This window comes from Mucilaginibacter aquatilis (assembly GCF_009755275.1).
Taxonomy (GTDB): Bacteria; Bacteroidota; Bacteroidia; order Sphingobacteriales; family Sphingobacteriaceae; genus Mucilaginibacter; species Mucilaginibacter aquatilis.
Genome location: NZ_WQLA01000001.1, coordinates 865,072 through 922,742 on the forward strand (window position 1 = coordinate 865,072; position 57,671 = coordinate 922,742).

Below are 57,671 nucleotides of genomic sequence, written 5' to 3' on the forward strand. Positions count from 1 at the left end.
GTTGCCACACTTTTTACCAACGCCAGGCCGAAAAGGGTAAAACGACTTATACTGGCAGGTGCATTATTTTCTCAACAAGAGATGTATGATCATATACTAAAAAGCACTTCTCAAACTGCTATAGCGAAAGAGGATTCTGCCATGTTGAAGCAGATATCTTATATCAAAACTCTCAATCATAATAGTGCAGAGTTTCGTAAAAAGTGTTACGAGATTGCATCAGCATACGGCTATTTCCGTATGCCTTATTCCACACCACAATCAATACAATTAGAAGCTGACTATAAAAACAGTGAATTCGGCCGCGCTAACATTCGTAATGATCAAGCTCCGCTACTTTTCTACAAAAACGAGAAGCAGGTAAATATTGATACCAAGCAGATCCTTAGAAACATAAAAACTAAAGGGGTGAAACTATTTGGAATCTATGGTAAGCAGGATAGGATATTTTCTAATAAGCAACTCCAAGACATACAAAACATCATTGGTCTTAAATACTTTGACACAATTGATAACTGTTCACATTATCCTTTCGTAGATCAGCAAAAAATTTTTGTTGACGATGTTGTAAAGTTTATGAAGCTTTAACCTTAAACTTCAATTACACAAATAAAAAGCTTGTAAAGTCTCCTACCCTATTTTACAACGAAAAACTTAAACCTATAACTACCACATGAAAGACATCACTTATCGTAAAATATCACTGGCTTTAATTGCCGTTATATCGCTTGCCTTAAACGTACGAGCTCAAACTACTATTGACACTACAAAACTTAGGCAGCATCCGCGGTTGCTAATGCTTAAAAAGGATGAGGCACAGATTAAGGCGCTGTTAAAGCAAGATACGCTTTGGCTTAACGTACACAAAAGTATTATTACCGAATGCGAAGACATGCTTACAGCTAAAGTACAGGAACGCATTGTTACCGGAAGAAGGCTACTAAGCGTATCTCGTGAAGCCCTGCGCAGAATATTCTTTTTATCATACGCGTGGCGCATTACCAATGAAGATAAATATTTGAAGCGTGCTGAAGAAGAAATGCTGGCTGTAAGTAGTTTTACAGATTGGAACCCGAGTCATTTTTTAGATGTGGCTGAAATGAGCCTGGCAGTTGCCATTGGTTACGATTGGTTGTACAACGGCCTGTCACCAAAATCACGAACCATAATTAGCGAAGCCATTATAACAAAAGGGCTCGAACCCTCACTTAACAGCAAGTATAACAGCTGGTTGCAGGCAACTAACAACTGGAACCAGGTTTGTAACACCGGTTTAAGCTACGGCGCTATCGCTATCTATGAGCGTAATTCATCGTTGGCAGAAAACATATTAAACCGAGCTATTACCACTATACAGAAGCCAATGAAAGAGTATGCTCCTGACGGTGGCTATAAAGAAGGCTACAGTTATTGGGGCTATGGCACATCATTCAATGTGTTTTTTATAAGCGCAATGGAAAAGCTTTTTGGTACCGACTTTGGTTTGAAAAGCCAACCCGGCTTTATGAATACCGGTACTTTTTATGAGTTTCTTACAGGTCCATCAGGTATACCATTTAACTACTCAGATGCGGGTGGAATTGAGGGCTTGCAACCGGCTATGTTTTGGTTTGCCAATCAGCTTAATGATCCATCCCTTCTGTTTGTTGAAAAAACCTACCTGCAAACAAAAAAGTTTAACGCAAAAAGTAATCGCATTTTGCCTGCTGCTATTATTTGGGCAGGCACAATAAACATAAGCGCTGCAAAGCCGCCTGTAAACAAAATGTGGCAAGGCAAAGGTGCAAACCAGGTTGCCATTATGCGTACTGACTGGCGCCGGCAAAAGGGCATCTTTGTGGGCTTTAAAGGTGGCAGTCCGTCAGAAAGCCACGGACATATGGATGTTGGCTCCTTTGTGGCCGATTTTGAGGGCAACCGCTGGTCTGCTGATTTGGGCATGGAGCAGTACAATTCACTTGAATCGGCTGGGTTAAGCATATGGGAGATGGGGCAAAACTCGCAACGCTGGGATGTATTCCGATATGCAAACTTTTCACACAGTACCCTTACAGTAAATGGTCACAAGCAAGATGTTAAGGGTGAGGCAAAAATTACCAAGTCTTCTGACAAGCCAAAGTTTATGTATGCAGTAATGGATATTACACCGGCCTATAAAGAGGATTTACAAAAGGCGGAGCGTGGCGTTGCCATTGTTAATAATGAGTATATGCTTATTAGTGATGAAGTTGAAACCGGCAGCAAAGAATGCGTAATAAGATGGGCAATGCTTACTCCGGCAGGTGTGGCATCTATTAAAGATAATGAACTTATCCTGAAGCAAAACGGCAAGCAAATGCACCTCAGGGTTGAAGGCATTGAGGGTGTAAAACTTCAATCATGGAGTACGGCACCTCCTCATAGCTATGATGCCGCCAACCCGGGTACCGTGCTGGTAGGTTTTGAAACCAAAGTTAAGGCTAACAGCAAAAAGGCATTTAACGTTTACTTGATTCCGGCTGGTATCAAAATTTCTAAAACCACGCCAGCATTACTTAGTAAGTGGTAACGGTAAAGAAAAAGGCAAGCATTACAACATATTAGCTGTAAAACAAAAGAAGCACCGCTGCAATGCAACGGTGCTTCTTTTGTTATTATTTTTAATTTATTACTCGGCTTTAACTTTTTCAGCTTTGGTCAAAATTTCACCAAGCTTAGCATCCAGTGCATCGCCACGTAAGTTTTTAGCTATTACTTTACCGTTTGGATCTAACAAAAAGTTTTGTGGTATGGCTCGTACACCCCAGGCCTTGGCAACCTCATTATCCCAAAACTTCAAATCAGATACATGGGTCCAGGTTAACCCGTCTTTTTTAATGGCGGCTAACCATTTATCCTTTGCATCCGGACGATCTAATGAAACGCCTAATACAGTAAAGTTACGATCTTTATATTTGTTAAACGTACGTACTACGTTAGGATTTTCCTGGCGGCAAGGACCACACCATGATGCCCATAAATCAACAAGCACATATTTTCCGCGGAACGATGATAGCTTAACCATAGCACCAGTGGTATCGGCCATGGCAAATTCAGGAGCCACAGCACCAATTGCTACAACCTTCATTTTAGCTAACTGATCGCCCAGCTTCTTACCGCTTTCACTGTCTTTAACCGATGGTGCAAGAGCAGCATATAAAGGAGCAATTTCAGCATAGTCCATTCCGTAAGCCATATTACCAATTAAGTTCAAACTAATTAATGACTTAGGATATTGCTTTACAAACTTTCTGCTAATTATGTCAGACTGTTCGTCGGCCTTTTTCTCCATCGCCTCCATCTCCTTTTTAAACTCAGGTTTTTGTCTGTCGGCAGCAGGAGTTGCTTTAGCCTTTGCATTCATTTCGGCATATAAAGCAGTTACAGGCTTATTCATTACCTTGTATGCTTCATTTTCGGCATTGGTTGGTGTACCGGTAACGGTTGCCGTACCCAATGAATCGGCCGCGTTGGTGATGTTAATTACGCCGCTTTCAAAATAAATTTGCTGGTAATCGCGCACCTTGTTCATGCCATCGCCCTTTTTGCTCAATAACACATAGCCCTGGCTCGGAGCAGCAACAGTTCCTTTAAACTCAAACTCGCCGTTTTTAACCATTGCCGAGTCAACTACAAGTTTTCCGTCTTTACGGTATTGAACGTAAGCTTTCGCAGGAGCATCAACTTTACCAATTTTACCTTTCACCGTAAAGGCACCGGTTTGTGCCATAGTTGCCACCGGAAGTGCGGCAAGGGCAGTTAATAGTATTTTTTTCATGGGGGTAATATTTCGTAGTTCGAATAAGGATTTAGTTAATTACAAATCTAAACTTCTCAGGTTCAAATACAAGCAATTAACAATATTTATCACATGTTTAGCTATCACGTAGAACTTGTGTATTACTCCTGAAAGCATCTTAATCCTGACACAAATTAGTTTTAATTAGCAACTCATTAGCCTTTAAGCACAAAAAATCTTAAATTGCCAGCCTTACTTTTTTAATCATCAGGCCATGACTACAGAAACGCTTGACATCAAGATAACGAAAAATACCCAATCGCGCCTGGCTCAAACAGATTTTAGCCAGCTGACCTTTGGCCACACTTTTACCGACCACATGCTGGTGGCTGACTATGCCGACGGTGAATGGAAGAATTTTGAAATTTTACCTTACGGTCCTATTGCGTTAAGCCCGGCTATTTCATCATTGCACTACGGTCAGGCATTTTTTGAAGGATTGAAAGCATACCGCCATGCCGATGGCAACGTATCAGTATTTCGCCCTGACAAGAATGCTGCACGTTTCAATAAATCGGCCGAGCGTTTGTGCGCACCTGAGTTACCGGTTGATATGTTTATTCAAAGCATTGCTGCACTGGTTGACGTAGAGCGCGACTGGGTGCCGGCAGCCGATGGATATTCATTATACATTCGTCCGTTTATGTTTGCCACCGACCCTTACTTAGGTGTGGTGCCATCAAACACTTATAAATTTATCGTACTAACCTGCCCGGTTGGCCCTTACTTTACCAAGCCTTTACGCGTAAAGTTTGAAACCAAGTACACCCGCGCTGCCGAAGGTGGCTTTGGATTTGCCAAAGCTGCAGGAAACTATGCAGGCTCAATGCTGCCCAGCCGTAAAGCAGTTGAGGAAGGTTTTGACCAGATGATTTGGACCGACTCGAAAGAACACCAGTATGCTGAAGAGCTTGGCGCTGCAAACGTTATGTTTTTGATTGATGGCAAATTAGTAACCCCATCAACCCGTGATACCATTTTAGATGGTGTAACCCGCGATACGGTTATTGCTTTAGCTAAAGACTGGGGCATTACCGTAGAGGAGCGCCGTGTGCCAATTACCGAAATTGTTGAAGCCGCACGCAGCGGTAAACTTACCGATGCATTTGGAGCAGGTACTGCTGCTACTATTGCCCCTATTGGTGCAATTAACTATGAGGGTGAAGAATTAACGCTGAGCGATCCGGCAAGCCGTGAGTTTTCAAATAGATTACTGAATTCGTTAAATGATATACGTTACGGACGTGCGGCTGATACGCATAGCTGGAACTATATGATATAATCCACATCTGCAGAACAGGATTTACAAAGCGCATCTTTCAAAAAAAGATGCGCTTTGTTTTTGTGTTCTATTTGTTCGCAACTATGGCTTTAAAATTGAGGTTTACGATTTAAAACGTAAATGTTACATTCATTTTATGGCTCTTATTTTATATTTAACTTCTTGATTTATAAACCAATAAAAACTTGTCAAGATTTTATACTAAAATGAGAACATCGTATAAGTTTGCAGTAGCAGGGTTGTTTGCACTTGCATTTTCATCAAACACACAACGCGTAAATGCGCAGGAGCAAGGACAAATTCCACCACATCCTCCCCGCTTACCCGAAACCGCTATTCCGGCTTTTCCCGGCGCATGGGGTGGCGGCATGTTTACCACCGGCGGGCGTGGTGGTAAAGTTATAGCTGTAACTAATTTGAATGATAGTGGCGCCGGCAGTCTACGCGCTGCTTTAGCAGCCGAAGGTCCACGCATTATAGTCTTTCGTGTGGCAGGTACTATCAAAATAGATAAAGACCTTGATATTAATAGCCCCGATATTACCATAGCAGGCCAATCGGCCCCGGGAGATGGTATTTGCATAGCGGGCACATTAAATATTAATACCTACAATGTAATCATACGTCACCTTCGCGTTCGTCGTGGTGTGCCGGTTGGCGGTCAGGGCGACGATAATATTGGCGGTATCCCTTATCATCATATCATTATTGATCATTGCTCAACCAGCTGGGGCATGGATGAAAACATATCACTTTACAGGCACATGAGGCCTTCATTTGACGGCAAAACTCAAATTAAAGACCCGGCCGAAAACATTACCATTCAATGGACAATTTCCAGTGAGGCGTTAGATGCTAAAGGGCATGCATTTGGCGGCACCTGGGGTGGCAATCCATCAACGTTTCACCACAACCTGCTGGCAAGTAATACAGCGCGTAACCCATCAATAGGCATGTCGGGTGCATTTGATCTTCGCAATAATGTTATTTTTAACTGGCGTCATCGTTCAATTGATGGCGGCGACGAAACTTCGTTAATCAACATCATAAATAATTATTTTAAACCAGGGCCCGCAACTAATGATGATATGCGCGGTGTATTTGCCCGTATTGAACAAAGAAGCCAATATTCCCCGGGAAGTGCGTGGGCGGAGGGCGGCTGGTTCCCTAAAGCCCCGGTTAGGCCGGGCAAATGGTATGTTGCCGGCAACGTTATGGATGGCAATAAAGAGGCTACCAACAACAACTGGGAAGGCATGCGTGCCAAGGGAGCTAACCAAAACGAAGACGATATAAAGAAACTGGCGCGCGTAAATACACCGTTTGAAGGATGGCCGGTTGCTCCGCATCAAACTGCCGAAGCAGCGTTTGAAACTGTTTTGGCTAAAGCTGGCGCAACGCTTCCCAAACGTGATGCAGTTGATAAACGCGTTACCGAAATGGTACGTACCGGTAAAACCACCACTAAAACAGGTATAATTAAAGACATTGCCGAAGTTGGCGGGTACCCTGTACTAAGCTTTAAACCATCACAGGTACTTAAAGATACAGACGGAGACGGTATGCCAGATGATTGGGAAGTAAAAAATGGCCTGAACCCTAAAGATGCAAAAGACGGAGCTTTAGACAGTGACGGTGATGGTTACACTAATGTTGAGGAATTCTTGAACGGCACAAATCCTAAAGAGAAAATCAACTATCGTAACCTGGCAAACAATGTTGATGTTATCAGTTAACAATTGACGTATAAATAGAAAAAGGCTTTACTATTTGTAAAGCCTTTTTTTATTTAATCTTCTTTCTCGTCTTTAAGCGGCACTACCAATACCGGTACATCAGCATTGCGTACAACATCCTCGGCCACACTACCCATAAACAAACGGTCAAACCCGCTACGGTGATGTGTTCCGAGTATAATCATGCCGGCGTTAAACTGCGCCGCACAACTAATAATGGCATCTGCTGCCGCACCATGATCTGTGTATTGAGTAACCTCTATACCTTCACCATATTTTTGTGTAATGCGATTAAGTAAACTATCGGCCGATTGGTTTTGAGCCGATACCATATCTAGGGCCGTAACATCGGCGGTACCTTCAAACGGCAAACCAAACGTAGTATCAGTCATGGGTGATACCGGGGCAATAACCGGTTCAATTATATTTACAATAGCCACCGCCGCGCCAAGTTTACGCGCAAGTCCAAATCCGTAAGCTGCTGCATGATCAGAGTATTTACTTTCGTCTACCCCAATCAAAATCCTGTTAATTTCCATATATAAAGGCTTAATGGTTTACTTATATAAACAGGCAAAACACGATATGTTTTTGAGATGAAAGTAAAGAATACAGAATAAAAAGTATAGACAGCCGCTTTTTACCTGTAAGGTCCCACTTTTGATTACGGGCTCTGACTCTTAATTCTCTTAATAAAGTAACCTAAACTTAATGGTATGTTCAATATTTTTAAGCTCGCTTAATACTTGCTCGTCGTAACCTGCATCAACATCCGTAATTACGTAGCCAATCTTTGAATTGGTTACCAAAAACTCACCCGCAATGTTAATATTGTGGCGAGCAAATACCTCGTTAATCTTGGCAAGTATACCCGGCACGTTTTTATGAATGTGTATTAACCTGTGTGCGTTATTTATACGCGGCGGCTGCAAATCAGGAAAATTACAGCTGGTGTGGGTTTTACCCTCGTTCATAAAAGCAATCACACGCTTTGGTAAAAAGTCGGCATTGCGGGGGTTATGCTTGGGGTCGTCAAATATAATGATACCGTTTTCGCAGGCAGCATCTATAACCTTGCGGTTATTTACCTTTCCAAAGCAGCCAATCACTTTTAACCTGCCTGCATTTTGCAGTTGCTCGGGCGTAGGTTGGTGTGCTTCGTCGCAAAACAAAATACCGGCCTCCTGCAAATACTCTGCTTTAATTTCATCATGATGACGGATGTTGTATCCTTCTTTACGCATCTGCAATAGCGCTTCATCTTCTACATTGCCCACAACCAAACATTTTATACGGTTTTTGGGATATGATATAGCGCGTGGCAGCCGGTTTATGTACAAAAACTCATCAAGGCTTGGCGTAACGTGATCTGCCTTCTCAACTACCGATTTACGCTCGATATTTTCAGTGAAGGCAAAAAACTTTTTGATAAGGCCCGATTCCTTTAACTGAAAATCGGAGTAACCATCACCTATGCCAAAAATGTCGCCCTGCAAGTTTAATTCCTTCAACAGTTTAACCTTACCACCTTCTTGTGAAAGCGGATTCTGGCGGTCATAACCTATGATGTTGCCTTCGGAATCAAATTCAAAATCGTTGGCGTAAATATTTTCTTTTTTAATGTGATACTCACTTACAACAGGCGTAATAAACTCTTTAAAGCCACCCGATACAATTAATACTTCTTCCTGGTGATTTTTAAAGAAAACGTTATTGCGTGAAAACGATGGCGATACCTTTTTACGGAGATGTTTAACAAGTAAATCGAGGTGGCTGCGGTTTGCCTTAAGCAATTTGATACGCCCCTCTAAACTATCGGCAAATGAAAGCTTACCTTCCATTGCTAAGTTCGTAAGATCTTCAATTTGTTGGTAAACTTCCTCGCGGCCCGGATGGTCTTTAAGGCTTATGCGTGCTAACTCGTCGAGCGCTTCAACTTGCGTAAAAGTGCTATCAAAATCAATTATATAATACTGGCCCATGGTTGCGGGCAAATATAGTTTTTTTGTTGATTGATTGATTACGGTGTTTGCTCGATAAGTAATTGAAACTATTGCTTCAATGCCTCACAAATTTCCCTGATGCTTTGCGCTATTGGCTTAAACTCAACATCAATTACCTTTTTGAGTTTACTATTATCATAGTTTTGTTCAACAGACGCAGCCTGGGCGGCAATCTTATCAAATGATGGATCTTTTCCTGTTAAGGTAGCAATAACGGCAGCTCCACGCCAGGCCAGTTCCAGCATCCAGGGTTTTGCTTCGGTAGTTGGTGGCTTAACACCAAAGCAACGGGCTGCTGTTTCAAACAAGTCTTTGTACTTCCAGTTTTCGGCGTTAATAATGAAACGCTCGGCGGTAACATCACTATTCATTAAAGCAATGGCACATTTGGCTACATCATCAACATCAACCAAACCGCAGCTGCCACTACTGTAGTATTTCATACCAGCACGTACCGTTTCAAATATTTTACCGCTCCCGGTAGTGCCCGCAGCGGCGCCTATGATAACTGATGGGTTGATAACAACCGCATCCAAACCTTCGGCAATACCGCGCCAAACCTCCATTTCGCTTTCCAGCTTTGATATGGCATAAACGTTGTTAACCGGCGTTTCTTCAATGTGATTTTTTTCGGTGGTGAGCAAACCTGGTTTAGCTGCACCTACAGCAGCTATTGAGCTAACATGCAAAAGGCGGGCATTGTGCTCAAGGCATAGGTTTACAATGTTGGCCGTACCGGTAACATTGGTATAAATCATAGGCTCCTTATCAGCCTGTTTGATTGACACCCAGGCAGCGCAATGGTAAACGTTGGTTATGCCTTCAAATGCATCGGCTAATATTGGTTCTTCCAACAGGTCGGCATCGTGCCACTCAATGAGCGCGGCATAGGGTTTAAGTACATCCGGAATAACCGATGAACTGCGTTTTACGCAACGTACCCGCACATTTTGGCGTACCAATTGTGCTGTTAGCACTGAGCCTAAAAAACCTGTTGCGCCGGTAACCAGAATCATTTACGAAAGGGTTGTTTCTAATAAAAACAGCGCAATTTAATTTAAAAAATGGATATTTGGGCTTTAGTACGCACAGGATATGTCATTAGCTGATTTCTTTTCGCCAGTTGATTTAGATAAAATAAAACCAGCTCAGGGCTACCGCGCCGGTCAGTTGGGAAGTAAAATTGAAACTTACTCCGAATACTTTCCCGACCTTGAAGAAAAACCCCACCTTGTAATTTTTGGCGTGCAGGAAGATCGTAATGCCATTAATAATACAGGCTGTGCCTTAGGTCCTGATTATGTTCGCGAAAAACTTTATACGCTTTACGAAGGCGAGTACAACTCAAAAATATACGACCTTGGTAATATAAAGCAAGGTGCAAGTATTAATGATACCTACTTTGCCGTAAAAACCATTGTTGCCGAATTAGTGAAACAGGATATTATGGCGGTAATTTTAGGTGGAGGTCAGGATTTGACCTATGCCCAGTACCTAGCCTACGAGGAGATGGAGCAAAAGGTAGATTTGGTGGTATTAGACTCGCACTTTGATTTGGACGAACAGGCCGACATGGAAAACGAAGATGCAACCACATCTCAGTCATACCTTAATAAAATATTCCTGCATCAGCCTAATTACTTATTTAACTATAGCAACCTGGGCCACCAAACTTATTTTGTAAGCCCCGAGAGTTTGCGCGTAATGGACAATTTATTCTTCGACGTACACCGCCTGGGTGAACTGATGGGCAATATCAACGTTACCGAACCTGTTATTCGTAATGCCAATATGATTAGCTTTGACATGGGTGCCATACGTTCATCAGACGCAGCTGCCAATGCCAACGCCACGCCAAACGGCTTTTATGGCGAAGAAGCCTGCCAGATGTGCCGCTACGCCGGCTTTAATGATAAGCTTAGCTCTATAGGTTTTTATGAGTTTAACCCGGCTTATGATAATAACGGGCAAACGGCTTTGCTTTTAGCTGAAATGGTTTGGTATTTTATTGATGGTTTTTACAACCGTAAAAAAGATTTCCCTTTGCAGCCCAAATCGCAATACCTGGTTTATAAAACCACGTTGAAGCATGACGAGCACGAAATAGTATTTGTTAAAAGCAAGAAAACAGACCGCTGGTGGATGCAGGTACCATACCCTACAGGTGGATCATTAAATGAACGGTACCACCTGGTGCCTTGCCGTTACGAAGATTATACAACAGCAATTACCGGCGAAATGCCCGATTTATGGTGGAGAACATATCAAAAACTGGCGTAACGTCCCTTATAAGCAATAAATGGCGTTGTTGTACCAAATACGCTTTTTTAACGTTAAATAATCTGTTTTAATAACAGCCCAATGCTCAAAAAAATATTAGTATATATAAGCTTACTGCTTCCGGCTTTTGCTATAGCTCAAACCGGCGAAACCTTTATTGTAAACGGCAAGCTAACCACCGTTAAACAGCCTTACCGTGTTTATTTACTCTATCAGCAAGGCCAGGGAAAACAACTTGACTCCACTACCCTTGTTGACGGAGCCTTTCAGTTTACCGGCAAGGTTGCCAACCCTGTTAGTGCAATGCTGATAGTTGATCATCGTGGGGTAGGTTTTGCAGGCATATCAAAAACTGATGATGTGCTAAACTTATACTTGGAAAAAGGGAATATTTATCTTGCCGCTACCGATTCGGTATCAAAAGGTAAAATAACCGGTTCTGAAATTAATAAGGATAACGAGGAGCTTAACACTACCCTGGCACCCCTGTATGCCCGTGCCGAAAAAATTTATCAGGAAGTGCAGGCAGCTACGCCTCAACAACACCAAAGCAATGTGTATCAAAATACCATGCAGGATAAGTTTAAGGCCATACAAGTTGAGCGTGAAAAGTATTTAAAAGACTTTATTCTTGCTCACCCCTACAGCTACCTGAGCCTTATGGCCGTAAGTTCAATGGGTGGCCCCTCGGCGGATGTAAATGTAATTGAGCCTTTATACAACAGCTTATCACAAAAGCTTAAAGAAACGCCACAGGGACAGCAGCTTAAAGCTTCGTTTGCAGCGTTAAAAGCTACCGCTATTGGTGCTATTGCACCCGATTTTACGCAAAATGATGAAAATGGCAAACCGGTTAGGCTATCTGATTTCCGCAAGCAGAACAAGTATGTTTTGCTTGACTTTTGGGCATCATGGTGTGGCCCGTGCCGCCAGGAAAACCCTAACGTAGTACGTGTTTATAACAAATTTAAAGACAAGAACTTCACTGTTCTCGGTGTATCATTGGATCGTCCGGACGGTAAAGCGGCTTGGTTAAAAGCCATTAAAGATGACGGCTTGAACTGGACACAGGTATCGGACCTTAAATTTTGGAACAACGAGGCGGCCGCACTTTACTTTGTGCAATCAATCCCTCAAAACTTTTTAATTAGCCCCGATGGCAAAATAGTAGCTAAAAATCTCCGAGGCGGCGATTTGGAAATGACATTACTTAAAGTGCTAAGCAGCGCCAAACAGCCCAAAGGAGAGTAAGAAGTTATTTTGATAAATTAAGCCGGGAAGCTATATTTGTTTTATACTTAAAGGTGATGGTGCTCACCTAATTGAACCGCCCTTAAAAGCTGATAGCGCCTGCCCAATAGATGGTAAAATTTATTGCATTGCAGGCTTATGTTTAAAAAATTCACCTCGGCACAGTACTCAGTTTTATATTATATTACCCGTTGGACGCTTATTATTGTGCCCGTTGCTTTTGCTATAGGCTGCATGGTAGCCTTATTTTTGTGGCTGCTAAACTGGAGCATTCATTACCGCTTTGCACATCCGTGGTTGCTTTACCTTTTACCGCTGGCAGGTGTGGGTATCCATTTTCTGTACAAGTTGTACGGGCAATCGGCCGAGCGGGGTAATAATTTAATTATTGATGAGATACATAAGCCGGGCGCAGGAGTGCCTAAGCGCATGGCTCCGCTTATTTTATTTACTACGGTTATAACGCATTTATTCGGTGGATCGGCAGGGCGCGAGGGAACTGCCGTACAAATAGGCGGCAGCATAGCCAAATGGATAAGCAGCCTGTTTAAACTTAATGAAGCCGACACACGTATTGTGCTTACTGCCGGTATAGCTGCCGGCTTTGGGGCCGTGTTTGGTACACCGCTGGCAGGTACAATTTTTGCCCTGGAAGTACTCACTATTGGCCGCATTAAGTATGATGCACTACTACCCTGTCTTATTGCCGGTTTTATTGGCGATGTCACCGTTTCAGCATGGGGTATTCATCATACGCTTTACCACATCACCTATGTATCAAAAGGCCAAGACATTTTTGGGCATCATTTAGGCATTAACCTTTTGTTGTTGCTTAAAACCGCTATTGCCTCAGCCATTTTTGGTTTGGCAGCTTTTGCATTTGCAAAAGCAGTACACGGTGTAAAAACATTGTCGTTGCGTTTAATTAAAATACAATGGTTTATACCTGTTTGCGGCGCATGCATCATTATTGCCTTAACATTTATTTTGGGCAAGCCCGATTACTTAAGCTTAGGAGTTGATGCGCAATACCCGGGTGCAGTAACTATTGTGTCGGCCTTTCAACAAGGTGGTGCCGACTTTTTGAGTTGGTTATGGAAACTTGTTTATACTGCTGTTACGCTTGGAACAGGTTTTAAAGGAGGTGAGGTTACGCCTTTATTTTACATAGGATCTACCCTGGGAAACACCTTGGCAGGGTTACTTAACGCTCCCGTAAGCCTATTTGCAGCGTTAGGCTTTATAGCCGTATTTGCCGGAGCTACCAACACACCGCTGGCCTGCACCATTATGGGAATTGAACTTTTTGGCAGCGAGCACGCATTACTATTTGCAGTAGCCTGTTTTACTGCTTACTACTTCAGTGGAGATACAGGAATTTACACTGCGCAGCGAACGGAAGGCAAGTGGCCCCGCCCCAACTATCGCCAGGAAGAGGGGCTCTAAGTCCTTGAAAATGCAGAATTATACCTTACCGTGGAAGATTTAGAAGGGGCTACTTTTTACAACTTCGGGCAGCAACTTAGCTACCCACTCGCTATACATTTTGCCCGACGGGTGCAAACCATCAGTGGCTACCAAAGCAGCATCTGTAGCAGCATTGCGCGAGCCAGGTGTAATATCCGTATAACTCACTCCAGCTTTCAGGGTTTCCTCCTTGTTTATGGCGTTATACTGGTCAATTTCGCGGGCAATTTGCGAGCGGTCTCGACCTTGAGCAAAAGGCGTTACTCCCCAATCAGGTATCGATACCACAAACACATGCCTTTTGTTGCCGCCTGCGTAAGCAAGTGCCGTATTAAGTAGCTGCACAAATTCAGTGCGATAGGTATCAATATTATAACCGCGATATTGATTGTTTACACCAATAAGCAAAGTAACTATATCGAACTTTTGGGTAAGTGAACGCTGCTTGATAGCGGCTATGAGTTCGTCAGTTGTCCACCCGGTTCGAGCTATAATAGTTGGAGCTGCTGTTTTGATTTGCTGCTTTGTTAAACCGGCTGCCAGCTGGTATGGGAACGATGCTTCGGCCGGTACAGCCTCGCCAATAGTATATGAATCGCCCAGAGCTAAATAACTTAATCCATCTTTGGGCAATGATAAACCTGCCCCAAGGTTAGCTTCTATCTCGTTCATGGCTTTGTTTGCACAGCCGGTTAAGGCTATCATCAGTAATATAATCAGGTTTATCTTTCTCATCCCATCATCTCCATACCAAACTGTACGGAAATATGGTGCTTAAGGATTTCTTTAACTTCATTCATATCCACTTTTCTACCCGACTCGTTTTCCATGGAGGCTACGGCTTTATCATCAATACCACAGGGTACAATATGGCCAAAATAGCTTAGGTTGGCATTAACATTAAGTGCCAGTCCATGCATGGTTACCCAGCGACTGCAACGCACGCCCATAGCGCAAATTTTGCGGGCACGCTGCTCATTATCCGGGTCGAGCCAAACGCCTGTATAGCCCGGGTAACGGCCGGCTGTAATGCCGTAATGTGCTAATGTTTGTATAACGGCCTCTTCCAGCGTACGCAGATAAAGGTGTATATCAGTAAAAAAGTTATCAAGGTCTAAAATTGGATATGCCACTAACTGACCCGGTCCGTGATAGGTGATATCGCCCCCACGGTTAATAGGATAGTAAACGGCGTCTTTCTCCTTTAGTCCGTCCTCATCAAGTAAAAGATGATCGGCTTTTCCGCTTTTACCCAGGGTATAAACATGCGGGTGCTCACAAAAAATAAGATAGTTAGGAGTTACTATCTCTTCTCCCTCCTTTTCAGTACCGGCCAATACCGCCTGTTGATGATTGCGTATACGGGTTTTAAGCTGCACGCTTTGGCTAAAAATACTTTCCTGTTTATCCCAGGCTTCTTTATAATCAATCAGTCCCCAGTCCTGGTATTCTACCTGCTTATTCTTCATGGCTCAAGCTTTTACGTAACCTATCATGTAATCTTCGTACTGCAGGTAATTAACTTTATAGTTAATATTAATATCTCCTTTGCTCAGGTTAGCATTAAGGCTTCCCTCAGGTGCAAAGGCAAATGGCTGTAACGCTATGTTATCTAAAAATGAAACCTCCTTTTGACCGTAACACTTATAAATAGCCTCTTTAGCGCACCAGCAAACATATAAATGATTGATTTTATGTTGCGCATCAATAACAGCCCGTTCGGCAGGCGTTAAAAACTTTGGTGCAATACGTTCAACCTTTTGTTTTACCTGCTCAATATCAATACCCACCGGGCGGCTTCGGCTTATCATAACCGCCGCGTAATCAAAAGAATGACTTAATGAAATATGGTAAGGCAAATTGACAAGGTATGGCTTACCATGTACATCAATTTTACAGTCTATATACTCATCAGTGTGCAGCATGGTTCGCAATAAAACGCGGGTGGCCAGCCAATGTAAATGGCGCTTACCATTAGCCAGTTGCTCTACAAAAGCCTTTTCTTCATCACTTAACTGCAACTGGTGGTACAGGGAATCTGCTTCCTCTTCAATGCGCCACAGCGCAAATTCGGTATCGGCGTCTACCTGTTTATTAAAAGCTATGGCCATTTGTTAAATTACAAAAACAGAGCGCAAAATTAGGTTAAATAATTTAATTTCGTCGGCGTAACCCGTCACCGCAAAATGATTTTATCAGACAAACGAATTTTAGAGGAAATTGAAAAAGGCACCATCATTATTGAGCCTTTTAAACGCGAGTGCCTGGGTACAAATTCATACGACGTACATTTAGGTAAATACCTGGCAACGTACCGCAACCGGGTGCTCGATGCTAAAGTTCATAATGAAATTGACGGGTTTGAAATACCTAAAGACGGATTTGTTTTGCAACCTGGCACCCTCTACCTGGGCGTTACTATAGAGTATACAGAAACTCATAGTCATGTTCCTTTTTTAGAAGGAAAATCGAGCACGGGCCGTTTAGGTATTGATATACATGCTACTGCCGGTAAAGGAGATGTAGGCTTTTGCAACACCTGGACGCTCGAAATTTCGGTAGCGCAACCCGTGCGCGTGTATACGGGCATGCCAATAGGCCAGCTTATTTACTTTGTTGTTGAAGGCGAAATTGAAACTAAGTACAACAGCAAAGGCAACGCTAAATACAATAATCCGTCAACCCGCCCGGTTGAAAGCATGATGTGGAAGAATAAATTTTAGAAAGCGTTAAACCTTTGTAGATATTATTGTCTAACAATTTATACTGTACTAAAACACCTGTTGCGGTTAGCTTAAACAGCTGCAGCTTACTCACCTTTCCCCTACCGCGAAACTAATTTGTAATACGTTAGGTTATTGCCTATATGTTAATGTTTTGCGTACATTTATTTCAATAAAAAACATCTGCCTTTTTATATGAACCTTAAAAAACCTGTCGCCGGCTTTCTGGTCATTCTGGTTACTTTGATAGCTACAGCCTTTGTAAAGCTTGACGACGACCCGATACAAAAAATTGCATCAGCCCTGGAAAAATGGAGTTCAGATGCACCTTTTGAAAAGGTGTATTTGCAGCTTGACAAGCCATATTACGGCGTTGGTGATAACATTTGGTTTAAAGCCTATGTAACCGTTGGCGGCAAACATCAGCTATCGGCATTAAGCGGTGCATTAAATGTTGAATTAATTGACGAGCGCGACTCGGTTAAACAATGGGTAAAGCTGCCGGTTACCAGCGGTGTTGCCTGGGGAGATTTTGCCTTAAGCGATACCCTGCAAGAAGGCAATTACCGTATACGTGCTTACACCAACTGGATGCGTAATGCGGGCGAAGAGTATTTCTTTCAAAAAAACATAGCCATTGGCAATGCAGCCACCAACACAGTATTTACACAGGCAAGTTATACCTATTCAAAGCTTAATAACGGTCAAAAGGTTGATGCTGTAATTAATTTCAGCAATTTGGATAAGGCGCCTTTTGCCGGCAATGAAGTCAATTATAATGTAAGGATAAATGACAAACAGATACTGAAGGGCAAAGGCACAACAGACACCAAAGGTAATCTGTCCATCAGCTTTATCAATGCAACATCCGCCCCGGTAACTTCGGGTAAAATCACTACTGATATTAAGGTTGCTGATAAGAAAACCGTTTCTAAAACAATAAATCTTACAACAACATCGGGGTTAGCCGATGTGCAGTTCTTTCCTGAGAGTGGCTACCTGGTAAACGGAATACGCTCAAGGGTAGCTTTTAAGGCGGTTGGCGCTAACGGCTTAGGTGTTGAAGTAAAAGGAAAGGTTATTGACAACACAAACAAGGAAGTTGCCGAAATTACCACTAAACACTTAGGCATGGGAAGCTTTGCCTTTACGCCTGAAAGTGGCAAAACCTATAAGGCCAGCCTTACTTATCCTGACGGTTCTCAAAACACGGTTAATCTTCCGGCAAGCCAGAATGATGGTTACGTAATGCTGGTGAACAATACTGATGCGCAAAACATCAGTATAAAAATAATTGGTAGTAGTAGTATGACCGGCAAAAGCACCTATGTGATAGGCCAGTCGGGCGGTGTAGTTTGCTATGCTGCAAAAAACACCAATGGCTCAATAAATTTTGGTGCCCAGGTTGCTAAAAATAAATTTCCGTCGGGTATTGCGCAGTTTACCCTGTTTGATGCAAGCGGGCAGCCAATTAATGAACGTATCGTTTTTATTCAGCACCAAACTGATATTTTGAAAGTCGGCGTGTCGGCGAATAAAACAGCGTTTGCCCCACGTGAAAAAGTAAAAATCAACATTGCTGCCAAAACTAATGATGACAAACCTGCTTTAGGGGCATTTTCGGCAGCGGTTATTGATGAATCGAAAGTACCTGTGAAAGATGCAGACGAATCGGGCATACTGTCTCAAATTCTTTTAACGTCAGATTTAAAAGGGTATATAGAGCAGCCTAACTACTATTTTACTGATGTAAACGCAACCACTGCAGCAGACCTTGACATATTGATGCTTACGCAAGGTTACCGCAGGTTTGAGTGGAAAGCTTTGTTGGCCGGGCAGTTTCCAACAATTAAATATCAGCCCGAAAAAACCTTGCAAATAGCGGGAAGCATCAAAACATCAGGCGGCAAACCAGTGCCTAACGGTAAAATCACACTATTTACCACCGCCGGTGGCACCTTCATTATTGATACTGTTGCTGATGCTCAAGGCCGTTTTGCCTTCAAAAATATGGTGTTTAAAGACAGTATAAAGTTTGTACTGCAGGCACGCACGGCAAAAGGCGGAAAAAATGTTGACATAGTGCTCGATAAAATGCCGCTACCTACAACTGTAAAAAACAAATCAATGCCTGACGTACAGGTTAACAGTTCGGCTGCGTTGCTTACTTATCTTAAAAACAGCAAAGCTCAATATGATGAGGAGGCCAAATATGGCATAGGTAACCACACCATTATGCTTAAAGAGGTCACCGTAACCGAAAAGAAGAAAAACCCGGCCCTGGCAAATTCGGCAAACTTAAACGGTGCCGGTAACGCCGACCAGGTAATAACAAGCGATGTGTTGGATAAATTAGGCTGCGTTACCATTGACCAATGTTTACAGGGACGCCTGCTTGGTGTAATATTCAGGGGTGGCATACCCTATTCAACGCGCAGCCAAAATCAGCCTATGCAACTTATTGTCGACGGTATTTATGTGGAAAGTGACTTCCTTTCAACCATACCGCCTATGAATGTGGCCAGCGTTGAAGTACTGCGCACAATTGGTAACACTGCAATATATGGTGGTCGTGGAAGTGGTGGTGTATTAATTATAAACACTAAAAGAGGTGGTGAATATAATTATGATGCCTCGCAAATTTACTCGCCGGGTATTATGACTTATACCCCAAAAGGATTTTATACTGCAAGGCAGTTTTACGCCCCTAAGTATGACGACCCAAAAACTAATACCGCAATTGCCGACTTACGGACTACCATACACTGGGAATCAAGCCTGATAACCAGTAAAGATGGCAATGCATCATTTGAGTATTTCAATGCCGGTAGCAAGGGCACTTACCGTGTAGTTGTTGAAGGTATAAATGATGATGGTTACTTGGGCCGTACAGTGTTCCGTTATAAGGTTGAATAACTGTTAATTATGCTGCAACGGCAGGCTGTCGGTAACCGCAGCCTGCTTTATGTATTCAAACAGTTCATAATCGGTTAACTTTTTAAGATTAGTGTATGAAGGCCTGTGCCTGATCATGAAGGTGCGCAACTGTACGCTATCAATCTTAACCAATCTTAATATGTTACGGCGGTTAAACCTACTATCAACGTAATTATCAAGCTCATCACGCTCTAATATTGCTCGCAGCTTTTTCCGTTGTTTGTTCTTTTTTGATAATGATGCATATAATATATCAAAGTTGATTGATGTAAGACTGAAAGCGTCAATCACCTTGGGCTTGGTAAACACAAAATCTTTGGCAAACTCCTTTCGCATGGCCAACGAATCTTCTTTTGCCGTTTTGTTTTTAACTATAACTGCTTTAAGCAATCTTCCTTTGGGAGGCAACAATATAACATCGTTTGCCTTTAATTTCAAAACAGGTATTTGCACTTCCTTGTAAGCGCTGTAGGTAAATATCAGCGTATCATGTTGTATTGTTTTACTTAGCACTAATTCAAAATGGCCCTTGGCATCTGTTACCAAAATACCTTTTTGCTTTTTTAAACTATATGATGTATAGGGCAAAGGCTCTTTGGTAACACTATCAACAACGGTACATTTTAAGCTTAAACTTTGTGCATTTACTTTTTGCACAACCGTTGACGAAAGTAAAACCAATAGGGTAACACTCAATTTTAGAGTAATTATACAGCTGTTTTTCACATTACGATTTTATGCATAATAAGCCATACTAAAAGTTAAAATGTGTTAAACCACCGTGTTAGGAATGCAACTAAAAAAGCATTGAAAAAGCTTTTCTTTAATTAATTTAACGTTTATAGTATCTTTGCTGTAATATGCCAACCGAAGTACAGGAAGAAACGCTGACGCTTGAAGAGATACTGGCGAGCCTTAAAGAAATGCATCGCCTTATTTTATGGAACGATGATGTGAACACTTTTGATCATGTGATTTACTGCATGATGAAATACCTGGACTACTCGGAGTCGCAATCTGAAAAAATTGCCTGGAAGGTACACAACGAGGGCAAATGTGCCGTATTAGAAGGCTCTTTCACCGAAATGGAAGTTTACCGCAAAATTTTGCAGCAAGAAGGGTTAACTGTTTCGGTTGACTAACTTCAGAACCGGAACTATAGGATTTTTCAGGATCTACAGAATTTAGTGTAAGCGAAAATATATTCTCTCCCTAACACTCAGGCAAACTTATTGGTATATTGATGGCAAGCCCGCCATCAGACGTTTCCTTATACTTTGAATTCATATCCAAGGCTGTTTGCCACATGGTTTTAACTACGGCATCCAGGCTCACCTTAGCATTGTCAGGGTTGGTTTGCAGGGCCAGCTGCGATGCAGTTATGGCTTTTATAGCGCCCATGGTATTGCGCTCAATGCAAGGAACCTGTACAAGTCCGCCTATTGGGTCACAAGTGAGGCCAAGGTGGTGCTCCATAGCAATTTCTGCAGCCATAAGCACTTGCCGTTGCGAGCCGCCCAGGCACTCAGTTAAAGCAGCTGCAGCCATAGCTGATGATACACCGATTTCGGCCTGGCAACCACCCATAGCTGCCGATATGGTTGCTCCCTTCTTAAATATACTGCCAACTTCAGAAGCTGTTAGTATGAATTGCAATATACGGTCATCACTATAACCATCGCAAAATGCTATAAAGTACATTAGTACTGCGGGTATAACGCCGGCAGCGCCGTTAGTTGGTGCAGTAACTACACGTCCAAAGGATGCATTTTCTTCATTTACAGACAGGGCAAAACAGCTCACCCAATCTAAAATATTTTGAAAACCATTGCCCGTAGCACGAACAGCATCCACCCATTCATTAAAGTTATGGTAGCTCCTGTCGCCGGTAAGTCTGCGGTTAAGCCCTGCAGCCCTGCGCGCCACATTTAATCCACCCGGAAGATAACCAGTAGTATGGCAACCGCGGTAAACACACTCGCGTATTACCCTGAATATTTGCATCACCCCTTCACGGGTTTTACTCTCGGTACGCCAAGCCAGTTCGTTCTCCATTACCACTTCCGAGATTTTTAAACCTGTTTTGCGGCACCAGTGAAGCAAGTCATTAGCCGTATCTATAGGGAATGGTAAGTCAACCTCAGTACTGCAATTGCTTTCTGCACCTTCCTTTACAACAAACCCGCCACCAATAGAATAGTAAGTTTCTGTAATTGCTTTTCCTGAACTTAAAAAAGCCTGAAAAGTAACTGCATTTGGATGATAAGGTAAGCTTTGCGTGTATAAAAAAAGCAAGTCGTCGTCACTATCAAAACTAACCGTATGCATGCCACCTACATTAAGCTGGTGGGTTGTATGAATATCTTCAATGGTAGCATCTAAGCGGTCAACAGCAAAAGTAACCGGGTCATGTCCGCTAAGCCCTAGCAAAATTGCAATATCGGTACCATGCCCTTTACCTGTTTTAGCTAAAGAGCCGTAGAGTAAAATTTTAATTTGCACTACATCAACCAGAGCATTTTGACCGTTTAATATTTGAACAAACTGCTGCGCAGCACGCCAAGGCCCTAATGTGTGTGAGCTTGAAGGACCTATGCCTATTTTAAAAATATCAAATACCGAAATTTGCTCTCTTTGCATACTAATACAAATTTACGAATAGCACATGGTGTTTAACCAAAAGCCACCAAATAATTAAATAAGAATGTTTAAGCGAAACGGCAGAGCTTGAATTTACGTAGCGTTTATAACTTATCAGGTTCCGGGCAATTTAACGCCGGCACTTTTCAAGCCGTCCATAATTCGTTTGGTAAGCCCCATTTGTGCGCTGGTATATTCTGACGCCTGTACCCACACCCTAGAGGTATACTTAACGCCATCAAACTCAATTTGCCAAACACTTGCTAGTGGAGCCGGCTCGCTCAAAATTCCGGGAGTTTGTGCAATCGCCTGCTTAATAATGTTAACCACTAAGTCATGATCGGCAACAAAGCCCAGCTTAAAGTCAACATCTAAACGCCGCTTACCTTCGCGCGATACATTGGTAATAACTTCATTAAACAGCTTGCCGTTTGGAATAATAACTGTTTTGTTATCAAACGTAAGTACAACGGTATAGAAAACCTGTATGGAAGTAACCTTGCCATTTTGTCCCTGCGCTATTATATTATCACCTATATCAAAAGGCTTAAGCAACAATATCATAACCCCGCCTGCAAAGTTTTGTAAAGTGCCTGATAAAGCTAAACCTGCTGCAACAGTAGCCGCACTTAAAATGGCCGTAAATATGGTGAGCTCGAGCCCCATAATTTCCATAACCACTACAACAAGCACCATATGCAGGCCTGTAATAGTTAAACTCAGAAAAAATGGTTGTAAGGAAGAGTGGATTTGCTTACTTGCCATCCGGCGGGTCATCCATTTACGGAGCTGTCGGATTAGCCATAAGCCAATGAAGAAAAGTATTATTCCTATAACTACTTTTGGGCCGCTCTTGATAACCCAATGATAGGCGTTATTATATAAATCGCTGATGGAGGGAACTACTTCTGTTTGAGCAATTAGCAGGGTATACATTTAACTGATTAAATAATCAGCAATGTTACACTTACGACATCAAACTCACAAATAATTCAGGACCTTTAACCATCACCCACTCAAAAATCCTCGCTCGTAAAACTCTCTTATTTAAGGTCATCTGTTTCATATTAACCGCAACTTGCAAATGATGTGCCTGCAAACAAGCGTTTGTATTATTTCATACAAAATTAATATGGCTAAGTATAAATGGTGTCATTAGTTAATCATTTGATTAACAGAACAACGTAAAATCGAGGATTCTGCATGTTAGGACTGGCTTTAAAGCCAGAAACCCTGTCTGAAATTTCAGACAGGGTTTCTAAGATATGTATTATACAGTACGTTATGATATTACATCATACCGCCCATACCACCCATTGGAGGGGCACCTGCACCAGCAGGAGCATCTTCAGGATCATCAGCTAACACACACTCGGTGGTTAACAACATTGATGAAATTGAAGCAGCATTTTCTAAAGCCACGCGTGATACTTTAGTAGGGTCAATTACACCTGCACCAATTAAGTTTTCGTAACGGTCGGCACGTGCATTGTAACCAAAGTCGGCAGTACCTTCTTTAACTTTTTGCACTACAATTGAGCCTTCGATACCAGCGTTTTCGCAAATTTGACGTAAAGGCTCTTCAATAGCACGTTTTACAATCTGAATACCGGTTTTCTCGTCTTCGTTTTCACCTTGCAAATCACCTAATGATGCAACTGCACGAATGAAAGCTACACCACCACCAGCTACGATGCCTTCTTCAACGGCAGCGCGGGTTGCGTGTAAAGCATCATCAACACGGTCTTTTTTCTCTTTCATTTCAACCTCGGTAGCTGCACCAACATATAATACAGCAACACCACCTGATAACTTAGCTAAACGCTCTTGCAATTTTTCTTTATCGTAATCAGATGTAGTGGTTTCAATTTGAGCTTTGATTTGGTTAACGCGGGCTTTGATGCCTTCTGCATCGCCAAAACCATTAATGATGGTAGTATTGTCTTTATCAATAACTACTTTTTCAGCAGTACCTAAGTAGGTTAAATCAGCATTCTCTAATTTGTAACCACGCTCTTCAGAAATTACAGTACCACCGGTTAAGATAGCAATGTCTTCTAACATAGCTTTACGACGATCACCAAAGCCAGGAGCTTTAACAGCAGCAACTTTCAGTGAACCACGGATTTTGTTAACTACCAATGTAGCTAAAGCTTCACCGTCTAAGTCTTCTGAAATAATAACCAATGGTTTACCGGTTTGTACTTGTTTTTCTAATACCGGTAACAATTCTTTCATCGAAGAGATCTTCTTGTCGTAGATCAGGATGTAAGGATTGTCTAACTCCGCTTCCATTTTATCAGCATTGGTTACAAAGTATGGAGAAAGGTAACCACGGTCAAACTGCATACCTTCTACAGTTTTCACTTCAGTTTCAGTACCTTTTGCTTCTTCAACGGTAATAACACCGTCTTTACCTACTTTACCCATTGCATCAGCAATCAGGGTACCAATAACCTCATCGTTGTTAGCCGAAATGGTAGCAACTTGTTTAATTTTATTATTGTCCTCACCTACTGCTTGTGATTGTACCTTAAGGTTAGCCACAACAGCAGCAACAGCTTTGTCAATACCACGTTTCAAATCCATTGGGTTTGCACCGGCAGCAACGTTTTTAATACCAGCAGTAACAATAGCCTGAGCTAAAACGGTTGCAGTAGTAGTACCGTCACCTGCAATATCAGCAGTTTTAGAGGCTACTTCTTTAACCATTTGAGCACCCATGTTTTCTAGGGCATCTTTTAATTCAATTTCTTTAGCTACAGTAACACCGTCTTTAGTGATAGCTGGTGAGCCAAATTTTTTATCGATAATAACGTTACGGCCTTTAGGACCTAAAGTAACTTTAACTGCGTTAGCTAAAATATCCACACCGCGTTTTAGTGCGTCGCGTGCTTCAACGTTGTATTTAACTTGTTTTGCCATTTCTTTTAAATGAATAATTTTTTGAATGTGTGAATTAGTAATACCGAAATGAAATCCGGATTTACTCCTTCACCTTTATCTGTAATTTATCAATCCTTGCTTATAGTATACCGTAGATATCTGATTCGCGCATCATCAGGTACTCTTTACCGTCGATGGTGATTTCAGTACCACCATATTTGCTGTATAAAACTTTATCACCTACTTTAACAGTCATAGGCTCATCTTTTTTACCGTCACCTACAGCCACTACGGTACCTTGTTGAGGTTTTTCTTTTGCAGTGTCAGGAATGAAGATACCAGACGCAGTCTTTTCTTCGGCTGGAGCAGCTTCTACTACTACTCTGTCGCCAATAGGTTTAATGTTTAATGACATATGAAACTTTAATTTATATGGTTTAAATGTTTGCTTGCTTTTTATCATTTACTATGCCAATACCTTGCTGGCAGAAAATTGCTGTTTTATTGGCAGAAAATTTAACCACCTACCACCTGCAGCTTTATATCCTTTGCAGTTACGTGCAAATGACAAATGTCAGGTTGGCAGATAGGCCCAAAACTAAAAAAGCCCCGGGTAATGCGGGGCTTTTAAATATTATATTAATGTTACTTATTTCTTTGCAGCTGTATCAGTAGGTTTGGCCGGCACGCTAAGCGGAGATGTACTGCTTACCGGGGCACTTGGCTTAGAAGCTTTTTGAATCTGCTCCTGGTATTCAGATGAACCTGCGCCAGTTCCGCTTTTGATAGCTACGTTGATAGCTAATGATAATACCATTAAAGTGATAGCTAAAATCCAGGTTCCCTTTTCAAGGATATCACCTGTTTTTTGCACACCCAATAATTGCGATGAGCTTGAAAAGTTTGATGACAAACCGCCGCCTTTAGGATTTTGCACCAACACAATAACGCCTAATAAAATGCAAACCAGGATGGCAACGATGATTAATACTAAGTACATTTTGTATGTTAATTAATTTTCTTTTCTAAAATTTCAATTTGGCTTGCAAAGTAACGTCTTTTTTCCGGATTTTTCAACATTAAAATTTTATAAGCCGCTATTGCTTTGGAATATAACATCTGATCGGCGTAAATGCGTGCCAGGGTTTCAGTTATTAACTCTTCCTGGTCTTCGGCACTTTGGCGTGCTTTGTTCTCATTATCGAGTTTATCACTGCTTGGTGGCTTAATCTGCGGATCTTCCTGTATAAACCTGTCTACCAGTTCCTCTTCCTTTTTTCTCGTGTCAAGCACCTCATGCGGCACGCTTTCTACCGGTATGGGTAAAGGCGGCTGCCTATCGGTAAGGTGAGAAGAAGGCGCTGCAAAAGGCTGGTATATGCCGCTGTGCTTATTGCGGGTTTTATCTAACCACCACATAAAGCTGTAAGGCATTTTATCATCGTGATAACGGGTAACCTTTTTTTCCTCTGTAACCGGCGGCACATCGGCCTGATGCACAGGTGCAGGTTCTTGCGGAGATACGTCATCGGGTTGCACTGCAGCAGGGCTTTGTTCATCACGCTCAACAAAGGCCCTGTCAAATACAAAGTAGTCGGTAGTTGCTATATTTTCAATAATAAGCTTTTGCGTTTCAGGCAAAGGCCCATGCGTAACAGCAGAATCAGTAACCTCTTCTGCTACCGTAACCTTTAAATCAGCAGCTTCCTCGATGGGCTCTGATATAGGATGTACTGGCTCTTCATATGCTTCGTAAACTTCCTCAGCATTAATTTTAACTTCCTCAACCGTCACTTTAACTGCAGGTATTACCTGCGGTGTTTCAACTGCGGGATTCAAGACAGTATTGCCTGCTTGTTCAACTACCTCGCTTGGCTGAGCTTGCTCTTTAACCTTACGGGTTTTATAAATAATTTGCGATGGAGATACAGTTGCAAGCAGTTGCGGCTGTTGAACAATTTTTTGAAGTATGCTGCTGTTACTGAAACGTGCTGCCGCCGCGTTAAGATGCTGGGCTGAGCCAGACCGCGCCTGAATGGCATACAGTGCACCGCATTGCGGAAAGCTGTACAGCAGCGTTTGTAAATTGCTTATATGCTCTTCACTTAAAGTTACAGGGCTCGAAAGTACCTGTTTCAAAAGCTGGTTTGGATGAGTGGTATCGTGTTGCACGTGGCTTAAACTACTAAATTGATTACCAGTTTGCAAAAGCTTTGTTGAAAATATCTTCTGTAAGCTGCTGATTAATTATTGGTATTAAACGTTGTTCGTTGGAATTAATATCCCCGGTAAAGTCGGTATAACGAGAAAATGTTTGTTCAAAGTCGGGCGATTTTTTTTTATCCTTAAAGTTAACGTACTTGACGCTTACGGTAATGGTTAAACGTGTTGCCGTAGCTATAGGCGCTTGATTTCCGTTTGTAGCCTGTATTGATACCGGAGCATAATTAAACCCTGTAATGGTTCCTTCCAAAGTTGCATCTGCTTCACCCCGCACAATGCTTAAACGGCTTTGCGAGCGTATACGATCTTTTAAAGCCTCGGTGAATAGTGTGCTTAGGTTATTTACAACAAGCGGTGCATTATTTTCAAAGAAAGCCACGTTTATGGTTTTCATATCAACCGGAATGGAAGCTCCGCTTAAGGTAACCGAACATGATGACCACACCATAGCCGACATTACCATCACAAAGCACAGTACTTTCTTCATTGTTATAAATCGAGTTCTTTAATTTTACGGTAAAGTGTACGCTCAGATATTCCTAACTCGTTGGCTGCCAGTTTACGCTTTCCTTTATGCTTTTTTAAAGCCTTGCGTATCATGTCCGATTCTTTTTCAACCAATGATAATGATTCTTCTACTTCTTCGGCATGTGGTGTAAATACAGCCTCATTATGATGCGTAACCGGATTAACAACGGGCGGCTGAATAGTAAATTGTGTGTCTTGCTGCCTTATGGGTAAATCAATTTCATGATGAAGGTAATTGAGCGTTTGCGGATTATTGTAATTAACCGGCACGCCTCCATGCTCAATTATTTCGGCAACCAGCTTTTTAAGCTCGTTCATATCGCGCTTCATATCAAAAAGCACCTTATATAATATATCGCGCTCCGAAAAATCTTCGCGGGGCTGGCTGTCCAAACGCATTGGCAGGTTACTACGGCCGGCTTCCTGTGGCATGTAGGTCAACAATATCTCGGCAGTAATGATACGGTCGCGCTCCAAAACTGCCAGCTGCTCGGCCACATTTTTGAGCTGACGAACGTTACCCGGCCAGGAGTAATTGCTAAGTACCTGCTGCGCACCTTCATCTAATTGTATGGCAGGGCTACGGTATTTATCGGTAAAATCGGCCGAGAATTTACGGAACAAAAGGTAAATATCTTCCTTACGATCACGTAGTGGCGGTATGCGCAAAGGCACGGTATTTAAGCGGTAATACAAGTCTTCGCGAAACTTGCCTGCCTTAACCGCCTCGTAAACATCTACGTTAGTAGCTGCAATTACACGTACATTGGTTTTCTCAACTTTTGATGAACCTACACGGATGAATTGCCCCGACTCCAGCACACGTAGTAAGCGCGCCTGCGTGCCTAAAGGCATCTCACCTATCTCATCTAAAAAAATGGTACCGCCGTTAACTGTTTCAAAATAACCTTTACGCTCACCAACGGCACCGGTGTAGGCACCTTTTTCATGCCCAAACAGTTCTGAGTCTATAGTCCCCTCGGGTATGGCACCACAGTTTACGGCAATGAAAGGCCCATGCTTGCGCGGACTCAACTGGTGGATAATTTGCGAAAACGCTTCCTTACCGCTACCACTCTCTCCGGTTACCAATACTGAGATATCGGTAGGTGCTACCTGGTTAGCAATATTTATAGCCCGGTTTAACAACGGCGAATTGCCGATGATACCAAAGCGTTGTTTAATTTCTTGTACGTTCATAAGATAGAATACAGAGACAAGAGCTAAGAGCCAGGAACCAAGATCAATGGTCATTTGGCCGTGTTAGTACATGTTCTCTAAATGCGAATATCATTTTCTGAACTTCCTCAACCATGTTGAGACATTGCTTTAATTCAGCAACGTTGCCATACAACCTTCTTCTGCAAATCAACAGTTGTGTTTCTAATTCGTAAGAAGATGTTAACGCAGTTGACAAAAATTCTGCTGTATGAATATTGGTCCTTTTGCCCGACCCTTCGGCAATGTTTGAAGGAATTGAACAAGAGGCTCGATTTATTTGATCGATTAAATTAAAGCGTTCATCAGCAGGCAAACCTTTACAATAGCTGTAAGTTAAGTCGGTCAAATCTAAAGCCTTTTGCCAAACCTTTAAATTCTTAAAGTTGTGCTTCATCAACGATTCAGATTCTCTTACTTCTATCTTGGCTCTTGTTTCTTGGTTCTTGGCTCTATTTAAACCACCGTTCCCAGCAACGTAGCTGTTGTGCAGCGGTCAACTAAAACATTTACATATTGACCTGGCTTGTAATCCTCGCTTACCGGAAAAACTACCATAGCATTATTATCAGCACGGCCGCAATAATCAAGGTTTGATTTTTTTGAGAAACCCTCAATAAGCACGCGTTGCACTTTACCTACTTTTTCCTGTAAACGCAGGTGTGAGTGCTGCTGCTGTTTAACTACAATTTCTTTGAGACGACGATTTTTCACCGCATCAGGGATATCATCAGTAAAACGCTTGGCAGCTAACGTACCCGGACGCTCAGAGTACATAAACATGTAAGCATAATCATACTGTACAAAGTCCATCATGCTCAGGGTGTCCTGGTGCTCTTCCTCAGTTTCGGTACAAAAACCGGCAATTACGTCGGTTGATATGGCACATCCCGGTATAATACGGCGAATAGCTTCTACACGGTTCATATACCACTCGCGATCATAAGTACGGTTCATGATGTCCAATACGCGGCTATTACCCGATTGTACCGGCAAGTGAATATACTTGCAAATGTTATCGTGCTTAGCCATGGTATATAATACCTCATCGGTAATATCCTTAGGATGCGATGTTGAAAAACGAATACGAAGCTCAGGGCTTATCTGTGCTACCATCTCAAGCAGGTTGGCAAAGTTTGCACCTTTTATTTCGCTTAATGATATTTCTTCACTTTCGGTTGGCTCTGGTTTCCATTTGTACGAATCCACGTTTTGCCCTAACAAGGTAACCTCGCGATAGCCTTGATTAAACAAGTCGGTACATTCTTTTACAATAGAAAAAGGATCGCGGCTACGCTCACGGCCACGGGTAAAAGGCACCACGCAGAAAGAGCACATATTATCACAGCCACGCATAATTGATACAAAAGCGTTGATACCGTTACTGTTCAAACGCACCGGGTTAATGTCGGCATACGTTTCCTCGCGAGAGAGAAGCACGTTTACAGCCTTTTGGCCATCATCAACCTTATCAATTAAATTAGGTAAATCGCGGTAGGCATCAGGGCCTACAACTACGTCAACCAGTTTTTCTTCTTCTAAAAACTTTGCTTTCAAGCGTTCGGCCATACAGCCCAGCACTCCTACTATCATGCCTGGGTTTTTAACCTTGGCAATAGTAAATTCTCTAAGGCGGTTGCGAACACGCTGCTCGGCATTTTCACGTATTGAACAGGTGTTAATGAAAATCACATCGGCATTGTTAAAATCCTTTGTAGTTTCAAAACCCCGTTCAAGCAAAATAGAAGCAACAATTTCACTGTCTGAAAAATTCATGGCGCAACCATAACTTTCAATGTACAGTTTACGGCCGTTATATTTATCAGGGGTTTGCTCCAGCATTAATGCCTCACCTTGCCTGCTTTCATCATGTGTTTTATCCGGAATAAGCAAATCCATCATTAGTAAAACTTTTTGGACTGCAAAACTACATAATTTAAAACAATACCGTGACAGATTGGCAGCACAATATAAAATTTGACCTTTGAAGGATATGCGCTGTAACTATTTATAAACTTATTCCGTCAATAATTTGAATCTGAGCTTTAGCATACGGTTCAAAATCTTTATTTTGTGAAGTCAACTCTCTCAGCAATGCAGAAAGTTGTAGTACTCTTAAATCCCTGATGACAGCCGTAATTAAAAATCGCGTAAAAAAGATACTTATAACTGTATTGATAGCACTGGCTGTTTTAATAACCGTAATAGCATTTTTTGTTAACAGGTATTGGTCACCAATTTTAGCCGGAAAAGTACGCAGCACTATTTTAGTGGCATCTGATAGTTTATATACAGCCGATTTTACAGATGCCGATTTACACATAGTTCAGGGTAAACTGGTTATTTTTAATCTCACCCTCAAGCCTAACATTAAGGTTTACAACCGTAAGTTAAAGCAAGGTACCGCCCCTAACAACCTGTACACACTAAAGGTAAAACGTATTGTATTTAAGCATATCCATCCGTTTTTGATGTATTATGATCACAAACTGGAGATTGGCCAGATTGTAATAAGCAAACCAACATTGCAGGTTCATTATAGACAAGTAAGGGGCCGGGATACAGTTGAAAAAAATCAAATAACTGCGTGGCAGCGCATCAGCCCTATGCTTAAATCTGTACATATTAAACAGGTAATGTTAAATGATGTTGATTTTACATATAATGACCGCTCTGGCAATACGCTTAAAATATCGGCCATAAAGGAAGTAAATTTAACAGGAAACGAACTACGCATTGACTCACTCACCCAGCACGATTCTACCCGGTTTTACTACTTCAAAGAACTTCAAATTGAACTTAATAACATCAATCAGCCGCTGGGGCGTGATAGTCTTTACCGACTTAAATTGAAGCAGCTTAACTATTCAACACTTACCTCAAAATTACTGGCCACCGGGGTTGGTATAGTACCAGCAGTTGATTCGGCTTTTATAAAAAAGGGTGTACGTACCTATTACCAGTTTGATACTGATACATTACAGTTGAACGATTTCAGCTTAAAAAAATTCAACAAGTTCAGGATAGTCTACGGATCAAACCTGTTGCTTAACCGCGGCAACTTTGTTGTTTTTGCCAACCGTGGCTTACCAGTACCAAAAGGAAACAGGCTTCAAAGTTTTCCTAACGTTGCCTTGCAGCGTATACCCAATAGTTTTACGCTTGATACTGTTGAACTACGCAACATTAACATCACCTACAAGGGTTACGGACGTAGATCGCGCAAACAGGGTTCGGTATCATTTAACGGTACAAGCGGCAGCATATATAATATAACCAATAATGCTAGAGCCAATGCCGCACGTGATACCATGCGCATTGAAGTAACTACCAGGTTAATGGATAGCGCCCCCCTACATGCCAACATCAAATTTAACCTTACCGATTCGGCAAAAAGTTACAGCTACAAGGGCTGGATAGGTAATATAGATCTTGACCGGCTGAATAAAGCCACCATGCCCTTTGCGTTGATAAAGATAACCTCCGGATGGCTTGATCATATGGATTTTGACATACAGGCAAACAAAAATGTATCATGGGGAAAAGTTGCGCTGCATTACCATGACCTGAAGGTGCATTTACTTAAAGTTGATAGTGCAGCCGGAAATTACAAGCACCGTATGCTGGTATCACTAATGGCTAATGCCTTAATTGTGAAGCGAAATAACCCGGAGTTCTTAGGCGCTGTACCCCGTTCGGTTAATGTGCGCTATGTTCGCGAACCTGATACTCCGTTTTTTAAAGCTGTAATGAAAACCCTTGCACAGGGTATAAAGGCCAGCGTTGGGTATGATGCAGCAACTGAAAAGCATGTTAAGCAAATGATTGTTCAACGCAAGCTTGATAAAAAAAGACGCCAAAACAAGCGCGAGTTACGACAAAGACGCCGGAATTTACGCCGCCGAAAAGGTAACTAACCTATAATCCTGATGTTAACACTTACTTACCAGACTTCCAATCGGTAAGTAAAACTGTAGCTCCTGCAATTGCAGTAAACGCAATATTAAACAGCAGCTCTTTACGCCGATTTTTAAACGCAGGCATAAAACTTTGAATGGCAAACTGAGCTACATTGAATAAATCAACTTTGCCGTGCGTTTTAAACGGAATGACATCTTTAATTGCAAGGGGCTGCCTGGTTAAAGCCACGTAGGGCAACAAAACGGCAGCTTCGGCAACGTATACTTTCACCGCCTTTTTATTCATCTTGAGCAATGATGGCAATACAAATAATGAGCCTACCAATGCGTAGTCGAGAATTGCATGTAATTTGGGAGATACGGGTTTGCTGTTCAAATTCATAGTATACATTAAGCAATCACCATACCAACAATCACTAAAGTTAACTAATAATAAATAAAATTAACATCAACTATACCCCAACTATTAGGTAAATTACACATACTAACATCAAAATAGCAAGAACAGGCCATATGAATTTGAACCATGTTTTAACTCCTATCCCCACAAGCGCAAGTGACGGTAGCAACAAGCCTGTTGGTGTTAAAAAACCCATTATACCCATACCAAAAAGATAACTGTTTACAATATCACGTCCGGGTATATGGGCTGCGGTTGCCAGCGCTCCAATTATAGGCATGGTTACTACCCCCATACCCGATGTACTGGCAATAAACAAAGTAAATACACAAAACATGAGCAGCAGCAGAACAATGAACACGCCTGATGGCATGCCACTTATAAGGCGCGATGCTTCATAAACAATGGTATCACTTATATTGCCGCTTTCTAAAATAGCGGTTACCCCACGTGCCGTACCTATGATAAACGCCACGCCTAGTAAAGCCTCTGCCCCCTTTATAAAGGTTTTAATAAATACTTCCTGCGGCATGCGCTGTATAACTCCTATAACTAATGAAGCCACCAAAAAGACTGCCGTCATTTCGGGCAGCCACCAGCCCAGCTTTATAACCCCGGTTATCATAATGGCAAAGGCCAAAAAGAAAACTACCAGCAAAACAATGTTTTTTCCCTGAAGCTTACTTTCACCACGTGATACATTTAGCTGCGGAAAAGGGCTGTTAACTATACCATCAAATTTAAGCACCAGTGAAGCGGCAGGGTTTGCTTTGACTTTTTGAGCATACCTTAAAAGATAAATGATGTAAATGCCGCCCGACACCACAAACATCGCAAGCCTTCCGCTGATGCCGTCAGTCCAACTTATACCGCAAGCGTTTGATGCTATTATAGTTGAGAAAGGGTTAGAAAACGAAGACAGTGTACCCAACTGCGTACCCCCAAAAATAACAGCTACCGGCACCAATAAATCATAACCTGCCGCCAAAAACAATGGTACCAGCACCGGGTAAAAGGCAAAGCCTTCCTCGGCCATACCAAACGATGCCCCGCCAAAAGCAAGCAAAAAAGTTAGCATGATAATAAGCCAGCCCTCGCGCCCTTTCATTTTCACAGATAATGATTTTAAGCCGGCTTCTAACGCTCCTGTTGCGTTAAACACTTCTATAAAACCGCCAATAAGAAGTATGAATAGAATAATGTCAATGGTATCATAAATACCCTGTATAGGCGCTTGCACAATACTGAGCAAACCTCTGCCGTTTTGCGGAAGTTTGTGATAAGTACCAGGCACTGACACCGGCTTACGTATAGTTCCCTGCTCAAAAGCACTCAGTGGTGCGCTTATGTGCAGGCTATCTAATGTTTTTTGTGTGGCAGGTAATGCAATTGCTTTGTTACTGTTGGTTAATGTAAAAGAATTGTCGGCATAACTAAGCGTGTCAAATTTGCCTGCAGGCACAAGCCACGTAGCAATAGCAGCGAGCACAACCACCGCCATTAAAATAGCTAAAGGGTGAGGTATTTTTTTTTGAGATGCCATTTATAATTGTTAAAGTTGTTTGAGCGCAGTTGAAATGTATAATATATTAAAAGCTCAATCTATTTCTTCATCACGTCCTTTAAAACCAGTAGGTTTTGTGCGTTAATATGGTACCCGGTAATGTTATTTTGATATAAGTTTACCAGCTTATCGTAATAAAGAATTACTACCGGTGCCTGTTGCATTACCAGGTTGTCCATTTGTTGATACAGCTTAAAGCGTTGCCGGTCATCGGCAATATTGTATGCCTGTTCAAACAAAGCATCAAACTTATTATTATGAAAGCCGGTGTAATTTGGCCCAAAAGGAATCTTGTTTTTACCGTAAAAAACTGAAAGATAATTTTCGGCATCAGGATAATCGGCTATCCAGGAGGCACGGAAAAAGTTTACCCCGTTTTTTGCTATCAATTCTCGCAAGCTTGCACCCTGCACCAATTCAACCCTGGTACGTATACCAATTTGCTGTAACTCGCCCTGAATATATTCTATTAAATCGCGATAACTTGTTGTTGTACTCAGCACCACCTCGGGCAGGTTTTTACCGTTAGCAAAACCTGCTTCTGCCAGTAAACGCTTAGCCTTTTCGGGGTTGTAATGATAGCCATGCACTACTGTGCTATCATAACCGGGCATTCCTTGTGGAATGAACCCTGCATAGCCCGGGGCACCTGTACTATTGCGCAAGTACTTAACCATGCGCGCTTTATTGATGCCATAATTTATAGCTTGCCGTACCTTCAGCATTTTAAGCGGCGATTGCTTAACAATGCTGATATTGGTATCTATTAAAATGCCCAGATATTCTGTATTTAAAAACGGGCCTGTATACATTTTAAAGCGCCCGCGGTATTTGCTGGTAATCCGTCCGCTTTTAGTGAGTATATCATCGCGATAGCTACCATCAATACCATTAAAAAAATCGAGCTTTTGCTTGATGAACTCCATAAAAGCCGTTTGCTTATCGCTTATAAAGGTAGACCTTATAGCATCTAAATGCGGCAGGCGCTCGCCATGTACACCTGTTTCCCAATAGCTTTCATTTTTAAGAAGCGCCAGCACCTCACCTTCTTTCCAATACTTAAATTTAAAGGGGCCTGTGCCAACCGGGTGGCTGCGAAAGTCTTTTCCGTAATGCTCAACAACCTCACGCGCAACAACCGAACAATACTGCGCGGTAAGTAAACTCAACATAGGCGGAAACGGCTGCTTTAGTTTTATTTGAAATGTGGTATCATTAAGCGCAATAAAAGATTCCTTTCCTTTTACTTTATCACTAAATATCCACGAGCCTGATGATGCAACTTTAGGATCAATCAATCTGCCAAAACTGTATACAAAGTCTGCAGCGGTTGCTCGGCGACCCTTACCTGCTGCAAACTGAGCATCATCATGAAAGTACACATCCCTGCGCAGGTGAAAGGTATAAAGCAAACCATTGGGCGATAGCTCCCATTTTTTAGCTATACATGGCTTTATATGCAGGCTATCATCAATTTGCACCAAGCCGTTGTAAAGCTGGTTGTCTATCCATAAAGCGTTTTGATTACGCGCAAAAGCCGGATCCATAGAGCTAAGACCTTGATCGAGGTTTATATTAAATATGGTTTTGTTTGAGGTATTATCCCTTGGTTTACATGCCCCCAAGAATACGACAAATAACAGCCATAAAACTCTATGCACTTTTATATACATTGCGTTAAATATGCAATTAATTTAATCAATTTTGGTTTGTAACAACCTTTGTAATTATTGCTCTATTCTTCTAAAAATACAACAATGAAACTTTTACGTTTAGCTATACTCCTTTGCTCATCCATTCCGGCTGTTGTGAAAGGGCAAGCCACCTCTACTAATGCCAAAACCAATATTATGTTTTTGGGTTGCACCCACTTTGGGCAGGAGGCTTTTTACAAACAAGCACCTTCTACTGATTTATTCAGCTCTGATCGTCAAAAAGATGTTACTGAAATAAACCGCCAGCTGGCACTTTACAAACCCGACCTGGTTTTAATTGAATGCGAACCTGCCGAACAACACACCGTTGACAGCTTGTATAATTTATTTAAAGCCGGCAAACTTAACTTTAATCAACTCAATTATGGCCGGGCCGAGGCTTACCAGTTTGGCTTTAACCTTGCCAAAGCTTCGGGGCTTAACCATGTATTTGGTGTTGATTATTATAACGGCCTTTCAACACGGTTAATTAAGGAGGGAGAAGGCTTACAATTTTTTGGTGAAGGTTTATCGGCCTTTTCAAATTTCGGGCGTTCGGTTGATAAGCAGTTGAAAGATAACGTTATCAATTTAAAGCAATACCTGCTTAAGCTAAACTCGCCCGATACTTATGCACTCACATATTACACGTTATTCATCAATCCAGCCAGAGTTACCAACGGAGCCTTTGGTAAGCTTGATGCCTCAGTTGACAGCGCGCACGTAGATAAAAAATTTATTGGAGCCGAATATATCTCCATTTTTTACAACCGCGAGCTTAAAATATTCAGCAACATTTTAAGTGTACAGCAGGCTACAAAGGGTAAGCGCATACTAGTTATAATGGGGCAACGCCATGCAGCAGTATTATCTAAAATTATTGAAAATGATCCGGCTTTTACGGTGGTGCCTTTAAGCCGGCATTTAAAATAAGAACGCATCAGTTATCGCTTTATAAAACTTTAATCATTTAATGCACACAAATTAACCTGCTGTTTGTATCATTACAACATTTAGTATTATCAAACAGGGTAAATTATAAAAACTCCAATTTTTTACCATATTTGAACTTACAACAATACTTCAAATCACAATCCATATGCAAGAATTAGATCCAGCCATTTTAGATAAGGCTAACGCCTGGCTTAAGGGAAATTATGATGCCGATGTTAAGCAACAGGTGCAGAAATTAATTGATGATAAAGCTTACACCGACCTTACCGATTCATTTTACAAAGATCTTGAATTTGGAACGGGCGGTCTTCGCGGCTTAATGGGTCCGGGTTCAAACCGCATTAACAAATACACTATTGGCGCAGCTACACAAGGCCTTGCCAACTACCTGAAAAAAACCTATCCGGGCGAAAAAATCAAAGTTGCTATTGCACACGATAGCCGTAACAACTCTGATGTTCTTGCCGGCATAACTGCCGATGTGTTTTCGGCCAATGACATATATGTGTACTTTTTTAAAGCTTTGCGCCCAACGCCTGAGCTTTCATTTGCTGTACGCCATTTAGGTTGCAAAAGCGGTGTAATGCTTACAGCTTCACACAACCCAAAAGAATACAATGGATATAAAGCTTACGGCGAAGATGGTGGTCAGTTTGTTGCCCCTCATGACAAAGCTGTAATGGACGAAGTAGCTGCCATCAGCAGTGTTGATGAAGTTAAGTTTACCCGCAATGAAGCTAATATTGAATTCATTGGTGAGGAAATAGATCAGCTATACTTGGATAAAATTACAGCGCTATCAGTATCGCCGGAGGCTATCAAACGTCAAAAAGATCTTAAAATAGTTTACTCACCGTTACACGGTACCGGTGTTACCCTGGTACCTAAGGCACTGGAGCAATTTGGTTTTGAAAATGTAACCGTGCTTGAATCGCAGGCTACTCCTGATGGCAACTTCCCTACCGTGGTTTACCCTAACCCTGAGGAAAAAGAGGCTCTTAACCTGGCTATGGAAAAAGCTAAAGAAATTGATGCCGACCTGGTTATGGCTACCGACCCTGATGCTGACCGTGTGGGTATTGCCGTTAAAAATGACAAAGGTGAAGTAGTTTTACTTAACGGCAACCAGGTTGCAACCCAGCTAATTAACTACCTGTTATCGGCCTGGGAAGAAAAAGGCAAGTTTACCGGTAAAGAGTACATTGTAAAAACCATTGTAACCTCTTACCTTATTGATACTATTGCCAAAGATAAAGGTGTAGAATGCTACAATACCCTTACCGGCTTTAAATATATTGGCGAACTGATGACCAAATTTGAAGGCGAAAAAACCTTTATTGGCGGTGGTGAAGAAAGCTACGGTTATTTAATTGGCGATATTGTTCGTGATAAAGATGCTGTGGTATCGGCCGCATTTATTGCCGAAATGACTGCTTTTTATAAAGACAAAGGCAGCAGCCTGTTTGAGGCTTTGGTAGATACTTACCTGAAATATGGTTTCTACAAAGAAACGCTTATATCAATTACCAAGAAAGGTAAAACCGGCGCCGAAGAAATTAAGGCCATGATGGAGCAGTACCGCACTAATCCTCCTGCTACATTAGGTGGATCTAAAGTAATTGCGTTAAAAGATTACGAACTACGCAAAGAAACCGACCTCACATCCAACACTGTAACACCAATTGATTTACCAAAGTCAGACGTGTTGCAATTTGTTACCGAAGATGGTAGTATTATTTCGGCACGCCCGTCAGGTACTGAGCCTAAAATTAAGTTTTACTGCAGCGTGAACACCAAACTGGCCAGCAAAGAGGCTTTCCACGAAACTGAAAAACAACTGGACGAAAAGCTAAAAACCATTATGCAAGACCTAGGCGTATAACGTTCTTTACTTGTTTAAATATTATAATCCCGGGGCCTCAGCTCCGGGATTTTTTGTTGGCAGATAAACAATTATGAAGTATGCGCTTTATGTATATACATACTTATAAGCGCTTATGGTTTCAAATTACGCTCGCTACTTTGTTAATTTATCTATTATGTGCCTTGTGGCACTTATATCTGCCTGCAGCAATGGCGAAAAGAAAGAGCAAACAGTAAGTGCTAATCGCTGGTACATGAACAGCATCATTTACAATGTTGAGGTACGTGTATTTAAAGATAGTGACGGTGATGGGATAGGCGATTTTAACGGCCTTACTCAAAAAATCCCATACTTAAAATCTCTTGGCGTTGATGCCGTGTGGCTGGCGCCTTTCCAACCAACCTCATATCGTGACGATGGATACGACGTTATGGATTACTACGGCATCGATACTAAAACAGGCACTAAAGAAGATTTTGATTCATTTATTAAGGCGGCTCACAAAGCCGGCATTAAAGTGGTGATGGATGTTGTGCTTAACCACACCTCAAACAGTCACCCGTGGTATCAAAAGGCCCGATTGGATAGCACCTCCAAATATTTTAACTGGTATGTATGGTCAAAAGCGAAGCCGAAAAATTTTGATGAGGGCATGGCCTTCCCAGGCGTGCAAAACGAAACGTGGACTTATGATGAGGTAGCCAAAAGGTATTACTTTCACCGGTTCTATGACTTTCAGCCCGATTTAAATTTTGAGAACAAGGAGGTACAGGCCGAAGGAAAAAAGATTTTGACCTACTGGCTTAACCAGGGGCTTGATGGCTTTAGGTTAGATGCCGTACCCTTTATTATCGACAAGCCAGCCGAGGGTGACGACGCCGAGCCCATGTATAATATTCTTAGCGACCTAAATGCTACGGTTAAAAAGCTAAACCCGGATGCCATTTTATTAGGCGAAGCTAACGTAGCACCTGATAAAAATAAAGTCTTTTTTGGGGAGAACGGCAGTCGTTTACAACTCATGTTTAATTTTTATGCCAACCAGTATCTTTTTTACTCACTGGCAGATGAGCATGTAAGCACGTTTAAGGAGGCCTTGCAGAAAACGCATGAAAAGCCGACCGAATCGCAATGGGCATATTTTATGCGCAATCATGATGAGATAGACCTTGGCCGCTTAAGCAGCAAAGAACGTAACAAAGTTTATGAAAAGTTTGGCCCTGAGAAGAGCATGCAGCTTTATGACCGGGGAATACGCCGACGCCTGGCACCCATGATCAATGATGCTAAAAAACTTGAGCTCTGCTACAGTCTGCTATTTTCGCTTCCCGGAACACCTGTAATAAGATACGGCGAGGAAATTGGCATGGGCGATGACCTTACGCTTCAAGAAAGACTCTCGGTACGTACGCCTATGCAGTGGTCGTCTGGCGCTAACTCAGGATTCACCAGTGGAAACAAGCCCTACCGCCCCTTGATAAACATGGGTGAATACCGTTACCAGGCAGTTAACGTTGACTTGCAATCAAAAAATTCACAGTCTTTGCTTAGCAAAATAAAGCAGTTAATTGCTGCCCGTAAGGCTCATCCTGAAATTGGCTTGGGCGCATGGAATGTTTTAGATACAGGCGCAGATGAAGTTTTGGCCATTGAGTATACTTATGAGGGCCGCAAATCAATTGTTGTACATAATTTTAGTAAGCGGCGTTTGGAGAAAGTTGAAATTTCTATGAAAAATGCCAGCAGCTCAGTAATTGAAAATGTAATTAATCCTACAGAAAAGCTTAATCTAAGTAACGGACGCCTGACTTTAGCTCTAAATGGATATGAATACAAATGGTATAGTTTGAAAGAGCAATAGCAGCAAATTAATTACATCATTATATTCAATACAACGTTTTCGTTACTTGCCCATCATGGTATTCCTTCACTTCGTGCAAGTGCAAATTACCTCTGTCATCGGCAGTAAAAGATTTTGTCATTGAGTCTAAACGCCTATGGTGGTCTAAGTAAATTTCTGTAAATGTAATTCTATCCCGGCCAATAGTATGGGTGCCTTTAGTGAGCAACACTTTGTTACGGCTGGCCTTCATCCAGGCGCTGCACAAACTCCGCGTTTGACCGGCGCGGTAAACAACAAAAAAAGCTCCATCTAAATTTCCATCATGAACGTAGTAATCTTCTTCATATAAACTATAGTCGTATTTACCCAAACTAAAGTTTTTAATAAGCTTTTTATTTGGCATTTTAAAGGCACTTAAGCTTAGCAGCATAGATGCAGTTAAAGCTGCCCCTAACGTATACTCACAAACAAACTTCTTATTAACAATTGGGTTTAATTTAAATGAACTGCAATTTAGCATAAGGATAATTAGTGAAGTATTTCACTGCCAAATTAATACTTAGCTACATTCTGTTTCAGCCCTTTAACTATTTTTAACAATTGCCATGAAATAAGCTATCTACGCTTCCACAACTTACCGGTATAGTTAAGTTCATCTAACCCTAATGCTACCTTTTGCCCCGATTCAAAACCGAACACTTCTTCAAAAGTGTCTTCCAAAAAGTCATTCATTTTTTGCTCGCTGAAAAACCAGCATGGGTAGGAGGCATCATAAAAAGCAGGAGGCACTTTTTGTATGGTTAAGCGATCCTCTGGTCCGTCTATAAAAGCGGTACGATCAATTATGAGATAAGGTATGCTACTTTGCTTAACTTTATTTAGAAGCTTATATGGTGCTTCCATATATTGTAATGAGCTGCTGAACATCAATAACTGAGGCTCGTTTTTAACCAGCACTTCATCCAGCGAGTAGTGAAATTTCAAATGCGCATTTTCAAAATTGCGCTTACCTTCATCAACAAACATTTGCTGCTCTACCAAATGCCACTGTAATGAATTTAAATGCTTAAGAAAGGGAAGGTTTTGCCTGTACGATGTACCGAGCGAGCCGCCATAATCTACCACACTCAAGTGATTATTATTTTGCGATGCTATCCACAACAATGAGGATAAAATGGGGTAAAATATCTCCACTTTTTGCTGAGCTATGCCATCGCGTTCATATTTAGCCTCACCATTTTTAACTTTTAACGCTGCTTCACTAACCCGCTGCAACACACTTTGCGCGTTGTAGCCTGTAGTTTGTTGTAACGCCTGCTCCCAGCTTTTATAGTCACCATGCCAGCCGTAGCGGGCGCTGTATCGCATAATGCGTTTAATTATCGTTGGAACAAAATCTCCTTTTTTAAGCGACATAGATGGTATGTGTTATTTTGTAAGGTTTATACTTGTGCAAATATTTAGCCACTGTAAATTGAGCAGTTTATAAACAATTAGCATCAAACAATTCAAGCTCAATTATGCTATATTCACAAGCAATAAAACCAAAAGCATCAGTTAAAAATATTTACTAATTTTTTTAGTATTTAATTATTTACTTCTTATATTTGTATACAATATAAACACGATGAGTAACGTAAACGCAGATAAATTAAAAGCACTACAGCTAACATTAGATAAGCTGGAAAAATCATACGGTAAAGGTACCATTATGAAATTGGGCGATACCGTTATTGAACCCATTGAAGTAATACCTACAGGCTCATTAACACTTGATTTAGCTTTAGGTGTTGGCGGCTTACCAAAAGGCCGTGTAATTGAAATTTACGGTCCGGAATCTTCAGGTAAAACTACTTTAGCCATACACGCTATTGCAGAGGCTCAGAAAAAAGGTGGCATTGCTGCATTTATTGATGCCGAGCATGCTTTTGACCGTTTTTATGCTCAAAAGCTAGGTGTTGATGTTGAGAATTTATTAATTTCTCAACCAGACAACGGTGAGCAAGCCTTAGAAATCGCTGACAACCTGATCCGTTCAGGAGCTATTGATATATTAGTTATTGACTCGGTTGCAGCCCTTGTACCAAAAGGTGAAATTGAAGGTGAAATGGGCGACTCTAAAATGGGTTTACAGGCCCGCTTAATGTCGCAAGCCTTACGTAAGCTTACCGGTACCATTAGCAAAACCGGTTGCTGCTGTATATTTATCAATCAGCTGCGCGATAAAATTGGCGTTATGTTTGGTAACCCGGAAACTACTACCGGTGGTAACGCCCTTAAATTTTACGCTTCGGTACGTTTGGATGTACGCCGTATATCACAAATTAAAGATACTGATGAGGTATCAGGTAACCGTGTAAAAGTTAAGATTGTTAAAAACAAGGTTGCTCCTCCATTCCGCCTGGCCGAATTTGATATCATGTTTGGCGAAGGTATTTCAAAAGCAGGTGAAATTATTGACCTAGGTGTTGAGCACAGCATTATTAAAAAAGCCGGATCATGGTTTAGCTACGGTGACAGCCGTTTAGGACAAGGCCGTGATGCCGTTAAGCAACTAATTATTGACAACCCTGAGCTTGCAGAAGAACTGGAAAATAAGATTAAGGAAGTTGTTTCGGGTGAAGAGATTACACCTGCAGAAGATTAATATTTAGTATAGTTTTTATTTAGCCACTCTTGCTGCGCGCAGAGTGGCTTTTTTGTTTCCATACTTTCGATGATAGTTAATGTAATATCATATATTGGTACACATAAACACTTATCACAACACTCAAATGAACAGGATGAAACTTCTGTTGCTGATGCTTTTGCCATCTGCAGTTTTTGCACAGGCAAAATACCTGCCGGGCTATGTAGTTGAAAGCAACGGAGACACACTCAAAGGCGTTATCAACTACCATCCGCAAAACTCAACACCAAAGTATTTTGAATTTAAAGCTAATCCCGAACAGAAAACGCCGGTTGTTTACACCCCTACCGATGTTAAAGCGATCAACGTGCTTAACGCTGCCACTTTTATTACTTACTCGGGCAAAGTATCAATGGATAAAAACAAATTTCCTGATATACCAACCGCAATTGATACCATTACACAACAGCAGCAAATATTTTTAAAAGTAACTTATATTGGAGACAACGTTGGTTTAGCCGAACAAGAGGATGCAACAAAACACCGTTACTTCTTAACCGAAAACAACACCGCTGCAACTGAGCTGATATATTACCAGTACTACGCTAACATTGATGGCAGCCGTACCGTGCGAACAGCCGAAATGTATAAACAAACACTTAAAAACGCAGCAAACCGCTATAGCAACAACCTTGAAACTATGGCGCTTATTGATAACACCACATTTACAGCCAGCAGTCTTACCCGTGTGCTTAAGTTGATGAATAAAGACAATAAAGTTGAAGAAAAGAGCTTTGTAGTGGGTATACACGCCGGCGTTAGCTTAAACGCAGCACGATCGGGCTTGTATGGAAACAGCGTATTTACCGGAGACGCGTCATGGTCTTACCTTCCACGTGTTTTGGCAGGAATTGAACTCTCTGATCACCGTATTCTTAAAAACCTACGCTTTAAACTAGATTTTACTTTTACAGGTGTAAAGCCACGTTTTAACAAAACAATACAGGTAGGTGCAACAAATATTACCAACGAGTACAGCTACGAAATTGACCATTATTACTTTTCTGCCATTCCAAACGTTACTTACAATATCATCAACAGTAACCGGTTCAGGCTTTTTGCAGGAGTTGGTTTATCATTAAATTACGGAACCTCAAGCAAAATTACTTTCAAGCGCAATTTATCCCAGTTTAATGATCTTAAAAACTTACAAAGCTCCTGGACGTCTACCCCATTGCAATTGGGCGTAACGCTAAATAAGAGATTAGATATTTACGGTAACTTCACGTATTCTAACCGTGTTATGCTGTATGATCAGTTTTTCCTTACCGGAAGACATTTCGACTTTGGCTTGCGTTATAGGATCACCAAGGCTTATTGACATAACCCTGTTTTATAACTGAAAAATGCCTGACAAATAATTAAAAAACATAGTGTTACTTTGACACACTAAAAAACTACATACTATGGAATACAGGCAATTAGGTGCATCGGGTTTACATGTACCGGTATTAAGCTTTGGTACAGCAACCTTCGGCGGTGGTAATGACTTTTTTAAAGCTTGGGGAAATACCCAATTAAATGAAGCAAAGCAATTAATTAACCTTTGCCTTGATGCAGGTGTTAATTTTTTTGACACGGCCAATGTGTACTCGCATGGCGTATCTGAAGAAATTCTGGGTCAGGCGCTTGAAGGTTTACGCAACAAAGTACTTATATCTACCAAGGCTACTTTCCCTATGGGATCGGGGCCAAATGATTTTGGTTCGTCTCGCTTCCACTTGCTTGAGCAGGCCGAGGCAAGCCTACGCCGTTTAAAAACAGATCATATAGATATATATCACCTGCATGGGTTTGATGGCAACACTCCGGTTGAAGAAACCTTAAAAGCCCTTGATGATTTAATAACCAGTGGCAAAGTACGTTATATCGCCTGTTCTAACTTCTCGGGCTGGCATTTGATGAAGTCACTGTCTGTATCTGAACGCTACGGTTGGGCACGGTACATAGCACATCAGGCTTACTATTCTTTGCTCGACAGAGAATTTGAATGGGAATTGATGCCTTTGGGTATTGATCAAAATGTAAGCACTATTGTTTGGAGCCCGTTGGCATCAGGCCAATTGGGCGGTAAGTTCCGTCGCGGCCAGCCAATACCGCAAGATAACCGCCGCAGCCAGGGAGGTTCACATGGCCCTGAAACCAATATGGAGCGCCTATATACTATTGTTGATGCGCTTGACGAGGTTGCTGAAGAAACAGGAAAATCAGTTGCACAAGTTGCGCTAAACTGGGTTTTACAACGCCCTACTGTGGCCAACATTATTATTGGTGCCCGTAACGAGGAACAATTAAAGCAAAACCTTGCAGCTGTAGGTTGGAACTTAAGCATTGAGCAAATTAAAAAGCTTGATGCGGCAAGCGAAACACCTGCCGTTTATCCGTACTGGCACCAGCGTCAAAATACAAAGCTTAATCCGCTGCCAAACTTTTACAAGTAAAAAAAAGCCCGCCTCTACTGCATATTGAGGCGGGCTTTTTTATATGTGTCATAGTAGCGAATTCAATGCATAATTAATAATCTCCTTTAAAAATGCGAAGTGTTTTAACGTACCTGCCCTGGTAATATGAATTTAACGGCGTTTCGGTAACGCCGTTAGCCTTGCCTGATGTTGAATGGATAAAAACGGGTTCAGCACCGGTTTGAGTAAGAATACCCATATGGCCTACCACCCGCTTGGTACTATCGGTACCGGTAAATAAAATTAAATCACCGGGTTTAGCCTGGTTTATAGGTATCTCTTGCTTTACATAAGTAAAATCAACTGATGAACGTGGCACTGCTATATTGAAGTGGTTAAATACGTAAGTAATAAAGCCTGAGCAGTCAAATCCCTCATCAGGTTTAAGCGAACCATACTTATATGGAACCCCTATCAGTGTTTTTGCATAAGCTATCAGCTCAGCAGGCTTGGTAGTACCTGTGTTGATAGTTACCTTAGGCTGTTGAGCGTCGACTATAACGGGTTTTACAGAAGGCTCATTATCTTTTGGAATGTAGTTTTCTTGCAATGTATTGTTTTGACCGCAAGAGTGAAACAGTATGGCAGCGGCAAATAGGTAAGTTTTGTAAATGATAGGCATTTTTAGCTAACACATTTACAGTTAAAAAGTTAGAGCCATAACAACCATTACTAATTCGCTCTAATTGTAATTATGCAAACTATGAAGACGTCTAACACATATCAATTTCCAATCGCTCACAATATTTAACCTTCAATTACAAAAATATCACCAGTGGCATGCTTTTAGTACTGCCACGGTATGAACTTACAAAAGGCGACATTTGGCGGAGGCTGTTTTTGGTGTACGGAAGCTATATTTCAGATAATTAAAGGAGTGAAGTCGGTTGTTTCAGGCTATATGGGCGGAGAAATAGAAAACCCTACTTATGAGCAAATTTGTGGTGGAAAAACAGGACACGCCGAGGTTGTTGAAGTTGAGTTTGATGCGGATGAAATAAGTTACAATGATTTACTCTTTGTTTTTTTTGAAACTCACGACGCCACAACCCTTAACCGGCAAGGAAATGATGTGGGAACACAATACCGTTCGGTTATTTACTACCATAATAAGGAGCAAGAGCAACAAGCCAAAGAGATGGTTGCGCAACTTACAACTGAAGGTATTTACAGCAACCCAATAGTAACTGAAATTAGCCCGGTTGGTACCCTTTACACCGCCGAATCATACCATCAAAACTATTTTAATAACAACACTTACAAGCCATACTGCACCTTTGTAATACAACCTAAGCTCAACAAATTTGCCCGAAAGTTTACTGAAAAGGTTAAGGCTGGAGCTGTTTGAAGAAAGGCGGGGAATTCAATGATGTAATTATTAAGATAAGCCATTTAAGCAAACGGGTAACTGCTATACTTATTAAAAGTATACTATAACTTTGCGGTTTAAAGCAAAGTGCTCATGAGTAAGAAAGTTTTTATTGGTATGCTTGGCATTGTGTTAGCCTCTTGCACAGCAACCAAACAAGCAGTGCAGCAAACATCTGTTACAAACAGTGGTAAGGTTTGGTCATCTTTATGGCAGCAGCGGTCGGCCGAGTATAGGGCGCTATGCTTTCAAGCCTACAACCTGGCCAAACTCAGGCTTGATGAAGCGCTGGCTAAAAAAACTAATAAACCATTAGCCATAGTAACCGATATTGATGAAACTGTGCTGGACAATAGCCCGTATGATGCGTCACGCGCTATTAGTAATCTGGAATATGACGCAGCGACCTGGAAACAATGGACTGCTAAAGCTGCGTGCGATACCGTTGCCGGAGCTCCGGCATTTTTTAAATATGCAGCAAGCAAGGGTGTTGCCATCTTCTATATAACCAACCGCGATGAAGATGAACAGGCAGGCACGGTTAAAAACCTCCAAAAGTTTAATATGCCTTTTGCTGACGATGAACATGTTATACTTAAAGCTGGCACATCGAGCAAGGAACCAAGACGATTGAATGTACTCAAAGGCTATGATATTGTGCTTTTATGCGGCGACAATTTGCCCGACTTTGATGCGGTATATGATAACCACCCCACTGAGCAAAAGCGTAATGAAGCAACTGCTAAGCTTTCGGGAAAATTTGGAAGCAAATATATTATATTGCCTAACCCATCATACGGTGATTGGGAAGGCGCACTGTTCAACTTCAATTACGGACTGAAAGCCGCACAGAAAGATTCAATAATTAAAGCCAAGCTAATAACCGAAAAATAGAGGTGATTACCGTATGAGTGATGGTGATGGTGAAAATGTTTAACTTAGCGTTATCATCATCAACATCCCTATGGTAACAATAGAAAACGAATTCCTTAAAGCTTCAATTAGCAGTAAGGGTGGCCAGCTTACATCGCTAATTAATAAGGCCTCACAAACTGAATTGATATGGCAGGCTAACGAGCAGATATGGCCTTGGCATGCCCCCAATCTTTTTCCTATAGTTGGCGGTTTAGTTAATAATGAGTTAAGGGTAAACGGAACAACGTATAATTTGTCAAGACACGGGTTCGCCCGTCAATCTGATTTTAGCATTGCCGAAGCTAACCCTCACCATGCCGATCTTGCGCTGCATTGCAATGAACAAACGCTGGCGGTGTACCCTTACAAGTTTGCTTTCCATATTTTATATGACCTTATTGACAATGCGCTAAGAATCACTTACAAGGTGATAAACCTTGACGATAAAGCTATTTACTTTTCGGTGGGTGCGCACCCCGCATTTAATGTACCATTTAACAATGGTGATAATTACGAAGACTATTTTATTGAATTTGAAGTTGCCGAAGAGCTTAACTCGCATGTATTATCGGCCGAGGGATATTTTACCGGGGAAACTACCCCTATAAAACTTGAAGGTAAAAAATTAGCGCTAACCCGTAATCTTTTTGATAATGATGCTCTCGTGTTTAAAAACATACAGTCAAAGGTGGTTACTATAAAATCTGCAAAGTTTGATCAATCAATCACCGTTGAATATCCGCATTATAACCACTTAGGTATATGGGCAAAACCGGGTGCCAATTTTGTTTGCATTGAACCCTGGCTTGGATATGCCGATGATGTTGTGCCGGCAAGTGATATAAGTGAGAAACCGGCCATACAAAAACTCGAAAAAGGACACGTTTTTGAATCGCCCTACTACATTAGTATTTAACGTTAGCTTGAGGATAATTGAACATTTTTAAAACATTACTTACCTGTTGAAGGTAATCTGTTTATTATTCAATTAATCTACAATCATATGAAAAAGATTATTTATCTATTTATGACAACGTTGATGTTAAGCTTTGTTGCCTTTACATCAAACGCGGCTACCACTGATGCTGGCGTTAACTACAAAGAGTACTACGCAAACAAAAGCGTTGAAGAAAGAAACGCGCGCGTAGAAGAAATCAAAGCCCGTGTTGACGAGATCAGAGCAATGGACAAATCTGACTTGAGCAAAACTGAGCGCAAAGAGTTAAGAAAAGAACTTAGAGAGCTTAAAAAAGAAGCTAACGCTGCTGCTACCAGCGGTGGTATCTATCTTTCAGTAGGTGCTATCATTATCATCATCTTAGTACTTATCCTGATTTTATAATCAGTATACCAATCACTCTAAAACAATAAAGGAGCCTTATAGGCTCCTTTATTGTTTATTAAAATAATGATCCCTGCTGACCATTGTTTATATCAATATCTTCGGGATTGGTAATTTCGAAACCTACATTTTTCGCAGCCTGTTCGGGTGTTGAATCAGGTACCTGTTTTGGTTCGGCCGGGTTGGTTACATCAGCAATAATCTGTGTATCGGCCACTGAATCCGGCGCCGGGTCGGGTACATCTTCGGCGTCGTCATGCTCGGCAATCAACTCTACCGTTTGTATAGTATGCGCCGAAAGCCGGTTACCCATGGCCTTCATGCCCTTAACGTCAATCAAATCAGTTAAGTTTAATTCGGCCAGCTCGGGCGTTTGAGCCTTACCTTTGAGCTGCTCAACCTTAACCACAGCCTGCGCCGCCCCTGATATGATGATCAGCTTCGAACCCGGCTCCTCACTTATAAAACTGGTTTGCTTGCCAACTACTATGTTTTCAAACACAAAGCGCTTAACCAGGTAGTTTTTTGATTTACCATCGTAATGTATAACCGAGTAAACCTTTTCGGCGTCATACTTTTCTATTAACATCATCTTATCATCAAAATGATTGTTAAGATCAAAGCTGGTAAGCTCATATACCCCGTTTGATAGGATGGTCAATATCTTATCCTCACCATCAAACTCGCCAAGGTAACGCCCACGGCTGTCGGCATTTAAACGTTTAAGTATATCATCATACCAAATTTTACGCCCCGCCAAGGTTGATACACCTTTAGATTTTAAAAGAATTTTCTTAACCGGGTACTTGGTAACCTGGTTACCCATTGATCCTCTGCCTTTAATAGCAATCTCGGCAAAATCCTGGTCAAACTGGAGTCTTTTTAGTTTACTATGCGGCTTAAGCTGCACGGTAACCACCTCGGCCTCTCCATTTAGATTTGCTGTAAAGTATAATACCTTGGTGCCTTTGGTACCCTTTGTTAAATCATACTCCTTATCGCGCGTTACGCCTACTACCGAGAAACGTTTAACGTACGTGGTACCACTTTCACCGTCTTTATAAATCATGTTGTATACGGTGCGTTCGTCGTTCTTTTTAAACACCGCTACATGAATAATATTTTTGCCTACAAAGGCCTTATCCTGCATTTTAGTAATGATGCACTTACCGTCTTCCCTGAATACGATAATTTCGTCAATATCTGAACAGTCGCAAACAAACTCTACGTTTTCATCACGCTTAATGCCCGAGCCTATAAAGCCATCTTGCTTGTTAACATATAGCTTTACGTTGGCAAGGGCCACTTGTGCAGCCTCAACTTTATCAAAGGTGCGAAGTTCGGTTTTACGGCCACGGTCTTTACCGTATTTCTCTTTGAGTTTGGTAAACCAGGCTATAGCATAATCAGTCAGGTGCTTCAGGTTGTAATTAACGTCCTTAATTTCAGCCTCCAGCGCTTTCATTTGCTCATCGGCCTTTTTAACGTCAAAGCGGGTAATGCTGCTCATTGGTTTATCAATAAGCTTCTTATAATCCTCCGGAAGTATGGTGCGGTAAAATTGCGGAAAGAACGGCTCAAACAAGCGGTTCAATACTTCAACCACGGTGTCAAAATTACCTGAGCTTTCATAATCAGGATTTTTGTACATACCCTCCTGTATAAATATTTTAAGTAATGAGCTAAAGAATATTTTTTCCTTTAATTCATTCAGCCTTATTTCAAGCTCAAGCTTAAGCAGGGCTTTGGTATGATTGGCACTGTGAATAAGCACATCGTTCACACTCATAAAGTGTGGCTTATCATCTAATATTATGCAGGTATTAGGAGATATAGACACCTCGCAATCGGTGAAGGCATATAGTGCATCAATAGTTACATCGGGTGATATTCCCGGTGCAAGGTGCACTACTATTTCAACATTTTGGGCAGTGTTATCTTCAATTTTCTTGATTTTAATCTTGCCCTTATCATTTGCCGAAATTATACTGTCAATTAACCCACCTGTGGTTGTACTGTAAGGAACCTCGGTAATCAACAGCGTCTTTTTATCCTTTTCAATAATTTTAGCTCTCACACGTACTTTACCGCCGCGCTGGCCTCCATTATAGTTGGTGGCATCAGCCATACCGCCTGTCAAAAAATCGGGCAGTAAGTTTGGCCGGTTACCCTTCAAGGCTTCAACGGCAGCATCAATCAACTCTACAAAGTTGTGCGGCAGTATTTTGGTAGCTAAACCTACAGCAATACCGTCAGCACCTTGTGCCAGCAATAAAGGAAACTTTACTGGCAAGGTAATAGGCTCGCGGTTACGGCCATCGTAGCTTGCCTGCCATTCTGTAGTATCGGGGTTAAATACAACTTCGAGGGCAAACTTTGTAAGTCTTGCCTCAATGTAACGCGGTGCCGCAGCCGAATCGCCTGTTATTGGATCGCCCCAGTTACCCTGGCAATCAATCAAAAGGTTTTTTTGCCCTATCTGCACCATGGCATCACCAATAGATGCATCGCCATGGGGGTGATACTTCATGGTGTTACCTATAACATTGGCTGCTTTATTGAAGCGCCCGTCGTCCATTTCCTTAAGCGAGTGCAAAATGCGACGTTGCACAGGTTTCAAGCCATCATGTATATGCGGAACGGCACGATCAAGTATTACATACGAAGCATAATCTAAAAACCAGTTTTCGTAAAGCCCGTCGAGCGGTATTACGTTATGCATGGTTTCGCCATTTACCTGCAATGCGTTTTCTTCGTGTTCGTTGGTATCTAAACTTTCTGACATAGTATCGTAACTGCAAATTGAAGGTGATACACTTCAAGCAAATATTATCAGCCGTTTAATTGCTAATAAAATTAGCCAAATATACTAAAAACAAGCTAAACAACCTATTATTGCTGCCTTAAACCTGCCGTAAAAGCGCTTAAGTTACCTTTTATTTATAAGAGTACATTACTGGCAGGCAAATAGTTAACCTGCACATTAAGCACGATATATCACGCAGTAATTTATTGATTGCGCTCGCGCCCGGCACGTATCATCTGACCATAGTCCATACCGTTTGCCATGGCGTGGCAAATCATACCTATACGCTTAGCGCGGGTAGCAATGGTTTTAGCACTGTTTAGCCAGTTCACAAAGTAACGGCGGTGCGATTCAGGAAGGCTATCAAAGTAACTTAATGCATCAGTATCATCGGTAAGACACTCGTGCAAGTCATCAGGCACCACTAATTTAAAATCAACGTCCTCTTCTATACTCACCTGTAACATTGCTCCCTCACGCTTGTGCATTCCTTTGCGCATATCAGCGTTGAGGGTAAGAATAAAGTTCCCGTCGCCCATGGGCATCAATGCAACGCCTGCTATCTCAAAGTTATCGAGCGTACCCCTAACCCTGAAGGATTTTTTATTACCTGGCTTTAATTGCTGAGCAACATCAGCCGGTACATCAATGTACGTCCAACCGGTTTTTTCGCCTTGCTCGGCAAACTTTAAAATCAAAGCTGTATACGTTACCATATTAACATTTAAAAGCACATTAAACAGCCACAAGCAACCTTAATGCACTTAACTTTTACAGATGTTATAAATATTCAATTATAATAAAAAATAGTGTAACGTTTAATGAGGTATGGTAGTCATAGAAGTATAAAACAAATAAATACACAAACTTAATCTCACAACAATATGAAAACCTTAAAATCAATAATATTAGGCTTAGCTTTATTAGTAACAGCAAACGTTGTTAAAGCTGATGAACCATCAACAATCAAACTAACAAAATCAAATGCCATTGATGCATACATAAGCAGCGTTACCTTGGGCCAAAATACAGACCTTAACAATGTGATTGAGCACAATGCAAAGTTTAACATACTACGTGGCAAACAAGTAATGAGCTTTAGTAAGGCTGATATGCTGAAGTTCTCTAAAGAAAATCAAAACATCCGTCAGGATTGTACCACTTCGGTAACTGAAGTTGAAAGCAACGACGATATGACCATTGTTAAGGTTGATATGAATTACGGAACGTTTAACCGTACCAACTATGTAACTGTGGCCAACACAGGCGATGGCTGGAAAATTACCAATGTATACTCCATATTCAAATAAATAAAAATTTAAACTTATAAAAAGCCGGCTCAATTGAGCCGGCTTTTTTGTTTTACTACAATTATTACGATTAAGTAACAGGAGATGTACATATTACTATCCAATAAACGGTACTATGTATTACAATATTCTTAATTTTTGTTAGTTATTGCGCCGTTTAATCCCCCTGTTACAGGCAAGTTGTTAACGATATGTTAAATGTTTACGCTTAGCATAAAATAGTGTAACGTTTGGTGTAATGGTGCTGTCTTATATACAGAAACAAAAACATAAGAACCTTAAAACTTTAAAATATGAAATCCTTGAAATCACTTGTAGCAGGCTTAGCTTTATTAGTAATTGTCAATGTTGTTAAAGCCGAAGAACCAAACGTAGCCCGTTTAACAAAAAGTTATGCAGTAAGCACCTACGTTAACATGATGACCCGCGGCCTAAACGCGGGATTGAGCGATGTTTTTGAAAGCAACGCTAAAATCAACATTCTACGCGGCAAACAGGTACTAAGCTTTAGCAAAGCAGAGATGCTAACGTTTGCCGGCGATAACAAAAACATCCAGCAAAACTGTACTACTTCAGTAACCGAAGTTGAAAGCAATGCCGATATGGCCATTGTTAAGGTAGATATGAAGTACGAAAAATTTACCCGCACCAATTATGTAACAATTGCCAACACCGGTGAGGGCTGGAAAATTACCAACGTATACTCAGTATTTAAATAATAGATTTTTGTCAGATAATAGTTTTAGTTAACAAAAAGCCGCTGCGAGAGCGGCTTTTGTAATTTATACAGGTACTGTGGCCAGCCTGTCTTCAAAAAACATAAAAGGCAAAAAGCTGTCGGCGCCATTTGTTGCCCAGGTTACGCCCTCTTTACAATACAACAGCGTACGTATTGGCATTAATTGCTTTTTTTCAAACTCGGCCAATACCTGCAGGCATGATCCGCAGGGAGTAATGGGCTTTTCAATTTTAAACTTACTGGTATGTGCGGTAACAGCCATGGCTTCAACCGGGTCGTCGGCAAAATTAGCGCTCCATGTGAACAGCGCTACGCGCTCGGCACAAAGCCCTGATGGGTAAGCGGCATTTTCCTGGTTACTGCCGTACACAATACGCCCGCTTTTGAGCCGCAGCGCTGCGCCGACCTTAAAATTAGAATATGGAGAATGAGAACCACTCAGGGCTTTCTCGGCTTCAAGGCACAGTGCCTTGTCACTTTCATTAAGCTCCTCAAAAGTTTGGTACTCCTCAAAAGCTATATTTATGTTATGTTTTACCATTGCTTAACCCGCTAACAAACGCGGGGAAACAATGTAAGCAAAAAACATTACAAATTATACGGTGCGATAAAAAGCTAATGCTATAGATGTTTATTTTGTAAAATGCAACCACATTTATCTATAAACTTCAATACTACAATTAACGGTTAAGTAAATAATAGTAACTGAAACTTTATTTAAGGGAAAGGCTGATTGCCAAACTGCAAAATATAAAAAAATGCAAAACCAAAAGCAAATTAAACCGTGTAGTTTACAGCATATATTCTTAGTTTTGTACCGTTTTACAGATTGGTATTCAGATGGATCGTCTAAATTACGTTAATAGCGGAAACGCTGACTATATAAATTCACTCTACGAAGCTTATAAACAAGACCCCGAATCAGTAGATTACGGTTGGCAAAAATTCTTCGAGGGTTTTGATTTTGGTCAAGGTTCGGCACCTCAATCAGCCGCAGGCACAGCTTCAGCAGCCACCCCTGAGCACGTTTTAAAAGAAATAAACGTGCTGAATATGATAAACGGATACCGTACCCGCGGACACCTGTTTACCAAAACCAACCCCGTACGCGAACGCCGCAAATATTATCCTGGTAAAGAGCTTGAAACCTTTGGTTTGAGCGAGGCTGATATGGACACCGTATTCAATGCAGGTGTTGAAGTAGGCTTAGGTCCGGCAAAGCTGCGTGACATACGCCAGCTGCTTGAGGATACTTACTGCCAGGCAATAGGTGCCGAGTACAAATACATGCGTAACCCAATCAAAACCAAATGGTTTGAGCAGCGCATGGAAAGCAAACGCAACCAGCCATCATTCTCTAAGGATGAAAAAACACGCATGCTTAAAAAGCTTAACCAAGCCGTTGGGTTTGAAAACTTTTTAGGAACCAAATTTTTGGGGCAAAAACGTTTTTCATTAGAAGGTGCCGAAGCATTGATTCCGGCTTTAGATTCGGTTATTGAAAAAGGCTCATCTTTAGGCATCGAAGAGTTTACCATTGGTATGGCTCACCGTGGCCGTTTAAATGTTTTGGCCAATATAATGGGCAAAACCTATAAAGAGATTTTTGCTGAGTTTGAAGGCAAAAATTATGATATGGAGTCGTCTTTTGGCGGCGACGTAAAATATCACTTAGGCTTCTCAACTGATGTTGAAACCTTTGATGGTAAAAAAATTCACTTGAGCTTATGCCCTAACCCATCGCACCTGGAAACAGTAGGCCCTGTGGTTGAAGGTATAACCCGCGCTAAAATTGACAGCAAATACGGCGACGATCATGATAAAATTGCACCTATATTAATACATGGCGATGCTTCAGTAGCAGGTCAGGGTATTATTTATGAGGTGTTGCAAATGGAAAAGCTGGACGGTTACAAAACCGGCGGTACTGTGCATTTGGTAATTAACAACCAAATTGGTTTTACCACCAATTTTAAAGATGCACGCTCAAGCACTTATTGTACTGATATTGCTAAAACCGTTTTATCTCCTGTATTCCACGTTAATGGTGATGATGTAGAAGCCTTAGCCTATGTTATTAACATGGCTATGGAGTACCGTCAGGAGTTTAACGAGGATGTGTTTATTGACATACTTTGTTACCGCCGCTACGGTCATAACGAGTCTGACGAGCCTAAATTCACTCAGCCTACCTTGTACAAGGCTATTGAATCGCATCCTAACCCGCGCGAAATTTACTATCAGAAATTACTTGCCGAGGGAAGCATTACTGCCGAGGCAGCTAAAGAAATAGAAAAGAGCTTTAAAGACCTGCTGCAAAAGCAACTTGACGAAACTAAGGCCGAAGCACGTATACAAGCGGGCAACCCAATGTTTACCGGTTCATGGCAAGGTTTACACTTACCTACCAAAGCCGAAGTTTATGCTGAAATTAACACCGCTATAAGCGAAGAGGCTTTACTTGAACTTGGCAAGCAAATAACTGATTTACCATCAGACAAGCAATTCTTCAAAAAAATAGAAAAGCTGTTTGATGACCGCCGTAAAATGGTTAACGAAACCAAAACCTTTGATTGGGCTATGGGCGAGTTAATGGCTTACGGTAGCTTACTTAAAGAAGGGCACCCGGTACGCCTGAGCGGCGAAGACGTGAAACGCGGAACATTCTCACACCGCCATGCTGTTGTAACCCTTCCTGATACAGACGAGGAATATACACCACTGGCAAACCTGGGCACCGAGGCTAAATTTTATATTTATAACTCGCTACTTTCAGAGTACGGCGTATTAGGTTTTGATTACGGTTACG

Annotated in this window: 51 protein-coding genes and 1 riboswitch (2 of these 52 only partly in view); of the genes, 24 read left to right on the plus strand and 27 right to left on the minus strand. The window is 41.5% G+C overall.

Annotation, left to right across the window (positions count from 1 at the left end; translation table 11 throughout):
• Positions 1–588 carry the 3' portion of an alpha/beta fold hydrolase gene (locus GO816_RS03925; protein ID WP_157540028.1) on the plus strand. The gene continues 345 nt to the left of window position 1, outside the view, so 588 of the gene's 933 nt are visible here — the last part of the coding sequence; its start codon lies off the left edge, out of view; the stop codon is at positions 586–588.
• 85 nt (positions 589–673) lie between these two features.
• On the plus strand, positions 674–2,548 hold the full coding sequence (locus GO816_RS03930) for a heparinase II/III domain-containing protein (RefSeq protein WP_157540029.1): 1,875 nt from the start codon (positions 674–676) through the stop codon (positions 2,546–2,548).
• Between the two features lie 99 nt (positions 2,549–2,647).
• On the opposite strand, the gene GO816_RS03935 is transcribed toward GO816_RS03930, so the two are convergent.
• Positions 2,648–3,796 carry a TlpA disulfide reductase family protein gene (locus GO816_RS03935; protein ID WP_157540030.1) on the minus strand — a complete coding sequence of 383 codons (1,149 nt, stop codon included), beginning with the start codon at positions 3,794–3,796 and terminating at the stop codon, positions 2,648–2,650.
• A 235-nt stretch (positions 3,797–4,031) separates the two neighbouring features.
• Here GO816_RS03935 and GO816_RS03940 point away from each other — a divergent pair, with 235 nt between their 5' ends.
• On the plus strand, positions 4,032–5,099 hold the full coding sequence (locus GO816_RS03940) for a branched-chain amino acid aminotransferase (RefSeq protein ID WP_157540031.1): 1,068 nt from the start codon (positions 4,032–4,034) through the stop codon (positions 5,097–5,099).
• Between the two features lie 206 nt (positions 5,100–5,305).
• Positions 5,306–6,835 carry a polysaccharide lyase gene (locus GO816_RS03945; RefSeq protein ID WP_157540032.1) on the plus strand — a complete coding sequence of 510 codons (1,530 nt, stop codon included), beginning with the start codon at positions 5,306–5,308 and terminating at the stop codon, positions 6,833–6,835.
• Between the two features lie 53 nt (positions 6,836–6,888).
• Here the strand turns inward: GO816_RS03945 and GO816_RS03950 are convergent, their stop codons facing one another.
• The 3 genes from GO816_RS03950 to GO816_RS03960 all read right to left on the minus strand — a co-directional run bounded on the left by GO816_RS03950 (position 6,889) and on the right by GO816_RS03960 (position 9,854).
• A complete protein-coding gene (locus GO816_RS03950; RefSeq protein WP_157540033.1) occupies positions 6,889–7,374 on the minus strand; it encodes a universal stress protein in 486 nt (161 codons plus the stop codon).
• Positions 7,375–7,524: 150 nt separating this feature from the next.
• On the minus strand, positions 7,525–8,817 hold the full coding sequence (locus tag GO816_RS03955; RefSeq protein ID WP_157540034.1) for an HAD-IB family phosphatase: 1,293 nt from the start codon (positions 8,815–8,817) through the stop codon (positions 7,525–7,527).
• Positions 8,818–8,885: 68 nt separating this feature from the next.
• Positions 8,886–9,854: an NAD-dependent epimerase/dehydratase family protein gene (locus GO816_RS03960; RefSeq protein ID WP_157540035.1), complete on the minus strand. Its 969-nt coding sequence runs from the start codon at positions 9,852–9,854 to the stop codon at positions 8,886–8,888.
• Positions 9,855–9,933: 79 nt separating this feature from the next.
• Here GO816_RS03960 and GO816_RS03965 point away from each other — a divergent pair, with 79 nt between their 5' ends.
• The 3 genes from GO816_RS03965 (at position 9,934) to GO816_RS03975 (ending at position 13,815) form a co-directional block, all read left to right on the plus strand.
• Positions 9,934–11,118 (plus strand): formimidoylglutamase, encoded by a 1,185-nt coding sequence (locus tag GO816_RS03965; RefSeq protein WP_157540036.1) that lies wholly within the window; start codon positions 9,934–9,936, stop codon positions 11,116–11,118.
• Between the two features lie 81 nt (positions 11,119–11,199).
• On the plus strand, positions 11,200–12,369 hold the full coding sequence (locus tag GO816_RS03970; RefSeq protein ID WP_157540037.1) for a TlpA disulfide reductase family protein: 1,170 nt from the start codon (positions 11,200–11,202) through the stop codon (positions 12,367–12,369).
• A 43-nt stretch (positions 12,370–12,412) separates the two neighbouring features.
• Positions 12,413–12,478, plus strand: a riboswitch (Fluoride riboswitch).
• A gap of 29 nt (positions 12,479–12,507) precedes the next feature.
• Positions 12,508–13,815 carry a voltage-gated chloride channel family protein gene (locus tag GO816_RS03975; RefSeq protein ID WP_157540038.1) on the plus strand — a complete coding sequence of 436 codons (1,308 nt, stop codon included), beginning with the start codon at positions 12,508–12,510 and terminating at the stop codon, positions 13,813–13,815.
• Positions 13,816–13,854: 39 nt separating this feature from the next.
• On the opposite strand, the gene GO816_RS03980 is transcribed toward GO816_RS03975, so the two are convergent.
• From GO816_RS03980 to GO816_RS03990, 3 genes are read right to left on the minus strand one after another with little or no spacing between them, the layout of a single operon-like run.
• Complete coding sequence (locus GO816_RS03980) at positions 13,855–14,571, minus strand: SGNH/GDSL hydrolase family protein (protein WP_157540039.1); 717 nt, start codon at positions 14,569–14,571, stop codon at positions 13,855–13,857.
• On the minus strand, positions 14,568–15,305 hold the full coding sequence (lipB, locus tag GO816_RS03985) for a lipoyl(octanoyl) transferase LipB (RefSeq protein WP_157540040.1): 738 nt from the start codon (positions 15,303–15,305) through the stop codon (positions 14,568–14,570). Before lipB ends, GO816_RS03980 begins: the two co-directional genes overlap by 4 nt.
• A gap of 3 nt (positions 15,306–15,308) precedes the next feature.
• The gene (locus GO816_RS03990) at positions 15,309–15,947 is read right to left on the minus strand and encodes a 4'-phosphopantetheinyl transferase family protein (RefSeq protein WP_157540041.1); all 639 of its coding nucleotides are present in this window, start codon (positions 15,945–15,947) and stop codon (positions 15,309–15,311) included.
• A gap of 75 nt (positions 15,948–16,022) precedes the next feature.
• Here GO816_RS03990 and dcd point away from each other — a divergent pair, with 75 nt between their 5' ends.
• Positions 16,023–16,559 carry a dCTP deaminase gene (gene dcd, locus GO816_RS03995; RefSeq protein WP_157540042.1) on the plus strand — a complete coding sequence of 179 codons (537 nt, stop codon included), beginning with the start codon at positions 16,023–16,025 and terminating at the stop codon, positions 16,557–16,559.
• 195 nt (positions 16,560–16,754) lie between these two features.
• On the plus strand, positions 16,755–19,475 hold the full coding sequence (locus GO816_RS04000; RefSeq protein ID WP_157540043.1) for a carboxypeptidase-like regulatory domain-containing protein: 2,721 nt from the start codon (positions 16,755–16,757) through the stop codon (positions 19,473–19,475).
• Between the two features lie 3 nt (positions 19,476–19,478).
• Here the strand turns inward: GO816_RS04000 and GO816_RS04005 are convergent, their stop codons facing one another.
• Positions 19,479–20,192 (minus strand): peptidase associated/transthyretin-like domain-containing protein, encoded by a 714-nt coding sequence (locus tag GO816_RS04005; RefSeq protein ID WP_157540044.1) that lies wholly within the window; start codon positions 20,190–20,192, stop codon positions 19,479–19,481.
• Between the two features lie 164 nt (positions 20,193–20,356).
• On the opposite strand from GO816_RS04005, the gene GO816_RS04010 reads away from it, so the two are divergent.
• Positions 20,357–20,638 (plus strand): ATP-dependent Clp protease adaptor ClpS, encoded by a 282-nt coding sequence (locus GO816_RS04010; RefSeq protein WP_157540045.1) that lies wholly within the window; start codon positions 20,357–20,359, stop codon positions 20,636–20,638.
• 70 nt (positions 20,639–20,708) lie between these two features.
• Here the strand turns inward: GO816_RS04010 and GO816_RS04015 are convergent, their stop codons facing one another.
• The 10 genes from GO816_RS04015 to miaB all read right to left on the minus strand — a co-directional run bounded on the left by GO816_RS04015 (position 20,709) and on the right by miaB (position 30,893).
• Positions 20,709–22,136 (minus strand): L-serine ammonia-lyase, encoded by a 1,428-nt coding sequence (locus tag GO816_RS04015; RefSeq protein WP_157540046.1) that lies wholly within the window; start codon positions 22,134–22,136, stop codon positions 20,709–20,711.
• A 114-nt stretch (positions 22,137–22,250) separates the two neighbouring features.
• Positions 22,251–23,072, minus strand: coding sequence for a mechanosensitive ion channel family protein (locus tag GO816_RS04020; protein WP_157540047.1), 822 nt, complete (start codon positions 23,070–23,072; stop codon positions 22,251–22,253).
• Positions 23,073–23,426: 354 nt separating this feature from the next.
• The gene (groL, locus tag GO816_RS04025) at positions 23,427–25,061 is read right to left on the minus strand and encodes a chaperonin GroEL (RefSeq protein WP_157540048.1); all 1,635 of its coding nucleotides are present in this window, start codon (positions 25,059–25,061) and stop codon (positions 23,427–23,429) included.
• 100 nt (positions 25,062–25,161) lie between these two features.
• Positions 25,162–25,437, minus strand: coding sequence for a co-chaperone GroES (locus GO816_RS04030; protein ID WP_157540049.1), 276 nt, complete (start codon positions 25,435–25,437; stop codon positions 25,162–25,164).
• 234 nt (positions 25,438–25,671) lie between these two features.
• Positions 25,672–26,022, minus strand: coding sequence for a preprotein translocase subunit SecG (gene secG / locus GO816_RS04035; protein WP_157540050.1), 351 nt, complete (start codon positions 26,020–26,022; stop codon positions 25,672–25,674).
• An 8-nt stretch (positions 26,023–26,030) separates the two neighbouring features.
• Positions 26,031–27,194 carry a hypothetical protein gene (locus tag GO816_RS04040; RefSeq protein WP_157540051.1) on the minus strand — a complete coding sequence of 388 codons (1,164 nt, stop codon included), beginning with the start codon at positions 27,192–27,194 and terminating at the stop codon, positions 26,031–26,033.
• A gap of 22 nt (positions 27,195–27,216) precedes the next feature.
• A complete protein-coding gene (locus tag GO816_RS04045; RefSeq protein ID WP_157540052.1) occupies positions 27,217–27,732 on the minus strand; it encodes an LptE family protein in 516 nt (171 codons plus the stop codon).
• Between the two features lie 2 nt (positions 27,733–27,734).
• Positions 27,735–28,973 (minus strand): sigma-54 interaction domain-containing protein, encoded by a 1,239-nt coding sequence (locus GO816_RS04050; RefSeq protein ID WP_157540053.1) that lies wholly within the window; start codon positions 28,971–28,973, stop codon positions 27,735–27,737.
• Positions 28,974–29,016: 43 nt separating this feature from the next.
• Entirely contained in the window at positions 29,017–29,388 is a 372-nt protein-coding gene (locus GO816_RS04055) for a four helix bundle protein (RefSeq protein ID WP_157540054.1), read from the minus strand.
• Positions 29,389–29,447: 59 nt separating this feature from the next.
• Positions 29,448–30,893 carry a tRNA (N6-isopentenyl adenosine(37)-C2)-methylthiotransferase MiaB gene (gene miaB, locus GO816_RS04060; protein WP_157540055.1) on the minus strand — a complete coding sequence of 482 codons (1,446 nt, stop codon included), beginning with the start codon at positions 30,891–30,893 and terminating at the stop codon, positions 29,448–29,450.
• Between the two features lie 224 nt (positions 30,894–31,117).
• Here miaB and GO816_RS04065 point away from each other — a divergent pair, with 224 nt between their 5' ends.
• The gene (locus GO816_RS04065; protein ID WP_157540056.1) at positions 31,118–32,908 is read left to right on the plus strand and encodes a hypothetical protein; all 1,791 of its coding nucleotides are present in this window, start codon (positions 31,118–31,120) and stop codon (positions 32,906–32,908) included.
• A gap of 22 nt (positions 32,909–32,930) precedes the next feature.
• Here the strand turns inward: GO816_RS04065 and GO816_RS04070 are convergent, their stop codons facing one another.
• From GO816_RS04070 to GO816_RS04080, 3 genes are all read right to left on the minus strand, one after another.
• Positions 32,931–33,293, minus strand: coding sequence for a hypothetical protein (locus tag GO816_RS04070; RefSeq protein ID WP_157540057.1), 363 nt, complete (start codon positions 33,291–33,293; stop codon positions 32,931–32,933).
• 70 nt (positions 33,294–33,363) lie between these two features.
• Positions 33,364–34,854: a YfcC family protein gene (locus GO816_RS04075; RefSeq protein ID WP_157540058.1), complete on the minus strand. Its 1,491-nt coding sequence runs from the start codon at positions 34,852–34,854 to the stop codon at positions 33,364–33,366.
• A 59-nt stretch (positions 34,855–34,913) separates the two neighbouring features.
• A complete protein-coding gene (locus GO816_RS04080) occupies positions 34,914–36,422 on the minus strand; it encodes an ABC transporter substrate-binding protein (RefSeq protein WP_232336480.1) in 1,509 nt (502 codons plus the stop codon).
• Positions 36,423–36,632: 210 nt separating this feature from the next.
• On the opposite strand from GO816_RS04080, the gene GO816_RS04085 reads away from it, so the two are divergent.
• The 3 genes from GO816_RS04085 to GO816_RS04095 all read left to right on the plus strand — a co-directional run bounded on the left by GO816_RS04085 (position 36,633) and on the right by GO816_RS04095 (position 41,248).
• On the plus strand, positions 36,633–37,502 hold the full coding sequence (locus tag GO816_RS04085; RefSeq protein ID WP_157540060.1) for a DUF5694 domain-containing protein: 870 nt from the start codon (positions 36,633–36,635) through the stop codon (positions 37,500–37,502).
• A gap of 166 nt (positions 37,503–37,668) precedes the next feature.
• Positions 37,669–39,405 (plus strand): phospho-sugar mutase, encoded by a 1,737-nt coding sequence (locus tag GO816_RS04090; protein ID WP_157540061.1) that lies wholly within the window; start codon positions 37,669–37,671, stop codon positions 39,403–39,405.
• 166 nt (positions 39,406–39,571) lie between these two features.
• On the plus strand, positions 39,572–41,248 hold the full coding sequence (locus GO816_RS04095) for an alpha-amylase family protein (protein WP_198171409.1): 1,677 nt from the start codon (positions 39,572–39,574) through the stop codon (positions 41,246–41,248).
• Between the two features lie 25 nt (positions 41,249–41,273).
• Here the strand turns inward: GO816_RS04095 and GO816_RS04100 are convergent, their stop codons facing one another.
• Positions 41,274–41,633 (minus strand): hypothetical protein, encoded by a 360-nt coding sequence (locus GO816_RS04100; RefSeq protein ID WP_157540062.1) that lies wholly within the window; start codon positions 41,631–41,633, stop codon positions 41,274–41,276.
• Positions 41,634–41,845: 212 nt separating this feature from the next.
• The gene (locus tag GO816_RS04105; protein WP_157540063.1) at positions 41,846–42,646 is read right to left on the minus strand and encodes a methyltransferase, TIGR04325 family; all 801 of its coding nucleotides are present in this window, start codon (positions 42,644–42,646) and stop codon (positions 41,846–41,848) included.
• A 211-nt stretch (positions 42,647–42,857) separates the two neighbouring features.
• Here GO816_RS04105 and recA point away from each other — a divergent pair, with 211 nt between their 5' ends.
• The 3 genes from recA to GO816_RS04120 all read left to right on the plus strand — a co-directional run bounded on the left by recA (position 42,858) and on the right by GO816_RS04120 (position 46,360).
• Positions 42,858–43,877, plus strand: coding sequence for a recombinase RecA (gene recA, locus GO816_RS04110; protein ID WP_157540064.1), 1,020 nt, complete (start codon positions 42,858–42,860; stop codon positions 43,875–43,877).
• Positions 43,878–44,004: 127 nt separating this feature from the next.
• Positions 44,005–45,240, plus strand: a complete 1,236-nt coding sequence (locus GO816_RS04115) for a hypothetical protein (RefSeq protein ID WP_157540065.1) — start codon at positions 44,005–44,007, stop codon at positions 45,238–45,240.
• A gap of 85 nt (positions 45,241–45,325) precedes the next feature.
• The gene (locus tag GO816_RS04120; protein WP_157540066.1) at positions 45,326–46,360 is read left to right on the plus strand and encodes an aldo/keto reductase; all 1,035 of its coding nucleotides are present in this window, start codon (positions 45,326–45,328) and stop codon (positions 46,358–46,360) included.
• 73 nt (positions 46,361–46,433) lie between these two features.
• Here GO816_RS04120 and GO816_RS04125 read toward each other — a convergent pair whose 3' ends face one another.
• The gene (locus GO816_RS04125; RefSeq protein WP_157540067.1) at positions 46,434–47,003 is read right to left on the minus strand and encodes a C40 family peptidase; all 570 of its coding nucleotides are present in this window, start codon (positions 47,001–47,003) and stop codon (positions 46,434–46,436) included.
• Positions 47,004–47,183: 180 nt separating this feature from the next.
• Between GO816_RS04125 and msrA the strand changes: the two genes are divergently transcribed.
• The 4 genes from msrA to GO816_RS04145 all read left to right on the plus strand — a co-directional run bounded on the left by msrA (position 47,184) and on the right by GO816_RS04145 (position 50,007).
• Positions 47,184–47,729, plus strand: a complete 546-nt coding sequence (gene msrA / locus GO816_RS04130) for a peptide-methionine (S)-S-oxide reductase MsrA (RefSeq protein WP_157540068.1) — start codon at positions 47,184–47,186, stop codon at positions 47,727–47,729.
• A 114-nt stretch (positions 47,730–47,843) separates the two neighbouring features.
• Positions 47,844–48,644: a 5'-nucleotidase, lipoprotein e(P4) family gene (locus GO816_RS04135; RefSeq protein ID WP_157540069.1), complete on the plus strand. Its 801-nt coding sequence runs from the start codon at positions 47,844–47,846 to the stop codon at positions 48,642–48,644.
• Positions 48,645–48,714: 70 nt separating this feature from the next.
• Positions 48,715–49,581, plus strand: coding sequence for an aldose 1-epimerase family protein (locus tag GO816_RS04140; RefSeq protein ID WP_157540070.1), 867 nt, complete (start codon positions 48,715–48,717; stop codon positions 49,579–49,581).
• Positions 49,582–49,668: 87 nt separating this feature from the next.
• The gene (locus GO816_RS04145; protein WP_157540071.1) at positions 49,669–50,007 is read left to right on the plus strand and encodes a hypothetical protein; all 339 of its coding nucleotides are present in this window, start codon (positions 49,669–49,671) and stop codon (positions 50,005–50,007) included.
• 58 nt (positions 50,008–50,065) lie between these two features.
• On the opposite strand, the gene GO816_RS04150 is transcribed toward GO816_RS04145, so the two are convergent.
• Both GO816_RS04150 and GO816_RS04155 read right to left on the minus strand, forming a co-directional pair.
• Positions 50,066–52,792 (minus strand): DNA gyrase/topoisomerase IV subunit A, encoded by a 2,727-nt coding sequence (locus GO816_RS04150; RefSeq protein WP_157540072.1) that lies wholly within the window; start codon positions 52,790–52,792, stop codon positions 50,066–50,068.
• Positions 52,793–53,016: 224 nt separating this feature from the next.
• Positions 53,017–53,529: a YdeI/OmpD-associated family protein gene (locus tag GO816_RS04155; protein ID WP_157540073.1), complete on the minus strand. Its 513-nt coding sequence runs from the start codon at positions 53,527–53,529 to the stop codon at positions 53,017–53,019.
• 168 nt (positions 53,530–53,697) lie between these two features.
• Between GO816_RS04155 and GO816_RS04160 the strand changes: the two genes are divergently transcribed.
• Positions 53,698–54,123, plus strand: coding sequence for a nuclear transport factor 2 family protein (locus tag GO816_RS04160; RefSeq protein WP_157540074.1), 426 nt, complete (start codon positions 53,698–53,700; stop codon positions 54,121–54,123).
• 293 nt (positions 54,124–54,416) lie between these two features.
• Positions 54,417–54,842, plus strand: coding sequence for a nuclear transport factor 2 family protein (locus GO816_RS04165; protein WP_157540075.1), 426 nt, complete (start codon positions 54,417–54,419; stop codon positions 54,840–54,842).
• 63 nt (positions 54,843–54,905) lie between these two features.
• Here the strand turns inward: GO816_RS04165 and GO816_RS04170 are convergent, their stop codons facing one another.
• Entirely contained in the window at positions 54,906–55,403 is a 498-nt protein-coding gene (locus GO816_RS04170) for a cytidine deaminase (protein ID WP_157540076.1), read from the minus strand.
• 299 nt (positions 55,404–55,702) lie between these two features.
• Here GO816_RS04170 and GO816_RS04175 point away from each other — a divergent pair, with 299 nt between their 5' ends.
• A protein-coding gene (locus tag GO816_RS04175; RefSeq protein WP_157540077.1) for a 2-oxoglutarate dehydrogenase E1 component crosses the window boundary here: on the plus strand, positions 55,703–57,671 show its 5' portion. The gene runs 845 nt beyond the window's last position; 1,969 of the gene's 2,814 nt are visible here — the first part of the coding sequence; it begins with the start codon at positions 55,703–55,705; the stop codon falls past the right edge of the window.

What these genes read in the sequence shown, in the direction of transcription:
- GO816_RS03930 (WP_157540029.1), top strand. Translation starts at nt 674, where the DNA reads ATGAAAGACATCACTTATCGTAAAATATCACTGGCTTTAATTGCCGTT.
- GO816_RS03935 (WP_157540030.1), bottom strand. Translation starts at nt 3,796, where the DNA reads ATGAAAAAAATACTATTAACTGCCCTTGCCGCACTTCCGGTGGCAACT.
- GO816_RS03940 (WP_157540031.1), top strand. Translation starts at nt 4,032, where the DNA reads ATGACTACAGAAACGCTTGACATCAAGATAACGAAAAATACCCAATCG.
- GO816_RS03945 (WP_157540032.1), top strand. Translation starts at nt 5,306, where the DNA reads ATGAGAACATCGTATAAGTTTGCAGTAGCAGGGTTGTTTGCACTTGCA.
- GO816_RS03950 (WP_157540033.1), bottom strand. Translation starts at nt 7,374, where the DNA reads ATGGAAATTAACAGGATTTTGATTGGGGTAGACGAAAGTAAATACTCT.
- GO816_RS03955 (WP_157540034.1), bottom strand. Translation starts at nt 8,817, where the DNA reads ATGGGCCAGTATTATATAATTGATTTTGATAGCACTTTTACGCAAGTT.
- GO816_RS03960 (WP_157540035.1), bottom strand. Translation starts at nt 9,854, where the DNA reads ATGATTCTGGTTACCGGCGCAACAGGTTTTTTAGGCTCAGTGCTAACA.
- GO816_RS03965 (WP_157540036.1), top strand. Translation starts at nt 9,934, where the DNA reads ATGTCATTAGCTGATTTCTTTTCGCCAGTTGATTTAGATAAAATAAAA.
- GO816_RS03970 (WP_157540037.1), top strand. Translation starts at nt 11,200, where the DNA reads ATGCTCAAAAAAATATTAGTATATATAAGCTTACTGCTTCCGGCTTTT.
- GO816_RS03975 (WP_157540038.1), top strand. Translation starts at nt 12,508, where the DNA reads ATGTTTAAAAAATTCACCTCGGCACAGTACTCAGTTTTATATTATATT.
- GO816_RS03980 (WP_157540039.1), bottom strand. Translation starts at nt 14,571, where the DNA reads ATGAGAAAGATAAACCTGATTATATTACTGATGATAGCCTTAACCGGC.
- lipB (WP_157540040.1), bottom strand. Translation starts at nt 15,305, where the DNA reads ATGAAGAATAAGCAGGTAGAATACCAGGACTGGGGACTGATTGATTAT.
- GO816_RS03990 (WP_157540041.1), bottom strand. Translation starts at nt 15,947, where the DNA reads ATGGCCATAGCTTTTAATAAACAGGTAGACGCCGATACCGAATTTGCG.
- dcd (WP_157540042.1), top strand. Translation starts at nt 16,023, where the DNA reads ATGATTTTATCAGACAAACGAATTTTAGAGGAAATTGAAAAAGGCACC.
- GO816_RS04000 (WP_157540043.1), top strand. Translation starts at nt 16,755, where the DNA reads ATGAACCTTAAAAAACCTGTCGCCGGCTTTCTGGTCATTCTGGTTACT.
- GO816_RS04010 (WP_157540045.1), top strand. Translation starts at nt 20,357, where the DNA reads ATGCCAACCGAAGTACAGGAAGAAACGCTGACGCTTGAAGAGATACTG.
- GO816_RS04015 (WP_157540046.1), bottom strand. Translation starts at nt 22,136, where the DNA reads ATGCAAAGAGAGCAAATTTCGGTATTTGATATTTTTAAAATAGGCATA.
- GO816_RS04020 (WP_157540047.1), bottom strand. Translation starts at nt 23,072, where the DNA reads ATGTATACCCTGCTAATTGCTCAAACAGAAGTAGTTCCCTCCATCAGC.
- groL (WP_157540048.1), bottom strand. Translation starts at nt 25,061, where the DNA reads ATGGCAAAACAAGTTAAATACAACGTTGAAGCACGCGACGCACTAAAA.
- GO816_RS04030 (WP_157540049.1), bottom strand. Translation starts at nt 25,437, where the DNA reads ATGTCATTAAACATTAAACCTATTGGCGACAGAGTAGTAGTAGAAGCT.
- secG (WP_157540050.1), bottom strand. Translation starts at nt 26,022, where the DNA reads ATGTACTTAGTATTAATCATCGTTGCCATCCTGGTTTGCATTTTATTA.
- GO816_RS04045 (WP_157540052.1), bottom strand. Translation starts at nt 27,732, where the DNA reads ATGAAGAAAGTACTGTGCTTTGTGATGGTAATGTCGGCTATGGTGTGG.
- GO816_RS04050 (WP_157540053.1), bottom strand. Translation starts at nt 28,973, where the DNA reads ATGAACGTACAAGAAATTAAACAACGCTTTGGTATCATCGGCAATTCG.
- GO816_RS04055 (WP_157540054.1), bottom strand. Translation starts at nt 29,388, where the DNA reads ATGAAGCACAACTTTAAGAATTTAAAGGTTTGGCAAAAGGCTTTAGAT.
- miaB (WP_157540055.1), bottom strand. Translation starts at nt 30,893, where the DNA reads ATGATGGATTTGCTTATTCCGGATAAAACACATGATGAAAGCAGGCAA.
- GO816_RS04065 (WP_157540056.1), top strand. Translation starts at nt 31,118, where the DNA reads ATGACAGCCGTAATTAAAAATCGCGTAAAAAAGATACTTATAACTGTA.
- GO816_RS04070 (WP_157540057.1), bottom strand. Translation starts at nt 33,293, where the DNA reads ATGAATTTGAACAGCAAACCCGTATCTCCCAAATTACATGCAATTCTC.
- GO816_RS04075 (WP_157540058.1), bottom strand. Translation starts at nt 34,854, where the DNA reads ATGGCATCTCAAAAAAAAATACCTCACCCTTTAGCTATTTTAATGGCG.
- GO816_RS04080 (WP_232336480.1), bottom strand. Translation starts at nt 36,422, where the DNA reads ATGGATCCGGCTTTTGCGCGTAATCAAAACGCTTTATGGATAGACAAC.
- GO816_RS04085 (WP_157540060.1), top strand. Translation starts at nt 36,633, where the DNA reads ATGAAACTTTTACGTTTAGCTATACTCCTTTGCTCATCCATTCCGGCT.
- GO816_RS04090 (WP_157540061.1), top strand. Translation starts at nt 37,669, where the DNA reads ATGCAAGAATTAGATCCAGCCATTTTAGATAAGGCTAACGCCTGGCTT.
- GO816_RS04100 (WP_157540062.1), bottom strand. Translation starts at nt 41,633, where the DNA reads ATGCCAAATAAAAAGCTTATTAAAAACTTTAGTTTGGGTAAATACGAC.
- GO816_RS04105 (WP_157540063.1), bottom strand. Translation starts at nt 42,646, where the DNA reads ATGTCGCTTAAAAAAGGAGATTTTGTTCCAACGATAATTAAACGCATT.
- recA (WP_157540064.1), top strand. Translation starts at nt 42,858, where the DNA reads ATGAGTAACGTAAACGCAGATAAATTAAAAGCACTACAGCTAACATTA.
- GO816_RS04115 (WP_157540065.1), top strand. Translation starts at nt 44,005, where the DNA reads ATGAACAGGATGAAACTTCTGTTGCTGATGCTTTTGCCATCTGCAGTT.
- GO816_RS04120 (WP_157540066.1), top strand. Translation starts at nt 45,326, where the DNA reads ATGGAATACAGGCAATTAGGTGCATCGGGTTTACATGTACCGGTATTA.
- GO816_RS04125 (WP_157540067.1), bottom strand. Translation starts at nt 47,003, where the DNA reads ATGCCTATCATTTACAAAACTTACCTATTTGCCGCTGCCATACTGTTT.
- msrA (WP_157540068.1), top strand. Translation starts at nt 47,184, where the DNA reads ATGAACTTACAAAAGGCGACATTTGGCGGAGGCTGTTTTTGGTGTACG.
- GO816_RS04135 (WP_157540069.1), top strand. Translation starts at nt 47,844, where the DNA reads ATGAGTAAGAAAGTTTTTATTGGTATGCTTGGCATTGTGTTAGCCTCT.
- GO816_RS04140 (WP_157540070.1), top strand. Translation starts at nt 48,715, where the DNA reads ATGGTAACAATAGAAAACGAATTCCTTAAAGCTTCAATTAGCAGTAAG.
- GO816_RS04145 (WP_157540071.1), top strand. Translation starts at nt 49,669, where the DNA reads ATGAAAAAGATTATTTATCTATTTATGACAACGTTGATGTTAAGCTTT.
- GO816_RS04150 (WP_157540072.1), bottom strand. Translation starts at nt 52,792, where the DNA reads ATGTCAGAAAGTTTAGATACCAACGAACACGAAGAAAACGCATTGCAG.
- GO816_RS04155 (WP_157540073.1), bottom strand. Translation starts at nt 53,529, where the DNA reads ATGGTAACGTATACAGCTTTGATTTTAAAGTTTGCCGAGCAAGGCGAA.
- GO816_RS04160 (WP_157540074.1), top strand. Translation starts at nt 53,698, where the DNA reads ATGAAAACCTTAAAATCAATAATATTAGGCTTAGCTTTATTAGTAACA.
- GO816_RS04165 (WP_157540075.1), top strand. Translation starts at nt 54,417, where the DNA reads ATGAAATCCTTGAAATCACTTGTAGCAGGCTTAGCTTTATTAGTAATT.
- GO816_RS04170 (WP_157540076.1), bottom strand. Translation starts at nt 55,403, where the DNA reads ATGGTAAAACATAACATAAATATAGCTTTTGAGGAGTACCAAACTTTT.